Source organism: Streptomyces sp. NPDC008125 (assembly GCF_042957125.1).
Classification (GTDB): Bacteria; Actinomycetota; Actinomycetes; order Streptomycetales; family Streptomycetaceae; genus Streptomyces.
The window spans coordinates 173,015-230,685 of record NZ_JBIBHR010000009.1 but is presented as its reverse complement, the minus strand read 5'-3'; the positions used below and the strand labels follow the sequence as shown (position 1 = coordinate 230,685).

Here is a 57,671-nt window from a genome sequence, read left to right as displayed (position 1 = left end):
TGCACCGGATCGAGTGGCACGCCTCCGCCGGGAACACCCCGTCCATCGACGTGGCCCGCCGGCTCGGCATGTCCCGCGACGGGGTGATGCGGGAGAGTTACGCGTATCACGGTGTGCGCCACGACACCGAGATCTGGTCGGTCCTCGCCCCGGAATGGCGGGCCGGACGGGCCTGAACCGCCCAGAACGGTCACCGGTGGACCGTGACGTTAAGAGGGTTCTCATACGGGACCCCTAGCGTGCGGCGCATGAACACCTCCACCGCCAAGACCTCTACCGCCCCTGCCGCCGAAGACGACCGCGAGGAGCAGCCGCCCACGTCCGAAGCCGCCGCCGCGGTGGCCGAGGGCGGCTCCCCGGCCACCGGGGAGAAGAACGGGCCGTCGGACGCCCTCACCAAGTCCGACGCGTTCGGGGAGTTCGAGGACCTGGACGAGAGCCCCGAAGACGAGGACCTCGACGACGACGCGGCCTCCCGGGGCATCGGCGCCGGAGCCGGGGCCGTCGTCTCGACCGCCCTCGGCGTGGTCGGCCTGGTCGGCGGCTGGACCGGCAAGGTCGCCTCCGAGCGCGAGACCCTGATCGGCCAGATCAAGACCTCCAACGGCGGCACCGCCGCCCAGCAGATCTCCGAGATCTACGGCGACTCCTGGCACACCACCGCCCTCGTCAACGGCATCTTCGCGATCCTCGCCGTGCTCGTCGGCGTCTTCGTGCTGGTACGGCCCGCCTTCGGCAAGCCCTCCGCGCACCCGCAGCCGTCCTGGATCCGCTCCGTCGCCCTCGGCGGCGTGGTGCTGGGCGCGATCGGGCTGGTCCTCTCGATCGCCATGTTCTTCGACCTGATCGTCGGACTGCCGAGCACCTGACGAGCCCGCGGACGGGTGGCGGCCGGCCCTCCCCGCAGGGCCGGCCGCTACTCGACCTCGACCAGCAGGATCCGGTCGTCGCCCGGCTTCGGGTCGCCGCGTCCGTCGGTGTTGCCGGTCACCACCCACAGCTTGTCGCCGCCCGCCGCGGCCACCGTCCGCAGCCTGCCGTACGTCCCCTCCAGGAACGCCTGCGGCTTCGCCAGGGGCTCCTTCGCCGAGCCGCTCAGCGGAATCCGCCAGAGCCGTTCGCCGCGCAGCCCCGCCATCCAGACCGAGCCCTTCGCGTACGCGATGCCGCTCGGCGACGCCTCCGCCGTCTTCCACTGCGCGACCGGGTCGATGAAGTCGCCGCCCGCCCCCTTTGGCGCGAGCCCCTCCACCTCGGGCCAGCCGTAGTTGCCGCCCGGCTCGACGAGGTTCAGCTCGTCCCAGGTGTCCTGGCCGAACTCCGAGGCCCAGAGCCGCTTCCCGCCGTCCCAAGCGAGTCCCTGCACATTGCGGTGCCCGGGCGAGTAGACCACCGAGTCCGCCTCCGGATTGCCGTGCACCGGCTCCCCGTCCGGGGTCATCCGCAGGATCTTGCCCGCCAGCGAGTCCTCGTCCTGGGCCAGCCCGTCGTCGCCGGTCTCGCCGGTGCCCGCGTACAGCATCCGGTCCGGGCCGAAGGCGATCCGGCCGCCGTTGTGGACCGCGCCCTTCGGGATGCCGCGCAGGATGGTGTCGGGCGCCCCCAACTGCTCCCCGGCGGGCCGTCGTTCGTCGTACACCATGCGGGCGATGCGGTTGTCGGACTCGGTGGTGAAGTACGCGTACACCTGGTGGTCGGCGCCGTACGTCGCGGAGACGGCGAGCCCCAGCAGCCCGCCCTCACCGGCGGGCGACACCCCGGGGACGGAGCCCAGCAGGGTCTTGCCGCCGGTCTTCGCGTCGACGCGGGTCACCGTGCCCTCGTCCCGGGAGGAGACCAGCAGGTCGCCGCCGGGCAGCACCGCGAGCCCCCAGGGGGAGTCCAGGCCGGTGGTGAGGGTGGAGACCACCTTCGCCGAGCCCTCGGCGGGCGGCGGCGAGACCGTGGGGGAGGGGACGGCCGACGGCGAGGCGGCCGTGGTGGCGCCGGTCGCGCCGGAGGTCCTGGAACCTCCCGGGCCACCCGAGGACGACGAGCAGCCGGCGGTCAACGCCAGGGCCGCCGCCGAAAGGAGGGCCACCGCCGCCGGGCCGCGTGCGCCCCGGCCCCGTACCGATCCGAACACCGCACCGACTGATCCGAACACCGCACCGCGCACAGAACCGATCCTTCTCCGGGCCCGCCGGGCCCCGTCGTCCGCTCCCGGGCCGCCCGTCCGCGGACCGCCCCCGCCCATGGTGCCCGTACCCGCGCGGGGTAGTCGGGCATCGCGCCGAACCGGTCGTCCTTCGCCCGCGCCGCCGGGACGGGAGCCGCGCCGTCAGTCCCACGAGCCGAGGGCCGGCGGGAGCGCGGCGATCTCGGCCAGATCGCGGTCGGTGAGTGCCAGCGCGGCGGCCCCGGCGTTCTCCACCGCCCACTCCTCCCGCTTGGCACCCGGCACCGGCACCACGTGCGGGCCCTGCCGCAGCACCCACGCCAGCGCCACCTGCGCCGGCGTCGCCCCGTGCCGCTGCGCGACCCTGCGCAGCCCGGCCACGACCGGCTGGTTGGCGGCCATCATCTCCGCGGTGAACCGGGGGTGCCGGGCCCGGGGGTCGTCCGGTTCGAAGCCCTGCCCCGGCTTCAGGGTGCCCGTGAGGTAGCCGCTGCCCAGCGGCATCGCGGCCAGCAGCCCCACCCCGCGCGCGGTGCACCAGGGGAGCAGGGAGACCAACGCCTCCGGCGACCACACCGACAGCTCCGCCTCGACCGCGCTGACCGGGAAGACCTGCTGCACCCGCTCCAACTGCCGGATCGTCGCGTCGTACAGCCCCGCCCGGGACCGGCGCGGCACCCGCGCCCCCACGGCGCACAGCCCGAGCGCGCGCACCTTGCCGGCGGTCACCAGCTCCGCCATCGCGCCCCAGGTCTCCTCCACCGGCACCTCCGGGTCGGCGCGGTGCAGCTGGTACAGGTCGATCACATCGGTCTGCAACCGCCTCAACGAGGCGTCACAGGCCCTGCGCACGTACCCGGCACGGCCGTTGGCCACGATGTGCTGATCCCCCACCAGCAGCCCGCACTTGGTGGAGATGAAGGCGTCCTCGCGGCGGCCCTTCAACGCCCGCCCGACCAACAGCTCATTGGTGAACGGGCCGTACATGTCCGCCGTGTCGAGCAGCCGGACCCCCGCGTCGAGAGCCGCGTGCACCGTACGCACCGAGCGTTCGCCGAGCCGCTGTGACGCGCTGTAGCCCCAACTCATCGGCATACAGCCCAGCCCCACCGCGCCCACGGCGAGCGCCGCCCCACCGATCGTCCTGCGCTCCAACTCCCCGAACCCTCCCTCGGCCGTGTCCGGCACCGCCCAGGGCCCGCCCCGTGCTCGTCCCACGATAGGGAGTGGATCAGCACGTTGCGTCACGCGGCCGGGTCCTGCCGCTCGGATCGTGTCGGGCCCGCGTGCCCGGCGTCGAACGAAAGGCCCCGGCGACAGCTTGGCGCGAAGACGCCCCGACTCCTCAACGGCGCGCCCCGACGGCCCGTCCTCGGCCCCGGAACACGACACCCACCGCCCTCGCACGGCCTCGGCGGCGGAACGTCCACCGGCTCCGCACAACCTCGGCGGCACGGCGTCCACCGCCTCGCATAGCCTCGGGAGCATGACTTCCACGACCCGCACCGACGTGTGGCTGCCGCTCCCGGCCGACGAGATATCCGGGCTCCCCGAGGGCTTCACCTACCACTTCTGGGACGGCGGAGCCGAGTTCCCGGCCGACCCGGCGCAGTGCGCCTTCTACGTGGTGCCGTACGCGAAGAGCCCGCAGACGTCGGTCCGTCCGATCCCCGGGATGCGCGCCGTGCAGGTCGTCCAGACCCTCTCCGCCGGTACCGACCACGTGGAACCCGCCCTCGCCGGGCTTCCCGCCGGCGTGCGCCTCTGCAACGCCAAGGGGGTGCACGAGGCGTCCACCGCCGAGCACGCCGTCGCGCTGATCCTCGCCTCGCTGCGCGACATACCCGGGTTCGTGCGGGGCCAGGACGCCGAGGAGTGGCGGTCCGGCTTCTACCCGGCGCTCGCCGACAAGTCGGTGCTCATCGTGGGGTACGGCTCCATCGGCTCGGCCATCGAGGACCGGCTCGCGCCCTTCGAGTGCGCGCGGATCGCACGCGTCGCGCGCACCCCCCGGACCACCACGCGCGGGCCCGTCCACGCGCTCGACCAACTGCCGGCACTGCTGCCGCGGGCGGACGTCGTGATCCTCTCGACGCCGCTGAACCCGTCCACCCGAGGGCTGGCCGACGCCGCCTTCCTGGCGGCGATGCCGGACGGCGCCCTGCTGGTGAACATGGCCCGGGGCCCCGTCGTGGACACCAAGGCGCTGCTGGCCGAACTGGAGTCGGGGCGGCTGCGGGCCGCACTCGACGTCACCGACCCGGAACCGCTGCCCCCGGGCCACCCGCTCTGGCACGCGCCCCACGTTCTGATCAGTCCGCACGTGGGCGGCAGCACCTCCGCGTTCCTGCCGCGCGCCAAACGGCTGATCGCCGGTCAGCTGAACCGGTTCGCCGCGGGGGAGCCCGTGCACAACGTCGTGCACACCACCGGCTGACAGCGGTCCGCAGCGGCGACAGCACGCCCCGTACGCACAACACCCCAGGTCGTCACGGAGAGTAGAGGAAGTATGGCCCTGCGTGACGAGTCTGGTGTATCGTCCAGAGGCGGGGGCTGCGCCGTGGCAGGACGGCGGCGGGGCGGGCAGCTGGACGCGAGGGGGCAGTGGGCGATGTGCGGCCAAAAACGGGACGGACGGGCGCGGAACCGACGGCAGCGGTCCTCGACGCGAGCGCTGCGCCGCAGCCGCCCGCCGTCGCGACCAACGCTCCGTCGCGTGCCTGCGAGCCGGAGCGCGACGACGATTCGCGGGACGGCGGTTCGCGGGACGGCGGTTCGCACGGCGGCGGTTCGCGCGACGGCGTGGCAGACCGCCCCGGGCCGTGTTCCGGACGTGGTGCCGTCCGTCCGGAGGGCGGGTCCGGCGACGTCCGGTGCGTGCGATCGCACGGCGGAGGGGCGCCCCGATACCGGACGCACCGGAGTGATCCCGGCAACGCGGCGAGCGTGCGTGCCAGGCGCCGTGCGGCAGGCGGGACTTACGGAACACGACCTGGACCGGGGAGCGGTCCGGTGAGTGCCCTGGACGCCCCGCTCTCCCGCCGGCCGGCCGTGTCCGCCCGCGCGAGGGTACTGCCCCAGGTCCTGCTCGCGGTCGTCTGCGCGGGCTACGCGGTCGGTGCCGCCGTCGGCTGGGGCTCGACCCGACTGGCGCTCTTCATGGGCGACTTCGGTCTCAGCCTGGCGGCCCTCATCGCCTCCGTCTCCTGCTTCCTGTACGCGGGCGCGGCGGGCCGGCCCTCCCGGGCCGCCTGGCTGCTCTTCTCGTTCTCCTCCGCGATGGCCGCCTGCGGCAACGCCATCTGGGGCTGGTACGAAGTCGTCCTCGACGGGCACGTACCGCCGCTCTCCGCCGCCGACTTCTTCTTCCTCTGCTTCGCCCCGCCCGCGATCGTCGGACTCCTGGTGCTCGCCAAACGCCCCGTCACCCGGGCCGGCTGGGTCTGCCTGGTGCTCGACTCCTGGCTCATCGGCGGATCGCTGCTCACCCTCTCCTGGAGCCTCGCCCTCGCGCACACCACCGACGTCGTCGGCGAGGGGGAGAGCGTCGCCCGCGCCGCACTGTCACTGGCCTATCCGCTGCTCGACATCGTGCTCGTCTCCATGGTCCTGGCCCTGCACTTCCGGCGGAACAACGCCAACCGCTCGGCGGTGAACACCGCCATCGCCGGGCTCGCCCTGACCGTCGTCAGCGACGCCCTGTTCACCTCCCCGCTGCTCCGCTCGACCTACCACTCGGGCCAGCTCCTGGACGCGGGCTGGTTCGCCGGCTCGCTGCTGCTCGCCTACGCGCCCTGGGGCGTACGCCACGCGACCGCGCCGCCCGGGCCCCCCGCGTACGCCGAACGCCCCGGCCGGACCGGGCGTCCCACCAGCCGCCCGATCGCCGGATCACTGGCCGCCCTCACGCCCTACCTCGCCGCCGCCGTCTGCACCCTCGGCATCCTCTACAACGTCGTCGAGGGCCGCCGGGTCGACGGGGTGGTGGTCGTCACCGGCTGCGCCGTCGTACTGGCCCTCGTGCTGCGCCAGGCGATCATGCTCCTGGACAACCTCACCCTCACCCAGGAACTCGCCCAGCAGGAGAACCACTTCCGCTCCCTGGTCCAGGGCTCCAGCGACGTCATCATGATCGCCGACCCCAACGGCAAACTCCGCTACGTCAGTCCGGCGGCGGCGGGAGTCTACGGCTGCCCGGCGGAGGACCTGCTCGAAACCGAACTCATCTCGATCATCCACCCCGACGACCGCGGCAGGGTCGTCCACCAGGTGCGGCGCTTCCTCGCCGCCCCGCCCGCCGAGGAGCCCACCACCCGGATCGAGTGCCGCTTCCGGTCGGGCTCCGGGGACTGGCTCAACGTCGAGTCCACCGTCAACCGCCACCACGGCGGCCTCCTGCTCAACAGCCGCGACGTCACCGAACGCGTCCGGCTCCAGGCGCAGTTGCAGCACAACGCCGAACACGACCCGCTCACCGATCTGCCCAACCGGGCGCTCTTCACCGCACGGGTACGCCAGGCGCTCGGCGGACGCCGGGCCGGCGACCTCGGCACCGCCGTGCTCTTCATCGACCTCGACGGCTTCAAGGCCGTGAACGACACCATCGGGCACCAGGCCGGCGACGAACTCCTCGTCCAGGCCGCCCAGCGGCTCGCCGACTCCGTCCGCGCCGCCGACACCGCGGCCAGGCTCGGCGGCGACGAGTTCGCCGCGCTGATCGTCGGCGACGGCACCCGCGACCAGGCCGCCCGGGAGTACCAGGTCCACGAGATCGCGGACCGGCTGCGCCTCACCCTCTCCCAGCCGTACCTCATCGGCACCGGCGAGGTGCGGGTGGCGGCCTCCATCGGCGTCGCCTTCGCCGAGCCCGGGATCACCCCCACCGACCTCATGCGCAACGCCGACCTCGCGATGTACCGCGCCAAGGCCGCCGGAAAGGACCGGGTCGAGCTCTACGCCCCGCAGATGCAGGCCGACGTCGTGCGCCGCTCCGAGCTCGCCGCCCGGCTGCGCACCGCCCTGCGCGACGGTGAGTTCGCCCTGCTCCACCAGCCCGTGGTGCACCTCGCCTCCGGCACCGTCGCCGCGGTCGCCGCACAGGCCCGCTGGCGGTCCGCCCAGGGCATCCTCTTCACCCCTGCCGAGTTCCTGCGCGTCCCCGACGACGGCGACCGCACCGCGGAGCTCGGCCGCTGGCTGCTGGAGGAAGCCGTCCAGCAGGCCGCCGAGCGCACCCGGGCCGGGTACCCGGTCTCCGTCTCCGTCCGGCTCTCCGCCGGGCGCCTGCTGGACAACGCCCTGCCCTTCGGCTCCGTCGAGGCCCTGCTGACCCGCCACGGCCTGCCCTCCGGAGCCCTGATGATCGAGGTGGGCGACAGCGACCCGCGGATCTCCTTCGACGAACTCGAACGCCGCCTGGTGGCCCTGCGCCGCCTCGGCGTCCGCATCGCGCTGGACGGCTTCGGCAGCGGGTACGCCGCCATCAACGCGCTGCGCCGCCTCCCCGTCGACGTACTCAAACTCGACCGGGGCCTCGTCGAAGGCGTGGTGGAGTCCGCCCGGCTGCACAAGATCACCAGCGGGCTGCTGCGGATCGCCTGCGACCTCGGGATGCAGTCGGTGGCGGACGGCGTCGACGTCCCGGAGCAGGTGCTCGCGCTGCGGGCCATGGGGTGCACCCACGGCCAGGGGATGGCCTTCTCGGGGCCGCTGGACGAGTACCGGCTGCGCCACGCGCTGCGCCGCGGACACTTCCCCGTACCCGGAGTACCGGCAGCTCAGCCCGTTCTCGCCGGGGGTTCGCCCCCACGATTGGGTGGCTCACATGATGAGACGCCCGTCCCACCCGCTTGACACGGTCGGCGTGCCGGAGAGAGGGTCAATGCCATGCGCACCCGAATTCTCGTACTTGGAAAGCGCGTCGGCTGAAGCGGAGTCACACGACACTCCGCTTACCGCACCGGCGCGCTCCCCTCGCTTGCCTCACGGCACGAGGGGTTTTTTGTTGCACTGGCATCCCCAAAACCCCGCAAAACCCTCAGCCTCGAGAAGAGAATGCCGATGACCGAGCAGGCCACCGGGGCCCACCAGCCCCAGTCGCGGTCCCGTACCGGCGGACAGCCGTCCGCCATCGTTGAGCACGTCACGGGCGCGCAGTCCCTCATCCGTTCTCTCGAGGAAGTCGGCGCCGACACGGTATTCGGCCTTCCCGGCGGCTGCATTCTCCCCGCCTACGACCCGCTGATGGACTCCACCCGGGTGCGCCACGTCCTGGTCCGGCACGAGCAGGGCGCGGGTCACGCCGCCTCGGGCTACGCCCTGGCCACCGGCAAGGTCGGCGTCTGCATGGCCACCTCCGGCCCCGGCGCCACCAACCTGGTGACCCCGATCGCCGACGCGCACATGGACTCCGTGCCGATCGTCGCGATCACCGGTCAGGTCGTCTCCGCCTCCATCGGCACGGACGCCTTCCAGGAAGCCGACATCTGCGGCATCACCATGCCGATCACCAAGCACAACTTCCTGGTGACCGACGCCGACGACATCCCGCACACCATCGCCGAGGCGTTCCACATCGCCTCCACCGGGCGTCCGGGCCCCGTCCTCGTCGACATCGCCAAGGACGCCCTCCAGGCGCAGACCACCTTCAGCTGGCCGCCCACCCAGGACCTCCCGGGCTACCGCCCGGTCACCAAGCCCCACGCCAAGCAGATCCGCGAGGCCGCCCGTCTCATCACCCAGGCCAAGCGCCCGGTGCTGTACGTCGGCGGCGGCGTGATGAAGGCCGGTGCCACGGCCGAGCTGAAGGTCCTCGCCGAGCTCACCGGAGCCCCGGTCACCACCACCCTGATGGCGCTGGGCTCCTTCCCCGACAGCCACCCGCTGCACGTGGGCATGCCGGGCATGCACGGTTCGGTCACCGCCGTCACCGCGCTGCAGAAGGCCGACCTGATCGTCGCCCTCGGCGCCCGCTTCGACGACCGCGTCACCGGCAAGCTGGACAGCTTCGCCCCGTACGCCAAGATCGTCCACGCCGACATCGACCCGGCCGAGATCGGCAAGAACCGCCTCGCCGACGTGCCGATCGTGGGCGACGCCCGCGAGGTCATCGCCGACCTGGTCCAGGCGGTCCAGGCCGAGCACACCGAGGGCAACACCGGCGACTACAGCGCCTGGTGGAAGGACCTCAACCGCTGGCGCGAGACCTACCCCCTCGGCTACGACATGCCGGAGGACGGCAGCCTCTCCCCGCAGCAGGTCATCCAGCGCATCGGCGAACTGGCACCCGAGGGAACGATCTTCGCCGCGGGCGTCGGCCAGCACCAGATGTGGGCCTCGCACTTCATCCAGTACGAGAAGCCGGCCACCTGGCTCAACAGCGGCGGCGCCGGGACGATGGGGTACGCGGTCCCGGCGGCGATGGGCGCCAAGGTCGGCCGCCCGGACGCCCCCGTCTGGGCCATCGACGGCGACGGCTGCTTCCAGATGACCAACCAGGAACTCACCACCTGCGCCCTGAACAACATCCCGATCAAGGTCGCCATCATCAACAACGGCGTCCTCGGGATGGTCCGCCAGTGGCAGACCCTCTTCTACAACCAGCGGTACTCCAACACCGTGCTGAGCGGCGGAGCCGACACCGACGGCGTCACGCAGCGGGGCACCCGGGTGCCGGACTTCGTCAAGCTGTCCGAGGCGATGGGCTGCTACGCCATCCGCTGCGAGGACCCCGCCGACCTGGACAAGGTCATCGAAGAGGCCAACGCCATCAACGACCGCCCGGTCGTGGTCGACTTCATCGTCCACGAGGACGCCATGGTGTGGCCGATGGTCGCCGCCGGCACCTCCAACGACGAGGTCATGGCCGCCCGAGGCGTCCGCCCCGACTTCGGCGACAACGAAGACGACTGAGAGACAGAGAGAGACCGACTCCATGTCCACCAAGCACACGCTCTCCGTCCTGGTCGAGAACAAGCCCGGTGTCCTCGCCCGGATCACCGCCCTGTTTTCCCGACGCGGGTTCAACATCGACTCGCTCGCCGTCGGGACCACCGAACACCCCGACATCTCCCGCATCACCATCGTGGTGAATGTCGAGGACCTGCCCCTGGAGCAGGTGACCAAGCAGCTCAACAAGCTGGTCAACGTCCTGAAGATCGTCGAACTGGAGCCCGGCGCTGCGATCCAGCGCGAGCTCGTCCTGGTGAAGGTCCGTGCGGACAACGAAACCCGCTCGCAGATCGTCGAGATCGTCCAGCTGTTCCGCGCCAAGACCGTGGACGTCTCCCCCGAGGCGGTCACGATCGAGGCGACCGGAGGCGCCGAGAAGCTGAGCGCGATGCTCAAGATGCTGGAGCAGTACGGCATCAAGGAGCTCGTCCAGTCCGGCACCATCGCCATAGGGCGCGGCGCGCGCTCGATCACCGACCGATCCCTGCGCGCTCTCGACCGCACCGCATGACCCCTCGGGGGGCCCGCGGCGCACAGCCCGGGCCCTCCGCCCGTCTCGCCGCTCGGATGGCGAGACCGGAGAACGTACACGGCGCCCCCCGCCGTACGGTGGGACGCAACACCTGCACACAAGGAGAATCACCAGTGGCCGAGCTGTTCTACGACGCCGACGCAGACCTGTCCATCATCCAGGGCCGCAAGGTCGCGGTCATCGGATACGGCAGCCAGGGCCACGCCCACGCGCTGTCGCTGCGTGACTCCGGCGTCGACGTGCGCGTCGGTCTGCACGAGGGCTCCAAGTCCAAGGCCAAGGCCGAGGAGCAGGGTCTGCGCGTGGTCACCCCGGCCGAGGCCGCGGCCGAGGCCGACGTCATCATGATCCTCGTGCCGGACCCGATCCAGGCCCAGGTCTACGAGGAGTCCATCAAGGACAACCTCAAGGACGGCGACGCGCTGTTCTTCGGACACGGCCTGAACATCCGCTTCGACTTCATCAAGCCGCCGGCCAACGTCGACGTCTGCATGGTCGCCCCCAAGGGGCCGGGCCACCTGGTCCGCCGTCAGTACGAAGAGGGCCGCGGCGTTCCGTGCATCGTGGCCGTCGAGCAGGACCCGTCGGGCAAGGGCCTGGAGCTCGCGCTCTCCTACGCGAAGGGCATCGGCGGCACCCGCGCCGGCGTCATCAAGACGACCTTCACCGAGGAGACCGAGACCGACCTCTTCGGCGAGCAGGCCGTTCTCTGCGGTGGCACCGCCGCCCTGGTCAAGGCCGGTTTCGAGACCCTGACCGAGGCCGGTTACCAGCCGGAGATCGCGTACTTCGAGTGCCTCCACGAGCTGAAGCTCATCGTCGACCTCATGTACGAGGGCGGCCTGGAGAAGATGCGCTGGTCCATCTCGGAGACCGCCGAGTGGGGCGACTACATCACCGGCCCGCGCATCATCACGGACGCCACCAAGGCCGAGATGAAGAAGGTCCTCGCCGAGATCCAGGACGGCACCTTCGCCAAGAACTGGATGGCCGAGTACCACAACGGTCTGCCCAAGTACAACGAGTACAAGAAGGCCGACAGCGACCACCTGCTGGAGACCACCGGCCGCGAGCTCCGCAAGCTCATGAGCTGGGTGAACGACGAGGAGGCGTAAGCCTTCGACCGCCGGGCGGGCTCTTCGGGGCCCGCCCGGCGGTGCTTCGCCCGGCCCCGTGTCACCGCGGGGCGCGACGGGCGCAACGGACGAACTCAGACCGGAAGGGTTCCGCCGGGAGGCCGCGGCCGTACGTATGTACAAGCCGTCGATTCCCGTCAGGGTGATCCTTCCACCGGGGAGCAGCCAATGCCCCGGCGCATGACTACACTGCTCAACACATATACGCGTCAGGCCCACAGTGTCGTGCGTCTTCCACGCGGCTAGCCTCCACCGCCTGCGGCCGTCGGGACGGCCGTCCGCACTGGATTTGTGAGGACACACGTGAGCTCGAAACCTGTCGTACTCATCGCCGAAGAGCTGTCGCCCGCCACGGTCGACGCCCTGGGGCCTGACTTCGAGATCCGGCACTGCAACGGCGCCGACCGCGCCGAACTGCTCCCGGCCATCGCCGATGTCGACGCGATCCTGGTGCGTTCCGCCACGAAGGTCGACGCCGAGGCCATCGCCGCGGCGAAGAAGCTCCGGGTCGTGGCCCGCGCGGGTGTCGGTCTGGACAACGTCGACGTCTCCGCCGCCACCAAGGCCGGCGTGATGGTCGTCAACGCGCCGACCTCCAACATCGTCACCGCCGCCGAGCTCGCCTGCGGTCTGCTGGTCGCGACCGCCCGCCACATCCCGCAGGCCAACACCGCCCTGAAGAACGGCGAGTGGAAGCGCTCCAAGTACACGGGTGTCGAGCTCAGTGAGAAGACCCTCGGTGTCGTCGGCCTCGGCCGCATCGGCGTGCTGGTCGCCCAGCGCATGTCCGCCTTCGGCATGAAGATCGTCGCGTACGACCCCTACGTGCAGCCGGCCCGTGCCGCGCAGATGGGCGTCAAGCTCCTCAGCCTGGACGAGCTGCTGGAGGTCTCCGACTTCATCACCGTGCACCTGCCCAAGACGCCCGAGACCCTCGGTCTCATCGGCGACGAGGCCCTGCACAAGGTGAAGCCCTCGGTGCGCATCGTCAACGCGGCCCGCGGCGGCATCGTGGACGAGGAGGCGCTCGCCTCCGCCCTCAAGGAGGGCCGCGTCGCCGGAGCCGGCCTCGACGTGTACGCCAAGGAGCCCTGCACGGACTCCCCGCTCTTCCAGTTCGACCAGGTCGTCTGCACCCCGCACCTCGGCGCCTCCACGGACGAGGCCCAGGAGAAGGCGGGCATCGCCGTCGCCAAGTCGGTGCGCCTCGCGCTCGCCGGCGAGCTGGTGCCCGACGCGGTCAACGTCCAGGGCGGCGTCATCGCCCAGGACGTGCGCCCGGGCCTGCCGCTCGCCGAGAAGCTCGGCCGCATCTTCACCGCCCTCGCGGGCGAGGTCGCGGCCCGGCTCGACGTCGAGGTGTACGGCGAGATCACCCAGCACGACGTGAAGGTGCTCGAACTCTCCGCGCTCAAGGGCGTGTTCGAGGACGTCGTCGACGAGACCGTCAGCTACGTCAACGCTCCGCTCTTCGCGCAGGAGCGCGGTGTCGAGGTCCGCCTCACCACCAGCTCCGAGTCGGCCGAGCACCGCAACGTCGTCACCGTGCGCGGCACCCTCGCGGGCGGCGAGGAGGTCTCGGTCTCCGGCACGCTGGCCGGCCCCAAGCACCTCCAGAAGATCGTCGCCATCGGCGAGCACGACGTCGACCTGGCGCTCGCCGACCACATGGTCGTCCTGCGCTACCAAGACCGTCCCGGTGTCGTCGGTACCGTCGGCCGTATCCTCGGCGAGGCCGGTCTCAACATCGCGGGCATGCAGGTCTCGCGCTCGGACGCGGGTGGCGAGGCTCTCGTCGTCCTCACCGTCGACGACACCGTCCCGCAGCCGGTGCTGAACGAGATCTCCGAGGAGATCGGGGCCGCCATGGCCCGCTCGGTGAACCTCGTCGCCTGAGCGGCTTCCCGCACCGTGTGACCTTCGCACCCGGGGCTCGTACGTCCACCACGGACGTCCGTGCCCCGGGTGCTTCGCTGTCGCCGCTCCCGCTCCCGTACTGCCCCGCCGACCGCTCCCGTACTGGCCCGCCGGCCGCTCCTGTACTGGCTCGTCGGCCGCCCGCGTTCGGCCCCGCCGGTTGAATAGTCCGGTATGGGCCCGCAGTTGGGCCCTGGGGCCCACGACTCCGACTGCCGCTCCGCCCTAGCGTGTGCGGCAGTCGTGTCGCGTACGGGCACCGGGGGTTGGGGTCAGCATGTCGGCAGTCGGTGGGACATCCGTTGGCGGAGGGGCCGCTCCGGCGCCCGGTGGCAGACAGCCGATGCCGCGCGCGCTGGCCCTGGCGCAGATCCTCCTCCTGGTGCTGGCCGCCGCGACCGCGGTGGGCGCGCTCGGCCTGTTCGGCTCGGCGTTCGCGGTGGACGCGGTGGGCGGCGAACTCCTCGGCGTCGCGGCCTGGGCGGCTTTGCCCGGGGTGCTGGCCTGGTGGTTCTCGCGCCGGCTCCACGAAGGCGGCAACGGCCTCCGGTGGGCGCTGACCGCCCTCCAGGTCTGGCTGGCGGCCGGGGGCCTCGCGAATCTCGCCGACGGTTCGCCGCACGGCTTCACCCAACTCCTCGTCCCCGCGACCGTCCTGATCCTCCTCTTCCGGCGGCGGAGCCGGGAGTGGTTCCTGCTGCCGCCCGGACGGCGCGCGGAGAAGCCGGAGTTCTCCTTCCCGCACCTGATCACCTGGCGGCGCGACCGGGGCCAGACCGCGCTGGAGTACCTGGGCCTGGTCCTCATCGTCGTCGCGCTCATCGGGGCGCTCACGGTCGGCGGCCTCGGCGGCCGGATCACCGACGGCCTCCAGTCCGCGATCTGCTCGCTCACCGGCTCCTCCTGCCCGGTCTCCGGCAGCGGTTCGGTGGAGGCGGGCGGCGGTACGGGCCAAAGCGCCGGTACGGACGGGAGCGCCGGTACGGGCGGAAGCGCCGGTACGGGCTCCACGGGCGAGGGCTCCTCGACCACCACCGGGGGCACCTCGGACGGCGGCACCACGACGACGGGCGGCTCCACGACGACCGGGGGGTCCACGACGACCGGGGGTTCGTCGACCGAGGGCTCCACGGCGGGCGGCTCCACGTCGGGAGGTTCCACCGGCGGGACGGTCGGCGGCGCGTCCGGTGGGACGTCCGGCAGCACCGACACGTACCCCGAGACGAGCGAGGAGCCGGAGGCCGCCTACGACACCCCGGTCCTCGCCACCGACTCAGATCCCGGCCCCGGGTCCGACTCCGGTGGCAAGGACGACGACAAGGACTGCGGCGGCTGGGGTTTCTTCGGCTGCGCCTGGGACCAGACCACCCAGGTGGTCAAGGGGGTCGCGGTCGACGGCGTCTGGGGTGACGTCACCGGCATCGTCAGCCTCGTCAAGCCCGAGACCTGGTCCGGCATCGCCGACTACGGCAAGCAGCTCGGCCACGACTGGATGCAGGACTCCAAGGACGCCTCGGGCAAGTGGGGCGACGGGGACTACCTCGGCGCGGTCTTCGACTGGGGCAAGGCCTCGGTCAACACCGTCGTCAGCGTCGGTGACACCGTGTTCGTCGGCGACGAGGTGCGCGACCGGTGGAACAACGGCGAGAAGACCCGTGCCGTCACCGACGTGCTGTGGAACGTCGGCTCGCTCTTCATCCCCGGGTACGACGTCGGCAAGGTCGCCGGAAAAGTCGGCGAACTCGGCAAGATCGGCAAGGCCGCCGAAGAGGTGGCCGAGGCGGCCGGGGACGCCGGCGCGGCGGCCCGGCGGGCGGCCGCGGCAGCCGAGGCGGGCGACCTCGACGCACTGAGCAAGGCGGCCAAGGAGGCCGACGAGGCCGCGGACAAGGCGGAGGACGCGGCGCGCAAGACCGGCTGCGTCATCGCCTCCGGACCGCCGCTCGTACGCGTCGGCGGAGACGGGGACTTTGGCCGAGACCGGAACCCGGAGGCCGGCGGGGTCGCCGGGTCGGGCACCGGCATCCTCGCGGCGGGCACCGGCGGCCGGATCGTTCTCGCGGACGGCGGCTGCGACACGGCCGCCAAGGAGGCGGCGGAGAAGGCCCGCGCCGACGCCCGCGCCGCCGCCCTGGAGAAGAAGCGGCTGGAGGAGCCCGAGCGCGCCCGCAAGGCGGCCGAGGACCTGAAGCAGTACCCGGAACCCCGCCACGGCGACACCTCGGACCCGCGCAACTACGAACCGGCGCCCTGGGCAAAGGACTTGAACGACCCCGAGCTGGGCTCCGCCGACCTCGGCGACGGCTACTGGGCGAGCCGCGACCGCAACCCCCAGCCCAACTGGACCAACGAGTCCTGGCTCCGCTACCAGGAGCAGGTCACCGGCACGACCCGCGGCCGGGAGTACGTCGTGCCCAGCCCCAAGGAGGGCAAGCCGGCGGTCGAGTACGACGGCTGGGACTCCAGCCGCCAGACCTTCCTGGAGGCCAAGAACGGGTACACCAGCTACCTGGCCCAGCCGGGCAGGGCCGCTCTCACCTCGTCCGGCAAGGAGAAGTTCATCGCGGAGGCCCGCGCCCAGGTGGAGGCGTCCGGAGGGCGTGCCGTCGAATGGCACTTCTCCGACCCGGACGTGGCCAAGGCCGCCCGCGCCGCCTTCCGGGAGGAGGGGCTGCCGATCAAGGTGGTGCACACGGCGCAGAAACCGATCGACAGCGCGCGGAAGCCGGGGGCGTTCGACTAGGACCTGTCCGGGCGATCAAGTTCGTAGCCAGATGGCAAGAGCTGCCGCGGTCGCGGTGCCGAGGTGGACGTAGCCGCGCTTGTCGTAGCGTGTGGCGACCGCCCGGAACTGGTTCAGGCGGTTGATCGATCGCTCGACGGTGTTGCGCATTCTGTAGCGGCCCTCGTCGAAGCCGGGTGCACGCCCGCCGCGTGAGCCTTTGCGTAGGCGGGCGGCCTGGCTGTCGGTCTTCTCCGGGATCGTGTGCCGGATTCCCCGCCGCCGCAGGTACTCGCGGATGAGGCCGTTGCTGTAGGCCCTGTCGGCCGCAAGGCTGTCTGGCTTCTTGCGTGGTCGTCCCAGGCCAGGTCTGGGCACTCGGATCTTCTCCAGGACCGGCTTGAACTGGGTGCAGTCCGCCCGCTGACCTGGTGTGACGACCAGGGACAGTGGGCGGCACCGACCGTCCGCGCTCAGCTGGAGCTTGCTGGTGAACCCGCCGCGCGAGCGGCCCAGGCCCTCGCCTCCCGCACCACCTCCACCAGGCGGGCGACCAGGCTCTGCCACGGCGTCTCGTCCTGGTGTTCCACCTCGTCGGCCCCCTTTGACACGGGTGCCGGTGGCGGGTCGGTGCGGGCGCCGGCCGCGTGCTGATGCGCGCGGACGATGGTGGAGTCGACCGAGATGTTCCAGTCGATCTCGCCCGCCGCGTCGGCTGCGGCCTGGACCTGCTGGAGCAGTCGCTCCCACGTGCCGTCGGCGGACCAGAGCCGGTGGCGCTCATAGACGGTTTTCCACGGGCCGAACCGTTCGGGCAGGTCACGCCACTGAACCCCGGTTCGCACCCGGTACAGAATCCCGTCGATCACCTGCCGGTGATCCCGCCACCTGCCACAACGCCGGTTGCTGACCGGCAGGAACGGCCGCAGTCGTTCCCACTCGGCATCCGTCAGATCACCCCGCCCCATGCCCGAACTAACGCCCTGGCGGGGGAGCAGTCACTCGGTCAGGCTCCCGGGTGCCGAGACATGCCAGAATCAGCGGATGGTGCTCGTAGGAGAGTTCTTCCTTGCTGAAGACGACGAGTCAGCAGTGCGGGTAGGGCCGCGCAAGAGCCATGATTTTCCTGCTGTGCTGTGGGACGGCATCTATCCGGATGACGCAGTTCCGAGGTGGGAAGCTCTGTTGACGGGGGCGGAAAGTCCGCTCCGGTACGTGGTGCCCATGGCCAACGATGGTTTCACGGTCTTCGCTGTTCCGCAGGCGCTCTCGACGGCCTTGGCCAGTGCAAGAGCGGATCAGCTCAGAACTACCGCTCTCACGTGGGCCAAGACCGTCTCCGAGATGGGCGATGAGATTAGGCCGAGCAGTGCCGTCGACCTCCTTGAGCGTCTGTCAGCCCTCGCCATGAGTCGTGCGAAGAAAGGCCCGAGCCTGTATTGCTGGTACTTCGCGCCCTGACCTCATCCCGCTGACATTCCTGTAGTCGTGATCCCAGCCCTCGCTGGGATAGCACGAGCGGCTACTCGCCCCGGCACACCTGGAGTGATCGGCCGGACAGGTCCTAGCCCGTGCCTAACGGAAGTCGGCCGCGTGGTCAGTCGCCCACTCCTCGAACGACCGGCCGCGGCGGCCGAGGATGCGCTCCACGTCCGGGGACACGGGTGTCGGGGCCGTCACGCACGACGCGAAGTAGCCGAGCAAGGAGTCGGCGATCTCCTCGGTCATCCAGTGAGTGGAGCATCGCGTCCCGGGCGGCTCCGTGCGGGATCTCCTCGTAGCGCAGGGGGCGGCCGAGGACCGAGCCGAGGACGCGTACCTGCGCCGCGAAGGTCAACGCCTGGGGGCCGGTCAGGACCGGAGCCCCACCGGACGGGATCAGCCCCGTCAGAGCACGCGCGGCGACCGAGGCGATGTCGTCGGAGCTGACGGGCCGCCCCGAGGTGCCCGAGCCGGTGGCGGAGGACCTCGCCGACATCGAACGCCGGCAGGTTGAGGGTGAGTTGAACGACGCCGTCAGCCCGGCCATGATCATGCTGCTGTCCCACGCGCTCGTCATGGCGCCGCACCTGATGCCGGGAACGGTGCACCGCATCTTCGGCAGCGGCGCGGAGGATCCGGACTTCCAGCGCGACTTCACCGAGCAGGTGGGGCGCGTATTGGCCCTGCTGCGTGCCTGATCGGCCGACGCGTCGAGGAGGCCGCCGTCTTCCGGGCCTCCCGGAAGACGGCGGCCTCCTGCCGGTCCCGGCGATCCGGAGGCTCGGCGAGTGGCCGGCCGCGCCCGCCCGTCCGAAGCGCTAGCCTGCTGACGCGAGCGGCGTCGGGCACGGGCGACGCCTCGGAACCGGCTGTGGAGGAAGCGGATGCGGCGTGTGGTGCGGGGCTTCTGGGGTCCGCGGGTGGAGTCCGTCGAAGAGCTCTCCGGGCGCTGGGAGCTGATGCTCCACCAGGTGGCCGACGTCCTCGGAGGTGGCGCGACCGAACCCGGCTGGGCGTGGCGGCGCGTCCGGGCGTCCGGGGCCGACGACGCCCCGCTCGCCCCGGGGCGGGAGTCGCTGGCCGAGGTGCTGCGGGAGGCGCGTGCCGCCGACGACTGGTCCGACCGGGTCGGCACCGGCCTGCGGCTGATCGCCGCCCCGGCCAATGGAATTCGGGTGGAGATCAGCGGACTCGCGGGCGGCGCACCGGAGTTCCTCCTCCAGTCCGTGGTGGCGGCCGTCGACGCACCGGACGGCGCCGGGGTGCCCGAGGGTGAACTGCTCGCCGCCCTCGCGCTCGCCTGGCAGCCGGACTTCGGGGACGTCAGCGACGACGACCTCCTCGACGCCCTGGAGGACGAGGCCGGCTACACGGTCGGCGACCCGGTCGTGGGCCGGTACGGCTACCTCTCCCCGGTGCGGGCCGCCCTGGTCCCGGACGGGATCGGGGCGGCCCGGGAGGAGCTGCCCGGCGGAGGCCTCCTGCTCGCCCTCGGCGGTACGGCCGAGGTGGTCGCCGCGTACGGGGCGCTGAGCGCGGCCGGGGCGCTCCGGCCCCTGCCCCGCCCACTGGACCGGGCGACGCTGTGAGCGTCCGCGCCGGGGAGCCCTTCGACATCGGGCGGGCCGTGGCCGAGGTGACGACGCTGGCGGCGGGGCCCGTACCGGGGGCGGGGCCCACCCTCGGTGAGGGCGACCCGGCGACGGGGGAGTGGCGGGCGACCACCGGGGAGGGCTTCCGGATCGTCCCGCTCTGGGAGAGCGGCGACCTCACCGGCGCGTACGGGAGCGACTGGACCGACGCGGAGGGCGCGGCCCGGCGGCAACTCGACGCGCTGGTAGCCGAGCTGGACGTCCGGTGGGGGCCGCACGACCGGGTGGCGATGCACCCCGCGCTGTTCCGCCGGCAGGCGGGACTGCCCCTGCCCGCGCTCCACGCGGCGCTGCTCGACGCGGACTGCTACGGCGATCTCAGCGTCTGGGGCCCGCTGCCCGGCCGCGAGCGGTGGGTGGGCGTGAGTGCCGGCCACAGCGACGGGAACGCTCCCCTGGTGATGGTCGCGCTGGTCAGCGGGGAACCCGTCGTCGAGGTGGACCGGGGAGACGTGGACCGGGGCGACGTGGACCGGGGCGACGTGGACCGGCGCGACGTGGACCGGGGCGACGGCTGACCGCCCGATATCTCGTCGAACCTGTTCGTGCCTTCTCCGGAACGGGTGAGGATGACTCATCGGCTTCACGGGTGACCTGGGGAAGCAACGGGGATGCCTGCCTCGTGCGTCGCCCACGCCCACGCCGGGGCGGTCACCGGACAGCTGCGGAGACGGGCCTCGTCCCCTCGCCCCGCTGATCACCCGCGCCCGGGCCCGTCGGTCCCTCCTTCGTACCAGGGTCCGCTTCAGAGCCGTCCCGCCTTCAGCGCCATGTGCAGCAGCAGCCGGTCCTCGCCGTCGCCCAGGTCGAGCCCGGTGAGCTGCTGGACCCGGGAGAGCCGGTAGTACAGCGTCTGGCGGTGGATGCCCAGTTCGGCCGCCGTCCGGCTCGCCTGGCCCGCGAGGTCGAGAAAGGTTTCGGCCGTGCGGGCCAGTTCCGCGTGGGCCGGGACCAGCAGCGCGGTCACCGAGGGGTCGGGACCGGAGGGGGTGCGGGGCAGCGCGGTCAGCAGGCGGTACGGGCCGATGCCGGACCACGGGGCGACCGGACCGTACCGGGGCTCGGCCGCCGCCGCGCGGGCCGCCGACACCGCCTCGTGCCAGGCGTCGGCCAGCTCGGCCAGACCCCGGCGCGGTACGGCGACACCGGCGGTCGCGGCCCCGCCCGCCTCGGCGCGGAGCCGGTCGGCGGCGGTGTTCGCCGGACCGGGCGCGTCCGGGGAGCGCAGCCGTACGAGCGCGGCCAGGCAGAGCGTGTCGGCCCTGGGCGAGGCCACCACGGTGAGCGCCGCCGCCGAGGGGACCGTACGCGCCGACGGGGTGTCCTCCGCCGTCCACGGGGAGACACAGACCAGTGCGTGCAGCCCGTCGGCGTCCGCGCCCAGGGCCTCCCGGAGCGCTGTCAGTGCCATGTCCCGCTGCCAGCCGCGCCCCGCGGTGAGGGCGGCGCCCAGCTCGCGCGAGAGATCCGCGCCCGCCCGGACCTCGTCGGCGAGGAGCGCCCCGATCCGGTCCGCCACCTCCATGGCCGCCGCCAGCCGTTCGTCGGTCGGGCCCGGTTCGGCGTCCAGCAGCCATACGTACCCCAGCACCACGCCCCGGTGGCGGACCGGAAGGCAGATCCGGCTGAGCTGGACCCCGGCCTCCGGGCCCGCCGGAATGCGGACCGGGCCGGTCGCCCGGGTGATGCCGAACCCCTCGAACCACGCGCGGACCGCCGGGGTGGAACGGCGGGTCAGGATCGACCGGGTGCGGACCGGGTCCATGGCGGCGTCGTCGTCGCTGTCGTGCACACCGAAGGCGATCAGGCCGAAGTCACGGTTCTCCAGCGTGGCGGGGGCGCTCAGCAGCCCGGAGATCTCGTCGACGAGTTCCTGGTAGTCGCCTTTCATCCCGCCATTCTCGCACCCGTTCAGACAGATGTCTGAGGTGGCGAGCACAGATGCGTGACAGCTGTCGATGGCACACGTTCGGTGCAATCCATAGATTTCACCGTGGTTCTCCGTGCTGTCATGGTCCGGACCGGTTCGACGGCTTTCGCCCGCGCCGGCCCGTACACGCACAGCCGTGCGCAGCCACTCGTACAGCCGTCCATGCAGCCGATCATCAGTACTTTCGTGGAGGTGCCCCGTGCTGGGTCCCGTGATTCTCGCCGCGTCGCGCAGCGACCGGATGCGCCGGTTCATCTCGGCCGCGCCGGGCACCAAGCAGGTCGTCGACCGCTTCATCGCCGGTGAGAACGTCGACCACGTCCTGCCCGTCATCCGCGAATCCGTCGGGAAGGGCCTTGAGCTCACCCTCGACGTGGTCGGTGAGGACATCACCACGCCCGCCGAGGCCGCCGCTGCGCGCGACGCCTACCTGGAGCTGGTCGGCCGCCTGAAGGACCTGGGCCTCGGCGCCAAGGCCGAGATGTCCGTCAAGCTCTCGATGTTCGGCCAGGCCCTCCCGTCGCCCGCCACCACCCCTGACGAAGGGCCCTCCGGGCCCGCCTCCGCGTTTCCGGGCGGCCACGAGCTGGCCCTCGCGAACGTCCGTCCGGTCGTCGAGGCCGCCGCCGCCATCGGCACCACGGTCACCCTGGACGCCGAGGACCACACCACCCTCGACTCGATGTTCGCCATCCACGAGGAGCTGCGGAAGGACTTCCCGCAGACCGGCTGTGTGATCCAGGCGTACCTGTTCCGCACCGAGGACGACGCCCGCCGGCTCGCCGCCGCGGGCAGCCGCGTGCGTATCGTGAAGGGTGCGTACAAGGAGCCCGCCTCCGTGGCGTACCAGGACAAGGCCGAGATCGACAAGGCGTACGTCCGCATCATGAAGATCCTCATGGAGGGCGACGGCTACCCGATGATCGGGTCGCACGACCCGCGTCTCGTCGCCATCGCCCAGGAACTCGGCCGCAAGGCCGGCCGCAAGCTCGACGAGTACGAGTTCCAGATGCTCTACGGCATCCGCAGCGACGAGCACGTCCGCCTCGCAGCGGAGGGCCACCGGATGCGCGTCTACACGGCGTACGGCACCGACTGGTACGGCTACTTCATGCGCCGCCTCGCGGAGAAGCCGGCCAACCTCCTCTTCTTCGCGCGCTCCATCCTCACCAAGGGCTGAGTCCGGCTCCCACCCCCCACCCCGACGAACCAAGGAGACAAGGCACTCATGGACGCTGTCACCCAGGTCCCCGCGCCGGTCAACGAGCCGGTCCACTCCTACGCCCCGGGTACCCCCGAGCGCGCCCGCCTGGAGGCGAAGCTCAAGGAGCTCGGCGAGAACCCGATCGACCTCCCGATGACCATCGGTGGCGAGAGGCGGATGGGCGGCGGCGCCCGCGTCGACGTCGTGCAGCCGCACAACCACCGCGCCGTCATCGGTACCTTCGCCGGCGCCACCGAGCAGGACGCCCAGGACGCGATCGACGCGGCGCTCGCCGCCGCCCCGGCCTGGCGCGCGATGTCCTTCGACGACCGCGCCGCGATCATCCTGCGTGCCGCCGAACTGCTCTCCGGCCCGTGGCGCGAGACGATGGCGGCCTCCACGATGCTCGGCCAGGGCAAGACCGCCCAGCAGGCCGAGATCGACACCCCCTGCGAGCTCGTCGACTTCTGGCGCTTCAACGTGCACTACGCGCGCCAGATCCTCGCCGAGCAGCCGCCGGCCAACTCCACCGGCGTGTGGAACCGCATGGACCACCGCCCGCTGGAGGGCTTCGTCTACGCGATCACGCCCTTCAACTTCACCGCCATCGCGGGCAACCTGCCGACCGCCCCGGCGCTCATGGGCAACGTCGTCGTGTGGAAGCCGTCCCCGACGCAGACCCACTCCGCCGTGCTGCTGATGCAGCTCCTGGAAGAGGCCGGCCTGCCCAAGGGCGTCATCAACCTGGTGACCGGCGACGGCATCGCCGTCTCCGAGGTCGCGCTGAACCACCGCGACCTGGCCGGCATCCACTTCACCGGCTCGACCCCCACCTTCCAGCACCTGTGGAAGACGGTCGGCACCAACATCGCCAACTACCGCACCTACCCGAGGCTCGTCGGCGAGACCGGCGGCAAGGACTTCGTCGTCGCCCACCCCTCGGCCGACCAGGCCGTGCTGAAGACCGCGCTGACCCGCGGCTCCTTCGAGTACCAGGGCCAGAAGTGCTCCGCGTCCTCGCGCGCGTACGTCCCCGCCTCCATCTGGAACTCCGGTTTCAAGGAGAAGTTCGCGGCCGAGGTCGACGCCATCACCATGGGCGACGTCACCGACCTCTCGAACTTCATCGGCGCCGTCATCGACGACCGCTCCTTCGCGAAGAACAAGGCCGCCATCGACCGCGCCGCCGCCGACCCGACGTGCACGATCGTCGCGGGCGGCACCTACGACGACTCGGTGGGCTACTTCGTCCGCCCGACCGTCATCGAGTGCACCGACCCGGAGAACGAGGTCTTCACGACCGAGTACTTCGGCCCGATCCTCGCCGTGCACGTGTACGAGGACGACAACTACGACGCGATGCTGGACCAGATGGAGTCGGTCTCCGACTACGCCCTGACCGGTTCCGTCATCGCCAACGACCGCGCCGCCGCGGCCCACACGATGGAGAAGCTCCGCTACGCGGCGGGCAACTTCTACATCAACGACAAGTCGACCGGTGCCGTCGTCGGCCAGCAGCCCTTCGGTGGCGGCCGCGCCTCGGGCACCAACGACAAGGCCGGCGCCCCGCAGAACCTGCAGCGCTGGACGCTGACCCGCGCCATCAAGGAGACGCTGGTCCCGCCGACCGAGTACACCTACCCCCACCAGGGCTGACGCCCCCGGGGCGCCGCACACCGGCGCCCCGCCCGGAACCCCGCCCCCGCCCGGCACCCCCCCCTGCCGGACGGGGGCGGTCCGCGTCCACCGGCCTGTGCCCTCGGGCCCGCGTCCCCTTTGGCCCGCGTACCGCCCGAAAGGCCCGGACGCGAACGGGCCGGACGCGAACGGGCCCGGACGCACCGCACCCCCCGACCATGAGTGGCCGGGGGGTGCGGTGGCGGACGTACGGATACGGCCCGTGGGCTCAGCCGCGCCGCCCGGGCGCCGCGCTCCAGGTGTCGGGCTGCCAGACGCCGGAGCGGCGCAGGGAGGCGGGGCAGTGCCGGAATATCTCGTCGATCTCGACCACCAGCGCCAGCTGCGGCCGGGCGCCCTTCGCGTCCGCCAGCTCGTCGAAGAACGGCGCGTCCCGCAGGACCCGGGCGCGGCCGTTGACGCGGAGCACGTCCATCACGCCGGGGATGAAGTAGAGAAGGCCCACGTGCGGGTTCTGCAGGATGTTGCGGAAGCCGTCGGAACGGCGGTTGCCCGGCAGGTCCGGCAGCGCGAGGGTGCGCTCGTCCAGGACGAGCGTGAAGCCGGGCTCCCCGCCCTTCGGCGAGGCGTCGCAGTTGCCCGCCGCGTCCGAGGTGGCGACCGTGCACAGCGGGGACTGGCCGATGAGCCTCAGATCCTCCTCCGTCAGCCGGTCGTGGACCTTCTCGATGACGATCGGGTGCGGGGCGCCGAGCAGGTCGGTCAGTTCTCCGGGGGCGGTGAGCTCGACCCAGCCGTCGCGGTCGGGCGCGGCGGGCGGAACGGCTTCGGCGGGCGTGGCGGCGGCGGGCGGGGCGGCTTCGGGCGCTGCGGTGAGGCTCAAGACGACTTCCTGGCAGGTGACCTGGCGGTACGCACGGGCGGAGGTCGCCCTCGCCGGCACGCATGGGTGGCCGGATCCGGCGCCCGGCCCGCAGGCTATTTCGACCCGGACCGGTTTTTTCCGTACACCCTTACGATGTTAGGGTCACCTTACTGTAGGCCCTCGGGTGATCTCCTGGCGGGCATTCCCCCTGCAAGGACCGGCTACCGGGTTGACGCGGAGCCGTTGAGGAGCGAACGATGCCGGACGCGATACCGGCCACCGCGACAGGTGCCCGGTGACCCCGGCCGCCGCCACCCTGCCGACGGCGCGTACCGCACCGCCGGCCGGTGGTGCCCGCCGCAAGGCTTCCCGCCCCGCGCTCGCCGCCGGTCTCCTGGCAGGGTTGGTGGTCCTCGTACTGGTCGCCGCGGTCAGTCTCGCCGTCGGATCGGGGCACGTACCCCTCGCCGACGTGTGGCACGGCCTGGTCAGCCCCGACGACGCCCGGCGCACCGACGTCATCGTCCAGACCGTCCGCATCCCCCGCACCTGCGCCGGAATCCTCGCCGGCGTCGCCCTGGGCCTCGCCGGAGCGCTCATGCAGGGCGTCACCCGCAACCCCCTGGCCGACCCCGGACTGCTCGGCGTCAACGCCGGAGCGTCCGTCTCCGTGGTGCTCGCCATGGGCGTCCTCGGCCTCACCGCCCCGGGGCAGTACCTCTGGTTCGGATTCGTCGGCGCACTGCTCGCCGCCCTCTTCGTCTACGGCGTCAGCTCGATCGGCCGGGAAGGCGCCACCCCCGTCAAACTGGCGCTCGCCGGAGCCGCCACCACCGCCTTCCTCGGCTCGCTCACCACCGCGATGCTGCTGACCGACAGCAAGACCTTCGACCAGTTCCGCTTCTGGCAGGTCGGTTCGCTCTCCGGCCGGGAGACCGACGCGCTCTGGCAGGTGCTGCCGTTCATCGTGGTCGGCTCCCTCCTCGCCCTCGCGCTCGGCCCCCAGCTCAACGCCCTCGCCCTCGGCGACGACGTGGCCCGCGGCCTCGGCCAGCGGGTGGGCCTGGCCCGCGCCGCCGCCGCCCTCGCCGTGGTCCTGCTCTGCGGAGCGGCCACCGCGATCGCCGGACCCATCGGGTTCGTCGGACTGGTCGTCCCGCACGCCGCCCGGCTCATCGCCGGCCCCGACAACCGCTGGGTCCTCGCCTACAGCGCGGTCCTCGCCCCGATCCTGCTGCTCGTCGCCGACATCGCGGGCCGCCTGGTCGCCCGGCCCGCCGAGGTCCAGGTCGGCATCGTCACCGCCGTCATCGGCTGCGTCCCCTTCGTGATCCTGGTGCGCCGCCGGAAGCTGGTGGAACTGTGACCGCCCCCGCCACCCCTCTCGGTGGAACCGCCCCCGCCACCCCTCTCGGTGGAACCTCCCCGGGCTCCTTCGCCGTACGCGAGGTCGCCCGGGCCCGCCGCCACGCCCGCGCCCGCTACCTCCTGGTCTGCGGGGTCCTCGCCGTCGCGACCGTCGCCGCGCTGTGCGGTTCGCTGGCGTACGGGGACATGGCGGTGCCGCTCTCCGACGTGTTCGCCGCCCTCACGGGGCGCGCCGACCCCGCCACCTGGTTCATCGTCGGCGAGCTGCGGATGCCCCGCGCCCTGATGGCCATCCTCGTCGGGATCGCCTTCGGGCTCTCCGGCGCGGTCTTCCAGAGCCTGCTGCGCAACCCGCTCGCCAGCCCCGACGTCATCGGCATCAGCTCGGGCGCCTCCGTCGCCGCGGTGCTCGCCTCCTCGCTGTTCGCGGTCAGCGGGGTGCTGCTCTCCGTGTCCGCCCTGGCCGGCGCGGTCCTCACCGGCGCGCTGATCTACGCGCTCGCCTGGCGGCGCGGGGTGACCGGAGCCCGGCTCGTCCTCGTCGGCGTCGGGATCGGCGCCGGACTGTCCAGCGTGATCTCCTACCTGATGACCCGCTCCGAGGTCACCGAGGCGCAGTCGGCGCTGCTCTGGCTCACCGGCAGCCTCAACGGCCGCTCCTGGGACCTGCTGCGACCCCTGGCCTGGGCGCTCGTGGTGCTGCTGCCGCTGCTCTTCCTGGCCGCCCGCCGGATGCCCGTACTCCAGCTCGGCGACGACACCGCCGCCGGACTGGGCGCCCGCACCGAGCGGGGCCGGCTCCAGTTGCTCTGCTGTGCCGTCGCGCTGGCCGGTGTGGCGACCGCCGCCGCCGGGCCGGTCGGGTTCGTCGCCTTCGTCGCCGCGCCCGTCGCCCGCCGGCTGGCCCCCGGGCGGGGCGCCTCGCTGGTCGCCTCCGGTCTGACCGGCGCGCTGCTGATGGTGGTCGCCGACTTCGCCGCGCAGCACGTGCTGGACCTCGTCGACCTGCCGTCGGGCGCCTCCGGGCAGCTCCCCGTCGGGGTCGTCACCAGTGTCATCGGCGCCCCGTACCTGATGTGGCTGCTGATCCGCGCCAACCGTTCGGGACAGGGCGGATGAGCCGCCCGCGGCCGGCCGCGCAAGCAGGGCAGGCAAGGACCCGCAAGGACCAGATGGAGGGGAGTGCCGCGTGAGCGCGGAACACAGCCTGGGAGCGCGCGGACTGCGCCTCGGATACGGCAGCCGGGACATCGTCAAGGACCTCGACATCGACATCCCGCCGGGCGGCGTGACGATGATCGTGGGCCCCAACGCCTGCGGCAAGTCCACCCTGCTGCGCTCCCTGGCCCGGCTGCTCGCCCCCTCGGCGGGCACGGTCCTGCTGGACGGCAAGGACATCCGGTCGATGCCCACCAAGGCGGTCGCCGGAATCCTCGGCATCCTCCCGCAGACCCCGGTGGCCCCCGAGGGCATCACCGTCGCCGACCTGGTCGGCCGGGGCCGCTACCCGCGTCAGGGCTGGCTGCGCTCCTGGACCGCCGAGGACGACGCGGCGGTCGCCGAGGCGCTGGTCGCCACCGACGTACTGGAGCTCGCCGAGCGCCCGGTCGACGAGCTCTCCGGCGGCCAGCGCCAGCGCGTATGGATCGCCATGGCGATCGCCCAGCACACCGACGTGCTGCTGCTCGACGAGCCGACCACCTACCTCGACATCAGTCACCAGCTGGACGTCCTCGACCTGCTCACCGACATCAACCGGGAGCGCGGGGTGACCATGGTCGCCGTGCTGCACGATCTGAACCTCGCCTGCCGGTACGCCGACCATCTGGTCGCGATGAAGGACGGCCGGATCGTCGCCGAGGGCCGCCCCACCGAGATCGTGACCGGGGAACTGGTCACCGAGGTCTTCCACATGCGCTGCTCGGTCGTCCCCGACCCGGCCTCCGGCACTCCGATGATCGTGCCGATCGGCCGCCATCATGTGCCGGACGCGGCGCGCGAGGACGTGTCCGCCGCCTGAGCCGGGCTTCGGTCTCATGGGGCGGGTCAACTTCCCCCGAGGTGAAGCGGATCGCACTGTGTGGAACCCCTGTGCGAGAAGTGAATAAGGTTAGGCTAACCTCATGGGCATGAAGAACGTGCGTCTCCGGAACCCTCTTGCCCGTCGTTCCGGTACCCCCACCCGCTCCCGCGCCTCCCTCGGCCTGCTGGCACTTCCGCTCGCCGCGGTGCTGATCGGCGCGACCGGCTGCTCCTCCGACGACTCCGGCGATTCCGCCAAGGACACGTCGTCCACCGCCTCCGCCTCTGCCGGTGCCTTCCCGGTGTCCGTCGACACCAAGTTCGGCTCCATCACGGTGAAGGAGCAGCCCGAGCGGGTCGTCGCACTCGGCTGGGGCGACGCGGAGACCGCGCTCGCCCTCGGCGTCCAGCCCGTCGGCGAGAGCGACTGGCTGGCCTTCGGCGGCGACGGCGTCGGCCCGTGGGCCGAGGGTCTCTACACCAAGAGCCCCGAGAAGATCGGCACCATGGAGCCGGAGTACGAGAAGATCGCGGCCCTCAAGCCCGACCTGATCCTCGACACCAAGTCCAGCGGTGACCAGACCCGCTACGACACCCTCAGCAAGATCGCCCCGGTCATCGGCGTCCCGAAGGGCGGCGACCAGTACAAGCTGTCCTGGGAGCAGCAGACCCGGATGGTCTCCACCGCGCTGGGCAAGAAGGCGGAGGGCGACAAGCTGATCAAGGGCGTCGAGGACAAGTTCGCCGCCGCGGCGAAGGCGCACCCCGAGTTCAAGGACAAGACGGTCACCCTCGCGTCGAAGACCTCGGTCGGCTGGGGCGCGTACGTCTCGGGCACCGGTCGTGTCGACTTCGTCGAGCGGCTCGGCTTCAAGAACAACCCCGTCATCGAGAAGCAGGCCGGTGACGCGTTCTCGGTCAGCGTCTCCGAGGAGAACCTCGACCAGTTCGACGCCGACCTGATCGTCACCGCGCCGATCGGCCTCAAGCCCGCCCAGGTCGGCTCCGACGCCCTGTACAAGAAGATCCCCGCGGTCGCCGACGGCCACGCGATGGTCTTCGACCAGGGTGGCCTGAGCCAGGCCTTCGCCACCGACTCGATCCTCTCGACCTCCTACGCGATCGACCACGTCGTGCCGGAGTTCGCGAAGTACGTCAAGAAGTAGGCAGTACCCCGCCAGGTCTCCGGGCCGGTGGGACGGGCGCACGGTCGCGCCCGTCCCACCGGCCCGGTCTGTTTTTGATCAATACGGACATGTCCCTCGAAGACGCGCCCGCCGGTGTGAGGGGCGCTCCGTCCGCCCGGACCATTCGAGCCGACCGCTGCACCGCCCCTGACCAGGGACGAGTCGATTCGGCGCGGGCGCCGACGCGGGGATCGCCCCGGAAGCCGGGGACGCGCGCCGTCTCAGATAGTAGGAAGTCCGAGTAATTGTGGGGACAGGGCGGCCCGGGTGTCCTAGCGTTGTAGGAGCCGAACGATTCGCTTCTACCAGCGACTGGTGGTGAGCGGGTTCGCCCGATGCAGGCCATCCCTGCGGCGCCCGCTCCCGTACCTTCCGGCTTTCCCACCCGGTTCCGTCGTGCCCGGCGGCAGTGCGTCGCCCGCCGCCGCAACCCCTGGAGCACGGCCCCGGCCCGCCCGCGACTCCGTGCGGCCGGCGTGGTCCGTGAGCCCTGGAGCCCGTGAGCCGTACGACCTGTGACCTGTACGACCCGTGATGTCCGTGTCACCCGTGATCCCCAGGAGGCGTTCCCCCATGGCAGAGACCACCGTCCGCCGTCGCGTCCGTCACACCCCCCGCCCCACCGAAGCCGAGCGCAAGAACGCCGCCGCGGCCCTCCAGCGCGCCCTGGACCGCCGCGACAACGGCGGGGCCACCGGCCACTGAGCCCGGACAGGTCCGGGGGCTCCGCCGTCTTCCGTCGTACGGCTGACGGACGACGGGCGAGAGCCCCGGACCTGCGGCGGGCCGCGGCGACCTGCGCCGGCCGTGGCGGATCAGCCGCGGCTGACCTCGAAGTGGTCGATCCGCGCGCCCGACTCGGCGAGCGCGGTGACCTTCATCTTCGGGTGCTGCCCCGCCGAGACCTCGACCGCGAGGAACGAGTAGCCGGTGTACCGCACGCGGGACCACTCCACGGTCTCCGCCGCGTGGACGCCGCCCTTGGCCACGTAGTACGTGTCCACGCTCTCCTGGTCGTGGACGTGACCCTCGTACGTGTCGGGGGCCGGGAAGTCGTAGAGCGACTTGCCCGCGCCGCCGGCCGTGACGTACACGATGCCGTCGCGGGTCGGGTCCGTGCGCTCGCCGATCGGCACCTTGCGGGCGACCGCGTTCTTCTTCAGGGCGTCGGTGCGCTCGTACACGTGGTTGTGGCCGTTGATGACCAGGTCCACCTGGTGCTTCTCGAACAGCGGCACCCACGCCTCGCGGACCCCGCCCTCGGAGGCGTGCGCGTTGGTGGTCGAGAAGGCGCAGTGGTGGAAGAAGACCACGACGAAGTCGACGTCCTTGCGGGCGCGCAGCTCGCCGAGGCGGCGGTCCAGCCACTTCGTCTGCTTGCCGCCGCTGATGCCGAGGTTCGCGGGGATCTCGTTCGAGACGTCGTTGGCGTCCAGGGCGACGACGGCCACGTTGCCGTGGACGAAGGAGTACACGCCCGGCAGGCCGACCGGGTCGGGGCCGTTGTCCGGCAGCGTCCAGCGGGCGTTCTGGCCGCCGTAGCCGTCGGGGGAGTACCAGGCCTCCATGTCGTGGTTGCCGGTGGTCACCATCCACGGCACCGTCTTCGCGACGGTCTCCGTCTGGGCGAGGAACTGGTCCCAGGTGCGCGCGTCGTAGACGTCGGTCTCCTGGCCCTGGCCCGACGGGTCGGCGTAGCAGATGTCGCCCGCGTGCAGGTGGAAGGCCGGGTTCTGGCCGAGCAGCAGCTGGTCGTTGCCGAGGGCGTGATAGCTGACACCCTGGTCGCCGAAGGCCGTGAAGGTGAAGTTCTCGGCACGCGAGGGCGCGGTGGTGAACGTACCGAGCGTGCCCAGGTTGCGGGTGTCGGCCGGGTCGAAGCCGTCGTGGCCGACACCGTAGTAGTACGTCGTGCCGGGCTGCAGGCGCTCCAGGCCCGCGTGCACGTAGAACTGCTCGGCGGCGGCGATCGCGCCGTTGTTCAGCGTCGGCGTGGTGAGGTGGCGCACCTCGGCGTCGATGCGGCGGCTCAGCGACCACGGCTTGAGACCGATGCGGATGTACGGGCGCTTCACGGCGAACGGGACCTGCCACGAGACGCTCATCTGCGTCTTCGGGTCGGCGCCGTACGCGAGGTGCCGGCCGAACGGCGCCACCAGCGAGCCGTCCACCTGTGTGGTCGAGCGCGAGGTGAGCACCGTCGGAGCGGCCTGGGAGGAGGAGTGCGCGGCGGCCGGCGAAGCGGTGAGGAGGCCGGTGCCCAGGCCCGCGCCGGTGACGGCGGCGGTCGCCACACTCGTACGCAGCACGCCGCGGCGCGTCAGCCTGGTGCGGAGGTACTCGTGCTGCTCCGCCATGCTCATGCGGGCGGCGAGCTTCTCGGGGATTCCGAAGCGAGGGATGTCCATGGCCAGAACATCTACTTCGGGAGTGACCCGATCCCGGCCGTGAGGTGAACGGCACGCGTACAGCTCACCATGTGTCCGTATAGTGGACGGCCGGTGTCATGGGGTGGGACGCGGGGCTAAGGTGCCGTCATGTCTCGCAGCATCAATCTCGCAGTGATCCCCGGTGACGGAATCGGCCAGGAAGTCGTTGCCCAGGGCCTGAAGGTCCTCAACGCCGTCCTCCCGCAGGACGTGAAGCTGGAGACCAAGGAGTACGACCTTGGCGCCCAGCGCTGGCACCGCACGGGTGAAACCCTCCCCGACGCGGAGCTCGACGCCCTCAAGGGCCACGACGCCATCCTGCTCGGCGCGATCGGTGACCCCTCGGTCCCGTCCGGCGTGCTGGAGCGCGGGCTCCTGCTGAAGCTGCGCTTCGCCTTCGACCACTTCATCAACCTGCGGCCGTCGAAGCTCTTCCCGAACACCGCGACCCCGCTGGCCGGCCGCCCCGACATCGACTTCGTCGTCGTCCGCGAGGGCACCGAGGGCCCGTACACCGGCAACGGCGGCTCGCTGCGCACCGGCACCCCCGCCGAGGTCGCCACCGAGGTCAGCGTCAACACCGCGTACGGGGTCGAGCGCGTGATCCGCGACGCCTTCGACCGCGCCGCCGCCCGCCCCCGCAAGAAGCTGACGCTGGTCCACAAGAACAACGTCCTCGTCTACGCCGGGCACCTGTGGAAGAACACCTTCGACAAGGTCGCGGCCGAGTACCCCCAGGTCACCACCGACTACCTGCACGTCGACGCCGCGACGATCTTCTTCGTCACGCAGCCGGAGCGCTTCGACGTCATCGTCACCGACAACCTCTTCGGCGACATCCTCACCGACCTCGCCGCCGCCGTCACCGGTGGCATCGGTCTGGCCGCCTCGGGCAACATCAACCCGACCGGCGCCTTCCCGTCGATGTTCGAGCCCGTCCACGGCTCGGCCCCCGACATCGCCGGCCAGGGCAAGGCCGACCCCACGGCCACGATCCTCTCCGTCGCCCTCCTGCTGCGCCACCTCGGCCACGACGCCGAAGCCGAGCGCATCGAGACGGCCGTCTCCGCCGACCTCGCGGAGCGCGACGGGATCACCCGTACCACCGACGAGATCGGCGACGCGCTCGCGGTACGCGTAGCGGGCTGACCCGACGACTCACCGAGAGGCCGCCGGGTCGCGCAAGCGCCCGGCGGCTTCTTCGTGTTGCGGCCCCGGGTGCACCTATCGACCCAGGGACCGTGAAATACGTCATTTCGTGCCAGGCCTCCCACGAGCGATAATCGGATGTGGGGCCGCAGCTCGCGGCAATGTTCGGACATCTTCGCGCTTGTTCGCACGTGCGGACGGCGGGCGGAAGCACGGTCCCTCACACACAGATACGTGAAGGACACGCACTCATGACGACGCCCACGATCGAGCTCAAGCCCACCTCGTCCCCGCTGTCCGACGCGGAGCGCGAGGCGATCCTCGCCGCCCCGGGATTCGGCCGCCACTTCACCGACCACATGGTCACCATCCGGTGGACCGAAGGCAGGGGCTGGCACGACGGGCAGCTCGTCCCGTACGCCCCGCTCTCCCTCGACCCCGCGACGATGGTCCTGCACTACGCGCAGGAGATCTTCGAGGGACTGAAGGCGTACCGGCAGCCCGACGGCACCGTCGCCACCTTCCGCCCCGAGGCCAACGCCCAGCGCTTCCAGCGCTCCGCCCACCGCCTCGGCATGCCCGAGCTGCCGGTGGAGACCTTCATCGAGGCCTGTGACGTGCTGGTCCAGCAGGACAAGGCGTGGGTCCCGGCGCACGGCGGCGAGGAGTCCTTCTACCTCCGCCCGTTCATGATCGCCACCGAGGTCGGCCTGGGCGTGAAGCCCGCCAACGAGTACCTCTTCCTCGTCATCGCCTCCCCGGCCGGCGCCTACTTCGCCGGCGGTGTGAAGCCCGTCTCCATCTGGCTCTCCGAGGACCGCGTCCGCGCCGTCCCCGGCGGCATGGGCGACGCCAAGACCGGCGGCAACTACGCCGCCTCCCTGCTCGCCCAGGCCGAGGCCACCGCCAAGGGCTGCGACCAGGTCGCCTACCTCGACGCCGTGGAGCACAAGTGGGTCGAGGAGCTCGGCGGGATGAACCTCTACTTCGTGTACGAGAACCACATCGTCACCCCCGCCCTCACCGGCTCCCTGCTCGCCGGCGTCACCCGTGACTCCCTCCTCACCGTCGCCCGCGACCTCGGCTACACCTCCGAGGAGGGCCGGGTCTCCATCGACCAGTGGCGCGAGGACAGCGCGAACGGCACCCTCAAGGAGGTCTTCGCCTGCGGCACCGCCGCCGTGATCACCCCCGTCGGCACCGTCAAGTCGGCCGGCGGCGAGTGGGTCCAGGGCGACGGCACCCCCGGCGAGATCACCCTGAAGCTCCGCGAGCGCCTCCTGGACATCCAGCGCGGCATCGCCGAGGACACCCACGGCTGGATGCACCCGCTGGGCGACTGACGCCCGGTTGTCCCACCGCGTACGACTCGACTCGTACGAAGGCCGCGCCCGGCGTCCTGCCGGGCGCGGCCTTCGGGGCTTCGCCCGCGGCTTCGAGGGGGCCGTTCGTCAGGTGGTCGGCTGGCGCACGGTCGGGCGCATCAGACGGGAAGCCTCCAGCTCGGTCCCGACTTCGGGGAGCCGATCCACACGGTCTGTTCGAAGGGGGTGGCGGTCATCCCGAACTCCGCCAGGCCGGGCGCTCCGGCGCCCTGCCACAGCTGCAGGGCTTCCTCGATCCGGTCCCACAGGCGTAGTGGTCCGTGCTGGTGCACGGACCATCCCTCACCATCGGGTTCCGTCCACGCCTGCGAGCCGGTGGCCACGTCTCGGAGGATGACGCCGGAGGCTGTGGTCATCAGCTCCGCGGAAGGAGCGGCGAGCTGGGCGACGAACCGCCCCGCCCAGTCCTGGAGAAGCGAGGGGTCCAGGCGCGCGGGGCGGCTGCTGCCGTCCTGCCGGAAGAAGGTGGGGGAGGGAGGCCGCTCGTGGGGACGGGCGAGCATGTACGTGATGGTGTGGTCGGCGAACCTGCCGTGGGCGGTTCCCTCCTCGTCGAGAACGAGGTGGATCAGGCCGCCGGCAAGCATCCACCCGGAGACGCTGGTGGTGATGGTGCCTCCGTCATTCAGTTGCCAGAACCATGCTGGGGGGATGGTTCGCACGGCGCACGTGGCGATGATCGCGTCGTAGTCCGCGTGCTCCTTGCACCCGTTCAGGCCGTCTCCGACTGCGAGGGCCGGCGTGTATCCGGCGGCGTGCAGGTGTGCGGCCGCGTTCGCCGCGAGGCCGGCGTCGTACTCGATGCTGACGACCTTCTCCGCCCCGATTCTGTGACACAGGACCGCGGTGGAGTACCCGGTGCCGGTACCCACTTCGAGCACCTTCTGCCCGGGGCGAAGTCTCGCTGCTTGGGCGGTGCTTACGACGAGTGAGGGAAGGGTCGCCGACGACGTGGGACTGCCGGTGACCTGGACTGCCGTGTCGGCCGCGTCTCTCCCTTCGACCTGGGTGACCCATGTCTGGTCGGTGTAGACCATCCGCAGCCACTCGTCCTCTCCTACCTCCGCCCGCCGCAGGGGAGCCCACCCGCCTCCGGTGAGGTGAAAGGCCGCAGATCCGAGGAACAGTTCACGGGGGACGGTCCCGACCGCATCGCGCCAGCCGGGGTCGAGGGCTGGATGAGCCGTGGCGATCTGCTCGGCGAGGGTGTGGCGGAGTGCGGCGGGGTCAGCGGGCACAGCGGTCTCCTGCGTACTGGAGTTGGTCGGCGACTGCGGTGACGATCCTGCCGGTGATCGCGTCGGGGAACCAGGCGAATTGCCCGTTCGGGTTGCATTCGTAGAACCAGATCCGGCCGTTCCGTTCGATCCCGAAGTCGAAGGCTCCGAAGACGAGCCCGAAGCCGTCCAGGAATTGCCGCACGCTCTTGGCCAAGTGCGGCGGGGTGTCGACGAGCGTGTACGACAACGTGTCGTAGTGCCGTCTCCAATCCAGGCCGGGCGAGCCGTCGATCCGGACGGTGAACACCTCTTCCCCGACAACTGTCACCCTGAGGTCGGCGATCGATTGAACACGTTTTTGGAACAGGTGCATGGTCTGAGTGACGCCGGCGTTCAAGTCGGCCGGATCCACCTCCTCGACCCATACGGTCAGCGCCCGTCCGTCCGCACTCTCGTACTCCGTGCCGCGCAACGGCTTGTAGACGACAGGACAGTGGTCGCCGATGAACTGCCGTGCGGCGTCTTCGCTGTTGGTGAGCAGGGTGGGTGGGACATCGAAGCCGCACCGCGCTGCGGTGGCGAGCTGAGCGGGCTTGTGTTCGGCATCACGGTTCCGCCAGGGGTGATTCACGTAGTGCGTCCCCGGCAGGGAGCCGAGAATGCCTCCGAGGCCGTAGCGGGCCTCAACGGGTGTCCTGGTGCCCCAGGCCGTAGGGAGCCGTGTACGGACGCGGTCGGCGCCAGTACACGGAACGGACTTGCTCCAGATCCGTGTCGCGGCTCGGAGTCCGGATGCTCCCTCGCAGTCCGCCGCTGTCCAGTTGGGCCGCGACATGGACAGTGGCTGGGAAGTCACCAGGATCCAGGCGTACGACCGGAATCTGCCGCCGGTTCAACTCCTCGGTGACCACATCGGCGGTTGCGTCGTCCAGTCGCGAGACGACCAGGACAGCGGCCTGCGGCTTCAATCCGTGTCGCCTTCCTGGTCGCTGCCTTCATCCGGAGTGCCGTCCAGGCTCGTCCTGGTCTTGGTCTCCTTGCTCGTTTCGGACCTTTTGTGCTTACCCGCGAGGGAGGCCTCCCGGCCATCCGGGGCAATCCAACGCCCGGTCTGGGTATCGGCGTCGAGGACTACCTCCGCCGCAGGAAGAGCAATCGTTTCCGGGTAGGGCCTCATACGGGTAACGCCCCAAGGGGTTGAAAGCTCGCTCATCCGTGCCTCCGGTCGCCGCCGTTCGTCATCGCACAGTGTGGAGACTCATTCGCGGGTTCCGATAGTGAGCATTCGGCCTCTCGGCGGTGCCGGCCCAGTCCGGAGCCAGCGACCGGTAGGGGTGGCTCGCCCCGGCGGCTCGGCGTCGACGAACGCGCGGTCGGCCCAGGGGCCGGTGGGGCGAGCGGCGACCTGTGCACAGTCCACTCGCTCATGGATGACGGCCCGCCCACTGTTACTCCCGCTCCCCCCGCACCAGCTCCGCCACCTCGTCCAGCGAGTCGACCGACCAGTCCGCCGTCGCGCGGACGGCCGGGTCGTCGGCCCACCAGTGGCCCCACGGGCCGCGCCGCAGGTGGGCCGTGAGCAGGCCGGCCGCGTGGGCCGGGAAGACGTCGTTGGCCGGGTGGTCGCCGACGTACAGGGCGTTCTCGGCGCGTGTGCCGCAGACGCCGAGGACACGGGCGAAGAAGGCGGGGTCCGGCTTGGCGGCGCCCCATTCCTCGGACATCACGACGAGGTCGGCGGGCAGGCCCAGGGCGCGCAGCAGCTCCCCGGCGCGGGCGGTCTGGTTCCCCGCGACGATCACGCGGACGCCCAGCTCGCGGAGGCCGCCCAGGGTCGGCGTCACGTCCGGGTAGAGGTCCGTCTCGTCCAGGTACTCGCCCCGGCCCGCCGCCTCCCGGGCCCGCCACTCGGCCTCGACGTCGATGCCGGGGCGGACGAGGCGCAATGCGTCGGAGTTGTCGCGGCCCTGGGTCACCACCGCCCCCACCAGGGCGCTCATGGTGTGCCGGGGGACGTCCAGCCAGTCGGCCCAGGAGCCCCAGTACCGGTTGTCGTTGGTCAGCGTCTCGCCGACGTCGAAGACGATGGTCTCGATCACCGGGCCGACCCTACTGGGCGGGAGAGGCGGAGGAGTCCGGCTGCGGCTGCCCCGGCCGTCCCCCGTTTCGTCCGGGTCTGGCCGGGCAGGCGCTGTCCTGCAGGTACTGCCGAGGTGACCTACGTTGGCAGTGGAAGGTTCGTCCATCCGAGGAGGCCCCGTGACTGACGGCAGCAAGGACAAGGTCAAGGGCAAGGCCAAGGAAGCCATGGGCAAGATGACCGGCAACCGGAGCAAGGTCGCCGAAGGCAAGGCCGACCAGGCGAAGGGTGCCGCGAAGGACGCCGTGGGCGACGCGCGGAAGAACCTGCGCGACAAGTCAGGCCCGAAGGACCCGCTGATCACCGACGACGAGTGAGTCCGGTACTCGCTCTCCGGGCCCCCGCCATTTCCTGGGCGGGGGCCCGTCGGCTTTCACGGCGTGCCGCTCCGCGTCAGCGCCGGCGGTACGTCCGGTGGGTGGTCGGCGGGAGCAGTACGAGACCGGGGCCGGGCGGGCCGCCGGCCGGGAGCAGCCGGTCGAGCGCGTCGGCCACGGCGGGGCAGGGGTGAAGGGCCGCCGCGCCTCCACGAGAGGAACCCACACCACCCTGGTGGGGTAGCAGGCGGCCGTGAACCGCCCTCCGGGTACGCGACGCACGCAAGTAACGGCCGTGCACCGCCCCTCCGGGTACGCAACGCACGCAAGTAAACCGGATCGTTGCCCTCCGCTCCCTTGTCCGCCCTCCCCGGCGTGCGGCACGGTGGCCGACCATGGGACGGGAACAGTGGACGAGGATCTGGGTCGGCTCGGCCGGAAACATGGTCGAGTGGTTCGACTGGTTCGTGTACGCGACCTTCGCGGTCTACTTCGCCGACGCGTTCTTCCCCGAGGGCAACGGGACCGCCAACCTGATGAACACCATGGGGATCTTCGCCGTGGGATTCTTCATGCGGCCGGTCGGCGGCTGGCTGCTCGGCCGGATCGGCGACCGCCGGGGCCGCAAGGCCGCGCTGACCCTCACCGTCACGCTGATGTCGGCCTCCGCCATCCTCATCGCCGTCGCCCCGACGTACGCGGTCGCCGGATACGGCGGGGTGGCCGTGCTCATGGTGGCCCGGCTGCTCCAGGGCCTGTCGGTGGGCGGTGAGTACGCGGCCAGCGCCACGTACCTCACCGAGGCGTCACGGCCCGACCGGCGCGGGTTCGCCTCCAGCTTCCAGTACGTGTCGATGACGGCGGGGCAGCTGATCGGGCTCGGTCTCCTCATCCTGCTCCAGCACACTCTCTCCGAGGACGCCCTGCACGACTGGGGCTGGCGCGTGCCGTTCGTCGTCGGCGCGCTCGGCGCGGCCGTCGTCTTCTACCTGCGCCGCACCATGCTGGAGACCGAGGTCTACGCGGAGTCCGGCGCCGCCGAGGACGCCGACCGGGGCACCCTCAAGGCCCTGTGGGCGCACCGGCGCGAGGCGTTCCTCGTCGTCGCGCTGACCATGGGCGGAACCGTCGCGTACTACACGTACACCACGTATCTCACGAAGTTCCTCTCCAAGAGCGCCGGGATGGAGAAGTCCACCGCCACCCTCGTCAGCTTCTGCGCCCTCTTCGTCTTCATGTGCCTCCAGCCGCTCGCCGGGCTGCTCTCCGACCGGATCGGCCGGCGCCCGCTGCTCATCGGGTTCGCCGTCGGCTCCACGTTCCTGACGGTGCCGGTCATGATGATGCTCAAGCACGCCGGGACCTTCTGGCCCGCCCTCGGCCTCTCGCTGCTGGCCCTGGTCGTCGTCACCGGCTACACCTCGATCAACGCCTGCGTGAAGGCCGAGCTGTTCCCGACCGGCGTCCGCGCGCTGGGGGTGGCGCTCCCGTACGCCGTCGCCAACGCGCTCTTCGGCGGGACGGCCGAGTACATCGCGCTCTGGTTCAAGGACGCGGGCGCCGAGTCCGGGTACTTCTGGTACGTCGCCGGCTGCGCGGCCGTCTCGCTCGTCGTCTACCTGAGCATGCGGGAGACGCGCGATCTGGACCTGCACCGGATCGGCGCGGGGGAGGCGACCGGGACCGCCGCGGGCCGGTCCTCGGACGGGACGAGTGTCACGACCGCATTCTGAGACGGGCCCGACACGGGAGCGGTGCTGTGCGAAACTGCTTCCGTGTCCTCGTTGTCCACGATTATTGGCAGCAGGCGCGCCGGTCCGCAGTGACGTCCCGTACCACCACGTACGGCACGCTCATCGTGCCCCAGACCCGCGCGCAGACCTCTCGCACCCGCGAGGGGTTTTTTCGTTTTACGGCCCCCACCCTGGCCGGGACGGCGTGCGCGGGATGATGGGGGCAAGTGGAGGCCGATAGTCCGGATCCACTCATCCGACAGGAGTCGCATCAGCATGACCACCAAGGCCACCGCCACCGACGACAGTTTCCATGTCTTCGACACCACCCTGCGCGACGGTGCACAGCGTGAAGGCATCAACCTGACGGTCGCCGACAAGCTGACCATCGCCCGGCACCTGGACGACTTCGGCGTCGGATTCATCGAGGGCGGCTGGCCCGGCGCCAACCCCCGGGACACCGAGTTCTTCGCCCGCGCCCGACAGGAGATCACCTTCGCCAACGCCCGGCTCGTGGCGTTCGGCGCGACCCGCAGGGCCGGTGGCAAGGCCGCCGAGGACCCGCAGGTCAAGGCGTTGCTCGACTCCGGCGCCCCGGTGATCACGCTGGTCGCCAAGTCCCACGACCGCCACGTCGAACTCGCCCTGCGCACCACTCTGGACGAGAACCTGGAGATGGTCCGCGACACCGTCTCCTACCTGCGCGAGCAGGGCCGCCGGGTCTTCGTCGACTGCGAGCACTTTTTCGACGGGTACCGCGCCAACGCCGAGTACGCGAAATCCGTCGTCCGTGCCGCCTCCGAGGCCGGTGCCGACGTCGTCATCCTCTGCGACACCAACGGCGGGATGCTTCCCGCGCAGGTCCAGGCCGTCGTCTCCACCGTGATCGCGGACACCGGCGCCCGGCTCGGTATCCACGCCCAGGACGACACCGGCTGCGCCGTCGCCAACACCCTGGCGGCCGTCGACGCGGGTGCCACCCACGTCCAGTGCACCGCCAACGGTTACGGCGAACGCGTCGGCAACGCCAACCTCTTCCCGGTCGTCGCCGCCCTGGAACTCAAGTACGGCAAGACGGTGCTCCCCGAGGGCGCGCTCGGCGAGATGACCCGCATCTCCCACGCCATCGCCGAGGTCGTCAACCTGACCCCCTCCACGCACCAGCCGTACGTGGGTGTTTCGGCCTTCGCCCACAAGGCCGGGCTGCACGCCTCCGCGATCAAGGTCGATCCCGACCTCTACCAGCACATCGACCCCGCGCTCGTCGGCAACAGCATGCGGATGCTTGTCTCCGACATGGCCGGGCGCGCCTCCATCGAGCTGAAGGGCAAGGAGCTCGGCATCGACCTCGGCGGCGACCGCGAACTGGTCGGCCGGGTCGTCGAGCGCGTCAAGGAGCGCGAACTGAGGGGCTACACCTACGAGGCGGCCGACGCCTCCTTCGAACTGCTGCTCCGCGGCGAGGTCGCCGGCACCGCGCCCCGCTACTTCCGCACCGAGTCGTGGCGGGCCATCGTCGAGGACCGCCCCGACGGGGTGCACGCCAACGAGGCGACGGTGAAGCTCTGGGCCAAGGGCGAGCGGATCGTCGCCACCGCCGAGGGAAACGGACCCGTCAACGCCCTGGACCGGGCGCTGCGGGTGGCGCTGGAGCGGATCCACCCGCAGCTCGCGAAGCTGGAACTGGTCGACTACAAGGTCCGCATCCTGGAGGGGCGTACCGGCACCGAGTCCACCACCCGGGTACTGATCACCACGGGCGACGGCGCCGGCGAGTGGTCGACCGTCGGGGTCGGGGAGAACGTCATCGCCGCGTCGTGGCAGGCGCTGGAGGACGCGTACACCTTCGGTCTGCTGCGGGCCGGGATCGAGCCGACGGAGTAGTACGCGAACGGGAACCGGCCGCCCCGCGCGTCACGGGACGGCCGGACCGGCTCGTCAGGACCCGGTGGTCACTGCAGCCGCCACTTCTGGTTGGCGGCCCCGGTGCAGCTCCAGATCTGGGCGCGGGCTCCGTTGGCCGTCGAGGCGTCCGTGATGTCCAGGCACTTGTTCGCCGCCGTGTTCACCACGTCCCCGGTGGTCGCGTTGTATGTCCACCGCTGCGCGCCCGTGCCGTTGCAGGTGTAGAGCTGGACCTTCGCGCCGTCCGCCGTCGACGCCGAGGTCACGTCCAGGCAGGTGCCCAGCGTCCGGATCGTGCCGTCGGACTGGACGGTCCAGCGCTGCGCCGCCGAGCCGTTGCAGTCGTAGAGCTGGACCGCCGTGCCGTCCGCCGCGCTGCCGTTCGCCGCGTCCAGGCACTTGCCGCCGGTGCCGGTGAACGCCCCGGAGGTACCGGTCGGACCGCCGGTGCCGGACTGGGTGCCGGACCAGGTGAAGGTGGCCGAGGTGCGGGCGGGCAGCGAGTAACCGAACGTCGAGCCGCCCCAGTTGACGGTGAGCTGCTGGGCCGAGGAGCCGCCGTTGTAGGCGATCAGCGCCTTGGAGCCGTCCGTGTTGCGCCAGGCGACGTTGGGAACGGTGGAGCTGGCGGTGGAGGCGATCCGGGAGGCCCCCGGGCGGACGAACTTCGTCAGGTGGCCCATCGTGTAGTACTCGACGGTGTAGTCCACCTGCCCGCTCCTGCTGTCACCGTTGTGGACCGTGATCAGCCCGTCGCAGGTGCCGCAGCCGCCGTTGTGCGGGCCCCGGTTCTGGTCCACCGCGAGGGACCACTTGGTGACCGACTTCGCCCAGTTGCGGGTGTAGTCGATGATGTTGAGCATGTCCTCCTTCTGCTGGTCGGCGATCCAGGTGCCGCCCGAGTGCTCGGTCTGGAAGGCGTCCATCGTGGGGTACTGGTTGTGCACCGCCGTCTGCTTGGCGATGTCGCCGCCGTAGCCGTGCCAGGCGACCCCGCCGAAGTTGGGGTGGTTGCGCACGGCCGCGTCGTCCACGGTCGGCGCGGCGTAGGCGTCGTAGGTGTCCCAGTTCCAGTCGTGCGCCAGCACCTTGGTGGAGAGCCCCGCCGCCTGGAGCTTCGGCAGCAGCTCGCTCTTGGTGAAGTAGGCGAGCCCCGAGCCGTTCCAGCTCATCGAGGGGTAACCGGAGCAGCAGGTCGGCTCGTTCTGCGCCGTGACGTACTGGACCGGGACGCCCTGGGCCTGGTACGCCTGGAGGTACTTCACGAAGTAGTCGGCGTACGCGCCGTAGTTCTCGGCCTTCAGCCAGCCGCCGTTGAGCTGGCCGCTGTCCTTCATCCACGCCGGTGCGGTCCAGGGCGAGGCCATCGTGGTGAGGGCCGGGTTGAGCTGCTTCGCCTGCTTGGTCAGCGGCAGGACGTCCGCGAGATCGTGCGCCACGGAGAACTTCGCCAGCGTGGGGTCGGTCTGCCCGGCGGGCAGGTCGTCGTAGGTGTACCCGGTCCGCGCCAGGTCCGAACCGCCCATCGGATTGCGGACGAACGAGAGCCCGATGCCCTCCGTGGGGGAGAAGAGCTTCTTCATCGTGGCGTCCCGGGTCGCGTCGCTCAGCGCCCCGCTGCTCTTCATCAGCCAGGCCGCCGTGTCGGTGAAGGACGCGCCGCCGCCGGTGAAGGTCTGGTACCGGGTGTTCTCGTCGACCGTCACCACGGTGCCCGCGCTCCCGCTGCCGGACCCGAAGGCGACCGGTGTCTGGGCCTGGAGGCCCCGGGTGACATGACGGCCGCCGGAGTCGTCGGTGGTGGTCAGGACGATGGAGACGCTCTCGCCGGCCGCCTGGGCGGCGGGCGCGGCGAGCCCGGTGAGGCCGGTCGCGGCGAGCGCGGTCGCCGCGAGCACCGCGGCGGTCCGGTTCGATCGCATCAATCGGATCATGGGGGAATGCCCTTCTTCGGCACAGGGGTGGGGTGCTGCCGTCGATCGAGCCGTGAGTGAACTGCCCCCACCGGCCCGCGTCAAGAGGGGGCGTGCGTACAAGAAGTGAAGGCACAACTCCCGTCTCCTGCCCGCCTGATGGGCGTGGACCAATCTCGGTGTGAAGTATTGACGGCCCTGTTCCGGCGGGGTTAACTCCAGCCGCGACGCCGGTACCGGTTCCGGGACCGGTACCGCGCGGTGGCCGTCCCGGTGGGCAGTCCTGCGCCGCACTGCGTGTCAGGCACATGCTGAAAACAGCTCTTCCGGCGCCGTAAAACACCGGTCGGGCCGGTGATGTCCGTGTTCCGCCGTGTCAGGGAGGACCCGTTGCGCGTCACCATCGCCGATGTGGCCCGTGCCGCCGGAGTCAGCAAGACCACCGTCTCGCGGGTGCTCAACACCAAGTCGGACGTGGACCGTTCCACCGCGTCCCGCGTTCGTGAAGTGATCGCACACCTCGGCTACGTCCCCAGCTCCGGAGCGGTCGGCCTGGCCCGCGGCAGCAGCCGCACCGTCGGGATGCTGGTGCCCTCGCTGACCTGGTCCTGGATGGGTGAGGTCCTGCAAGGCGTCGTGGACACCGTCGAGGCCGCGGAGTACGGCCTGCTGCTCTTCACCTGCAACCGGGGTGCCGACTCCGTCCGCCGCTTCACCACGCAGGTCTCCGCCCGCGCCTTCGACGGCCTCGTCGTCGTGGAGCCGGAGAACACCCTCGGCCACCTCACCGCGCTCCACCGCGGCGGCCTGCCGATCGTGCTGATCGACGACCGGGGCCACCACCCCGAGTTCCCCTCGGTCGTGACCACCAACCGCGAGGGCGGCGCGAGCGCCGCCCGCCACCTGCGGGCCGACGGGCGCACCCGCCCGGTGGTCCTCAGCGGCCCCGCGCACTTCGGCTGCGTACGCGAACGGCTCGACGGATTCCGCTCCGTCCTGCCGGACGCCCTCGTCGCCCAGGGCGACTTCACCGAACGCGGCGGCGAACGCGCCATGGCCGAACTCCTCGGCTCGGGCGCACGGTTCGACTCGCTCTTCGCGCACAACGACGTCAGCGCCACCGGCGCCCTGAGAGCGCTCCACGCCGCCGGCCGCCGGGTCCCGGACGACGTCGCCGTCATCGGGTTCGACGACATCCCGATGGCCGCGCACACCGCGCCTCCGCTGACGACCGTCCGCCAGCCCACCCGGGCGATGGGGGAGACGGCGGCCCGGATGCTCCTCGCCCACCTGGGCGGTACACCCGCCCCGCACGAGCCGGCCGTGCTCCCCACCGAACTCGTGGTGCGCCGCTCGGCGCCCTGACCCCCTCCCGGCGCACCCGCGGCCGGGGACGGCCGCCCGCACCGGGGCACCCGCACACCCCCCACGGGCCACGGCCCCACGGATCCTCCCGCCCCACCCCCCCTCGCCCCGCCCGCAGCGCTGCCGGACCCCCCGGGCAGCCGAGCCGAGAGAAGAGCCGCACATGCCAGCTGCCCGCCACCGCAGAGGATCGGCCCGGGCCCTCCTCGCCGCCGTCACCGTCCTCGCCGGACTGATCACGGCCGCCGTCCCCGCGTCGGCCGACGACCCCGCACCCGTGCTCGTCGACCGGTTCGAGGGCGAGGTCCCCCTCACCGGCCCGCCCGCCGACTCGATCTTCACCTGGGGCTCGGACGCCGACGACCAGCCGAAGCTCGCCTTCACCGAGCGCGCCGACGCCCCCGAGGGCTCCAAGGTCCTCGAAGGCACCTACGACATCAGCGGCTGGGGCGGGCTGAGCCACGAGTTCGCCGTCGACCAGGCCCCCCAGGACTGGAGCGCCCACAAGGGCATCCGCTTCTGGTGGTACGGGCAGAACAAGGCGCCCCTGCCGCCCGGGTCCGGCAAGAAGATCAGCTTCGAGATCAAGGACGGCGGCGCCAACGGCGGAGCCTCCGAGCTGTGGACCATGTCCTTCACCGACGACTGGGAAGGCTGGCACCAGGTCGAGGTCCCGTTCGCGGACTTCGTCTACCGCGGCGACTACCAGCCCGTCGGCGGCATCGACCACATCCTCGGCCTGGACCGCATGTGGGGCTACGCCCTCACCCTGCCGACCGGCGCCCCCGGCTCCTTCGCCCTCGACGGCATGGAGCTCTACGGCAAGGCCGACCCGGCGCTGACCGCCGCCGTCGCCACGGACACCACCGTGCACCCGGTGGACGACGGCGCCACGGCGAGCATCGGCCTCACCCTCTCCACCACCGGCGGGAAGCCCGTCGAGGAGCCCGTCACCGTCGCGTACACCACGCAGGGCGGCACCGCGGTGGCCGGCACCGACTACACCCCGGTCACCGGTACGTACACCTTCCCGGCGGGCACCGCCTCCGGCGCCACCCACACCGTCACGGTGGCCACCAGGAAGGCGAAGAAGGCGTCCGAGGCCCGGACCGTCCCGCTCGTCCTCACCGTCACCGGCGCCAAGGCCCCGACGGAGGCCCCGCAGGTCGTCATCAACGCCCACGGTCTCCCGTACCAGAACGCCAAGCTGCCGGTGAAGCAGCGCGTCGCCGACCTGCTCTCCAGGCTCTCGCCCGCCGAGAAGGCGGGCCAGATGACGCAGGCCGAACGCAACGCGCTGCGCAGCCCCGGCGACATCGCCTCGTACGACCTCGGCTCGCTGCTCTCCGGAGGCGGCTCGGTCCCCACGCCCAACACCCCCGAGTCGTGGGCGCGGATGATCGACTCGTACCAGCTGCGCGCGCAGGCCACCCGCTTCCAGATCCCGCTGATCTACGGCGTGGACGCGGTGCACGGCCACAACAACGTCGTCGGGTCGACGATCATGCCGCACAACATCGGCCTCGGCGCCACCCGCGACCCGCAGACCGCCGAGAAGACCGGCGCGGTCACCGCGAGCGAGGTCCGCGCCACCGGCGTCCCGTGGGACTTCGCCCCCTGCCTCTGCGTCACCCGTGACGAGCGCTGGGGCCGGTCCTACGAGTCCTACGGCGAGGACCCGGCGCTCGTCGAGTCCATGGAGACCGTGATCCAGGGCATGCAGGGCGCGGCGTCCGGCAAGGACCTCGACCGCGACGACAAGGTGCTCGCCACCGCGAAGCACTACGTCGGCGACGGCGGCACCGAGTTCGGTTCCTCCACCACCGGCTCGTACACGATCGACCAGGGCGTCACCAAGGTCACCCGCGAGGAGCTGGAGGCGGTGCACCTCGCACCGTTCCAGGAGGCGGTGGACCGCGGCATCGGCACCGTCATGCCGTCGTACTCCTCGCTGGACGTCCTGGGCGACGACCAGGGCCCGGTGAAGATGCACGGCAACGCCGAGATGATCAACGGCGTCCTCAAGGACCGGATGGGCTTCGAGGGCTTCGTCATCAGCGACTGGCAGGCCATCGACCAGCTTCCCGGTGACTACGCCAGTGACGTGCGCACCTCGGTCAACGCCGGCCTCGACATGATCATGGTGCCGACCGCGTACCAGGACTTCACCACCACGCTCAGGAGCGAGGTCACCGCCGGCCGCATCAGCCAGGCCCGCATCGACGACGCGGTCTCCCGCATCCTGACCCAGAAGTTCAAGCTGGGCCTCTTCGAGAAGCCGTACGCGGACACCTCGAACATCGACGACATCGGCTCCGCCGCCCACCGCGCGGTGGCCCGTGAGGCCGCCGCCAAGTCCCAGGTGCTGCTGAAGAACGACGGTGCCGTCCTCCCGCTGAAGGCGGACCAGAAGGTCTACGTCGCCGGCTCCGACGCCGACGACATCGGCAACCAGGCCGGTGGCTGGACCGTCAGCTGGCAGGGCTCCTCCGGTGCCGTCACCCAGGGCACCACCATCCTGCAGGGCATGCGGAAGGACGCTGCCGACGTCACGTACTCCAAGGACGCCTCCGCCGCCACCGACGGCTACGACGTCGGTGTGGTCGTCGTCGGCGAGACCCCGTACGCCGAGGGCATCGGCGACGTCGGCAACGGCAACGACCTGGAGCTGACGGCCGCCGACAAGGCGGCGATCGACAAGGTCTGCGCCGCGATGAAGTGCGCCGTCCTGGTCGTCTCCGGCCGTCCCCAGCTCATCGGTGACCGCCTCGGCGACATCGACGCCCTGGTCGCCTCCTGGCTCCCGGGCACCGAGGGCGACGGCGTGGCCGACGTGCTCTACGGCAAGCGCGCCTTCACCGGCCGGCTGCCCGTCACCTGGCCGAAGTCCGAGGCCCAGCTGCCCATCAACGTGGGGGACGCCACCTACGACCCGCAGTTCCCCTTCGGCTGGGGCCTCACCACCCTGAAGAAGGCCCCCGTCGGCGGCGACGTCACCCTGACCGCCCTCGCGGTGGCCGCCCGGATCGCGGAGCAGGCCCACCTCGGCAAGACCGCGGCGGGCAAGGCGATCGTGGACCAGGCCCGACTGCTGGTCCAGCAGAAGGCCGACGGGAAGCTGACGGCGGCGGTCTCCAAGCCGTTCGCCGAGGCCGACCACCTGCTGCTCACCGGTGACCTCACCGGCGCGGTGGCCAAGCTGCGGGCGGCCTACCGGGCCGCGTGACCCCGCGGTAGTGAGCGTACGGGGGTGTGCCCGGGCGGAGCGTCCGCGCCCGGGCACACCCGTGCGCCGGGGCGCCGCCCGCCTCCGGCCCGTGCGTCCGGGCGTCCGCCCGCCCGCGGGAGAACGCGCGGGCGGGGCCGTCCGGAGTAGCGTGAAGTATGCGAAAAAGGCAGATGTTCGCATTTCTGGCCGGTCTGCTGCTGGTCCTCTCGACGGCGTTCCTGGCCCTGGTCCCCGCCGCGTCGGCGTCCCCGGGACGCGCCCCGACCGCGACGGTCGAGGACGCGGCCCAGGCGCTGCGCGAGGACCCCGTCTACGTGGACCCGGGCGCCCGCGACCAGCTCTCCACCGGGCAGGAGAAAGCCCTGGAGGACCGGATCACCAAGGCGGACAAGCCGGTGTTCGTCGCCGTCCTCCCCGACACCTCCGCCTTCCCCGAGGACGGCCTGCTGGCCACGCTGCGCAACGACACCGGCATCACCGGGGTGTACGCCGTCCGCCTCGGCGACGGATTCGACGCGGGCGCCGACCCCCAGGTCATGCCGGTCCGCGCGGTCGACAACCTCACCGCCTCGGTGAAGGCCCCGGCCGCCGACACCGCCACCGACGCCCAGCTCGACGCCTTCGTGGACGGCGCTCTCGAACAGGCCAACGGCACCGCCCCGGCCTCCTGGACCGACGGCAACGGCTCCGCCGGCTCCGCGGGCACCGGGCTGCTCGTCCTCGCCGGAGTCGCCGTCGCGGGAAGCGCGGGCGCCTACGCGATCATGCGCCGCAACCGCCGCCGGGTACGCGCCGAGGAGCGCGCCGCGCTCGACAAGCTCAGGGTCGTCGTCGACGAGGACATCACCGCCTACGGCGAAACCCTCGAACGGCTCGACTTCCACCCCGGCGAGCCCGGCGCCGACGAGGCGATGCGCACCGACTACGAGCACGCGCTCGACTCGTACGAGAGCGCCAAGTCACGCATGGAGAAGGCCGAGCGCCCCGCCGACGTCCGGCCGGTCACCCAGGCCCTGGAGGACGGCCGCTACTCCCTCGCCCTGCTGGAAGCCCGCCGCACCGGCAGCCCCCTGCCCGACCGCAGGCCCCCGTGCTTCTTCGACCCCCGCCACGGCCCCTCCGTCGCCGACGTCCGCTGGCGCCCGGCCGGCACCACCTCCCGCGAGGTCCCGGTCTGCGCCGCCGACCGGGCCCGGCTGGAGGACGGCGAGGACCCGATGAGCCGCACCGTGGACGTGGGCGACGGCAACCGGCGCCCGTACTGGGAGGCCGGACCCGCCTACGGCCCCTGGGCCGGCGGCTACTTCGGCGGCGGGCTGCTCCCGGGCCTGCTGGTCGGCACGATGCTCGGCTCGATGCTCTCCACCCCGGCGTACGCGGCCGATTACGGCGGCGGGGACTTCGGCTCCGGCGGCGACTGGTCCGGCGGTGACGTCTCCGGCTCCGACTTCGACTCCTCCGGCTTCGGCGACGGAGGCGGCTTCGGGGACGGCGGCGGGTTCGGCAGCGGTGGCGGCTTCGACGGGGGTGGCGGGTTCTGAACCGGCCGGGACCTCACGCGGGCGAGGAACCGTCCCAGGTCCGTCGACCCGCAGTACGCCGCCGCTCGTCGTGGCCGGCCGCGCGGGCCCGGTTCCCGCAGGAGGGCTTGCCCGGGTGGTCAGCCCGGCTCCGCCCAGCCCGGCGGACGCCCGTCGGCTGCGCCGCAGGCCGGTCACCGCGAGCCTGAGCTCCTCGTCCGCCTCGGTCCCGCCCGCCGGGACCACGCCGGCGAGCAACTCGCCCTGCCCATCGATCCAGCGGGTCGTCCCCCCGACCGTGGCCAGGCCGTCCGCGACCCGCGGATGCCGGAATGACATCCCACGCGTACGCCCCGGCCCCCGTGCCCGCCCGGTCGCAGGCGGGAACGGGGGCCGCGGTCCTTCCGCGCGCACGACGCCTTCTTCGGGGCGGAGTCCGTGATCACCGTCCCCTTCCTGACGACCTCGAGACCTTGGCGACCTCGACGGCGGCCGGGGTATAGCACCGGTCCGCCGCCCGGTCCGTGACGCCGGCCCGGGCGGGCGCCGTGCGTGCGGGGATTTTTGCCGCTTCGGCAAGCAGGCTTGTCGTCGAGCCCGCCCGAGTGCACCATCGCTCGCCATGGAGGTGACCGACATGAGTGACAGGTCCCAGAGGTACGACGTCGTGGTGATCGGCGGCGGCGCCGCAGGGCTGAGCGGAGCCCTGGCGCTGTCCCGGGCCAGGCGTTCGGTGCTGGTGGTCGACGCGGGCGCCCCGCGCAACGCGCCCGCCGCCCACGCCCACAACTACCTGGGGCGCGAGGGCGCCCCGCCGCTGGAGCTGCTGGCGGACGGCCGGGCCGAGGCCGCCGCGTACGGAGCGGAGATCGTCGAGGGTGAGGCGGTGGCGGCCCGGAGGCTGCCGGACGGCGGATTCCGGGTGGAGTACGCGGACGGCACGGCGGTCGAGGCGCGCAGACTTCTCGTCACCACCGGACTGGCCGACGAGCTTCCTCCCGTCCCCGGTCTCGCGGAGTACTGGGGCACCGGTGTCCTGCACTGCCCGTACTGCCACGGCTGGGAGGTGAGGACCCGCCCCGTCGGGATCCTGGCCACGGGGCCCCTGGCCGTGCACCAGGCGCTGCTGTGGCGGCAGTGGACGGACGACGTGACGTTGTTCCGGCACTCGGAGGACGACTTCGGCGACGACGCGTACGAGCAGCTCGCCGCACGGGGCGTCACCGTCGTGGACGGCGAGGTGGTGGGCATCGAGGCGCGGGACGGCCGGCTCACCGGGGTCCGGCTGGCCTCGGGCACGGTCTTCCCGCGCGAGGCGCTCGTCGTCCAGCCCCGCTTCACCGCCCGCTCCGGTGTACTGGAGAGTCTGGGGCTCGCCCCCACCCCGATGGAGATGGACGGCCGGGTTCTCGGTACGTACATGGCCGCCGACCCGGCCGGAGCCACCGAGGTGCCGGGCGTGTGGGTGGCGGGCAACGTCACCAACCCGACGGAGCAGGTCGTCGGAGCCGCCGCGGCCGGGCTGAAGGCGGCTGCCGCGCTCAACGCGGACCTCGTCACCGAGGACACCCGCCGGGCTGTGGAGGCCCGCCGCTCACCCACCGACACCCAGGGAGACCCCATGACCGGCACCGATTCCGCCACCCCGCGCACCGACGCCGAACTGTGGGACGAGCGCTACCTCCGGAGCGACCGGATCTGGAGCGGGAACCCCAACACCGTGCTGGTCCAGGAGGTTTCGGACCTGGAGCCCGGGCGCGCCCTGGACCTCGGCTGCGGTGAGGGCGCCGACGCCGTCTGGCTGGCCGGCCGGGGCTGGGATGTCACCGCGACCGACCTCTCGCGGGTGGCGCTCGGACGGGCGGCCGTCCACGCGGCGGACGCCGGAGTGGCCGACCGGATCGACTGGCAGTGGCACGACCTGGGGGTGTCCTTCCCGGCAGGGGAGTACGACCTGGTCTCCGCGCAGTTCCTGCACTCCATGGGTGACCTGCCGAGGGAGCGCATCCTGCGCCGGGCGGCCGACGCCGTCGCGCCCGGCGGGATCCTGCTCGTCGTCGGCCACGCGGGCTTCCCGCACTGGGAGAAGAACCCGGACCCCTCCGTGCGGTTCCCGACCCCCGACGAGGTGCTGGCCTCGCTGGAGCCGGCGCCGGGGGAGTGGGAGGTGCTGCTCAGCGGCGAGCACGAGCGGGTGCAGAACGACCCGGACGGCAACCCCACCACCCGTACGGACAACGCACTCAAGGTCCGCCGCGCGGGCTGACCCGGGCGACCCGGGCAGGGCGCGGCCGGGCCGCCCCGTCCCGCCCGTACACGCACGAGCGCCCGCCCCGGTCCTCCCCGGCGGGGGAGGGAGGGACGGGCGCGCTCGGGTGGGGCGGGGATCAGGCGGCGGCCTTGATCGCGGAGATGTCGAAGGTCAGCTTGACCTTGTCGGAGACCATCACGCCACCGGTCTCCAGCGCGGCGTTCCAGGTCAGGCCCCAGTCGGAGCGGAGGATGTCGGCGCTGCCCTCGAAGCCCACGCGCTGGTTGCCGTACGGGTCGGTGGCCGAGCCGTTGAACTCCAGGTCGATGGAGAGCGGGCGGGTGACGTCCTTGATGGTGAGGTCGCCGGTGATCCGGTAGGTGTCGCCGCCGAGCTGCTCGGCGGAGGTGGAGCGGAACGTCATCAGGGGGAACGCCTCGACGTCGAAGAAGTCGCCGCTGCGCAGGTGGCCGTCGCGGTCGGCGATGCCGGTGTCGATGCTGGCGATCCTGACGTCGATCGAAGCGGTGGAGTGGTGCGGGTCGGTGCCGTTCAGCACCAGAGTGCCCTCGTGCTCACCGAAGGAGCCACGCACGTTCGTCACCATGGCGTGGCGCACCGTGAAGCCGATGCGGCTGTGGGCCGGGTCGATCGTGTAGGTGCCGGTCAGGGCGGCGAGCGCGGGGTCCACGGCCGGCTTCTCGGCGACAGCGGTCGTGGCGGCGGGCTTGCGGTTGAACAGAGCCATGGCTCCTCCTCGGGAGACGTTTTCCTCGAAGTCGAAGGTGTCGGTTTGTTCAACCTTCAACGACATTGACTGTAGACCTGTTTAGTTCAAAGTTCAACATCAGTCGGTGAAGTCGTCGGGGGGTCGCTCTCCCGTGCTGCCCGGTGATCGCCCTGCCGGGCGTCAGGGGCGTCCTGCCCGGCCTCCGGGCCCTGCCGCGGTCGACCCGGCGGCCCCCGCTTTCACCGCATCACCACGGACGCGGTCTGGCGGACGCGCGTAGAACTCGGGCAGTATCGCCATGCCGCGCCTCGCGACGCTTTCCGCGCCCCCACGACCGTCGCGCCGCGGCCCGTCAGAAATTGTCATGAGCAGGAGGAGACCCCCCATGCAGGCCCACCCCAGGCTCCGCTCCGCCCTCACCGCCCTCGCCCTCGTGCTGGGCGTCCTCTTCGCGCCGGGAGTCGGCGTACTCGGCGGCGCCACCGACGCCCACGCCGCCACCAAGCTCACCCACTCCCAGGCCACCGCCCGGTTCAGCTCGTCCGGGATCACCTGGTCCTCGTCGGGCGGCTGCTCCGACCGCAACGTCTCGACGTGCACGTCCTTCGACCAGCTCAACCTGGCCACCGCCCAGGGCGCCCAGACCCTCAAGAGCGCCACCGGCTGCGCCATCAACATCACGGGCGGTACGGAGACGGGCCACGCGAGCGGCACCTACTCGCACTGGAACGGCTACAAGCTCGACTTCGCGAAGAACACCTGCCTGAACAACTACGTCACCGGCACCTTCACCTACATCGGGCTCCGCGGTGACGGATACGCCCAGTACCAGGCGGCCTCCGGCAACATCTACGTCAACGAGGGCAACCACTGGGACACGACGTACTACAACTGCGGCGGCTGCTGACCCGGCACCGCGCTGCGGCTGCCGGCCGGTTCCGGACCCCCGTCACCGCCCACACGTGTGCCCCCTCTCCCGCCGTCGGCGGGAGAGGGGGCACACGCGCCGTGGGGGTCCGTGAGGGTTCAGGAGCCGACGCTCACCGTGAAGCGCCGGGGGTTGCCGTCGTTGGCGGCGCCCGAGACGTCGGGCTGGCCGTCGGGACGTACGTCGTCGTAGGGGAAGGCGTACCCGATCGGGCTGTTGGCGTGCACGACGCGGGACCAGTGGTTGGTCACCGCCTCCTGGTAGTAGTCCGCCGTGGTCGTCCCGTTCGGCTGGTCCGGACGGCTGAGCATGATCGAGCGGTTGAACCCGGCCGCGAGCCGCGCCAGCAGGGCCTTCTTGTCGTCCGAGTCGGCGGGGTTGTTGGTGAAGGGCCCGTGGTTGCAGGTGAAGACGTCCTTGGACACCGGCTTGGTGAAGGTGTGACCGCCGTCGAAGACCAGGTCGTCCCCGCTGACCCGGCCGGCCAGCACGCCCCGGCCGCCCTGCAGGTCGATCCGGAGATCCGTGGAGCGGTACTTCTCCCAGACCTGGTCGATCTGCGCCGTGAACAGGTCCCGGAAGGGCATCTGGTCCGGGCGGTCGAAGTACGGCGCCATGAGGTTCTGCGGGGAGACGACCCGCAGCACCTGGCCGTCCGGCCCCCGGGTGACCAGCTGGTCCCAGGGCTGCCCGTCCGCCGCCGCCTGCGCGATCAGACCGTCCGCGATCCGCTGCACCGCACCGTCCGGCAGCGGGGCGACCGTGTGGGTGGTGTCGCCCTCCAGGGTGAGCCCGATGGGGAGCGCCGTCACGAGGTCGACGTAGCTGATGTTGGCGTAGAGCTGCTGCGGGTTGAAGGTGAACTCGCAGAAGGACCAGGTCCGCCCGTAGTTCGGGTCCGTCGAGGTCGCGAAGGCGGGCTCCACCAGGGACGGGCCCGGGTTCAGGTAGAAGTCCAGTGTGTCGTCGCGGACGAAGTACACCCGGGCGCCGTACATCTGGGGAAGCGTCAGCACGACCGGGTCGCCTCCCGCCGCGTTCAGCGGGATCGAGCAGTCGACCGGGAGCGGGGTCTGCGCGGCGGAGGGGGAATCCGGCCGGTAGAGGCTGCCGTCCGCCCGGAGCAGCACCCAGCGATCGGTGCCCTGCTCGTGGCCGGTGACGTACGCGCGCACCGTGCCGGGCAGCGAACGGTTCACCAGGGCCAGCTCGCACGTCGCGGCGGCTGCCGAGGCGCGCGGGGAGAGAGCGCTCCCCCAGACCGGGTAGCTGAGCGCCGCGGCGGATGCGGCCGCGCCGGTGAGGAAGTGACGACGAGAGATCACGAGGAGCTCCGGAAAGTGGATGGCATGGGGGGAGCACGGCCGGGCCGTGCGGGGCGGCTGTGGGGGCCGCGCTGTGGTGCGAACCACTCTCGCCACGCCTGTCACAGGCGTCAATAGGTGTGACTGAGAGCGCTCTCAGAATCCGCGTTTCTTCACAACTCGTCTCCACGGCCCGCGCGTTGGTGCGTGCAAGGGTGTGGGTGCGCCTCGTCCGCGCCGCACCGGTCAAGAGGTGAACGAGAGGGCGGGCCGGCCGGTCCGGGCCGGTGACCGGACCGGCAGGGTGCGCCCGGGCGCCGGCCGGACCGGAAGGGGCCGCGTCCGCTGTCGCCGTTGTCCCCGGGACGGGGTGTTCCACTAGGCTCGGCCCCCCGCGCCGCCGCCCCGCCCCCTCGCGGCCGTCCTCCCGCCTCTTTGTGGGAACCCCATAACGCGGAGTGGGTCTCCGATGGTGGATCGCACGCATGGTGCGCGGGTTCTGTCGGTCCTCGCCAGGAAACCGGTCAGGAGACTGTACGGATTCGACGGCGGTATTTCCGCTGCCGGATTCGTAGGGTCGGTACATGACCGTTGTGGACGAAATCCCGGGTGAGCCGAGCGACACGCGTGGCCGGGTGGCCGAACTGCTGGCCCTGCGTGAGCAGGCGCGGCGCGGCCCGAGCGACCGGGCGACCGAGGCGCAGCACGCCAAGGGCAAGCTGACCGCCCGCGAGCGCATCGAGCTCCTGCTGGACGCGGGTTCGTTCAAGGAGGTCGAGCAGCTCAGGCGGCACCGGGCCACCGGCTTCGGCCTGGAGTCCAAGAAGCCGTACACCGACGGTGTCATCACCGGCTGGGGCACGGTCGACGGCCGGACGGTCTTCGTCTACGCACACGACTTCCGCATCTTCGGCGGCGCACTGGGCGAGGCCCACGCCACCAAGATCCACAAGATCATGGACATGGCCATCTCGGCCGGTGCGCCGCTGGTCTCGCTGAACGACGGCGCCGGCGCCCGTATCCAGGAGGGCGTCAGCGCGCTCGCCGGATACGGCGGCATCTTCCAGCGCAACACCCGGGCGTCCGGTGTCATCCCCCAGATCAGCGTGATGCTCGGCCCGTGCGCCGGCGGTGCGGCCTACAGCCCCGCCCTCACCGACTTCGTCTTCATGGTCCGCGAGACCTCGCAGATGTTCATCACCGGCCCGGACGTCGTCAAGGCGGTCACCGGTGAGGAGATCACCCAGAACGGCCTCGGCGGCGCGGACGTGCACGCCGAGACCTCGGGCGTCGCGCACTTCGCGTACGACGACGAGGAGACCTGCATCGCCGAGGTCCGCTACCTCATCGGAATGCTCCCCTCGAACAACCGGGAGAACCCGCCGACGGCGGCGAGCGACGACCCGGCGGACCGCCGCGGCGACGTCCTGCTGGACCTGGTGCCGGCCGACGGCAACCGCCCGTACGACATGCACAAGGTCATCGAGGAGCTCGTCGACGACGGCGACTACCTGGAGGTCCACGAGCGCTGGGCCCGCAACATCATCTGCGCCCTCGCCCGGATGGACGGGCAGGTCGTCGGCATCGTCGCCAACCAGCCGCAGTCCCTGGCCGGTGTCCTGGACATCGAGGCGTCCGAGAAGGCCGCGCGATTCGTCCAGATGTGTGATGCCTTCAACATCCCCATCATCACTCTTCTGGACGTACCCGGCTTCCTCCCGGGCGTGGACCAGGAGCACGGTGGGATCATCCGGCACGGCGCCAAGCTGCTCTACGCCTACTGCAACGCCACCGTGCCGAGGATCTCGCTGATCCTGCGCAAGGCCTACGGTGGCGCGTACATCGTCATGGACAGCCAGTCCATCGGCGCCGACCTGACCTACGCCTGGCCGACCAACGAGATCGCGGTCATGGGAGCCGAGGGTGCCGCCAACGTCATCTTCCGCCGCCAGATCGCCGAGGCCGAGGACCCCGAGGCCATGCGGACGCGCATGGTCAAGGAGTACAAGGCCGAGCTGATGCACCCGTACTACGCGGCGGAGCGCGGACTGGTCGACGACGTGATCGACCCGGCCGAGACCCGCGAGGTGCTGATCGCCTCGCTCGCGATGCTCCGCAACAAGCACGCCGACCTGCCGTCCCGCAAGCACGGCAACCCCCCGCAGTAGTCGACGGCGCCCGCGCGGTACCCGCGCACCGGCGCACGACCTTCTGCCGAATCCTGCCGAGAATACGGAGACACCCCATGAGCGTCACTGCCGCCGAGTCCGTGCTGCGCGTCGAGAAGGGCCACGCCGCCCCCGAGGAGCTCGCGGCCATCACCGCCGTCCTGCTCGCCCGCGCGGCGGCCCCCCAGCCCGTTCCCGTCCGCCAGGGCCGCGACACGGCCG

The 57,671-nt window shown here is 71.6% G+C and carries 47 protein-coding genes (2 of these 47 running past the window's edge); 32 read left to right on the top strand and 15 right to left on the bottom strand.

Features of this window, described 5'->3' with window-relative positions:
• Positions 1 to 176: the final stretch of a GNAT family N-acetyltransferase gene (locus tag ACFZAX_RS17780; RefSeq protein WP_390962501.1), read on the top strand. The gene continues 379 nt to the left of window position 1, outside the view; only the last 176 of its 555 coding nucleotides appear in the window; its start codon lies beyond the left edge, outside the window; it ends in the stop codon at positions 174 to 176.
• A 72-nt stretch (positions 177 to 248) separates the two neighbouring features.
• Positions 249 to 869: a hypothetical protein gene (locus tag ACFZAX_RS17775; RefSeq protein WP_390962499.1), complete on the top strand. Its 621-nt coding sequence runs from the start codon at positions 249 to 251 to the stop codon at positions 867 to 869.
• A 47-nt stretch (positions 870 to 916) separates the two neighbouring features.
• Here the strand turns inward: ACFZAX_RS17775 and ACFZAX_RS17770 are convergent, their stop codons facing one another.
• Complete coding sequence (locus tag ACFZAX_RS17770) at positions 917 to 2,080, bottom strand: PQQ-dependent sugar dehydrogenase (protein WP_390962609.1); 1,164 nt, start codon at positions 2,078 to 2,080, stop codon at positions 917 to 919.
• A 240-nt stretch (positions 2,081 to 2,320) separates the two neighbouring features.
• Positions 2,321 to 3,313: an aldo/keto reductase gene (locus ACFZAX_RS17765; RefSeq protein WP_390962608.1), complete on the bottom strand. Its 993-nt coding sequence runs from the start codon at positions 3,311 to 3,313 to the stop codon at positions 2,321 to 2,323.
• Between the two features lie 331 nt (positions 3,314 to 3,644).
• Between ACFZAX_RS17765 and ACFZAX_RS17760 the strand changes: the two genes are divergently transcribed.
• The 7 genes from ACFZAX_RS17760 (at position 3,645) to ACFZAX_RS17730 (ending at position 16,436) form a co-directional block, all read left to right on the top strand.
• Positions 3,645 to 4,595, top strand: a complete 951-nt coding sequence (locus ACFZAX_RS17760) for an NAD(P)-dependent oxidoreductase (protein WP_390962498.1) — start codon at positions 3,645 to 3,647, stop codon at positions 4,593 to 4,595.
• 575 nt (positions 4,596 to 5,170) lie between these two features.
• Positions 5,171 to 8,011, top strand: a complete 2,841-nt coding sequence (locus ACFZAX_RS17755; RefSeq protein WP_390962497.1) for an EAL domain-containing protein — start codon at positions 5,171 to 5,173, stop codon at positions 8,009 to 8,011.
• Positions 8,012 to 8,212: 201 nt separating this feature from the next.
• Complete coding sequence (locus tag ACFZAX_RS17750) at positions 8,213 to 10,069, top strand: acetolactate synthase large subunit (RefSeq protein WP_390962496.1); 1,857 nt, start codon at positions 8,213 to 8,215, stop codon at positions 10,067 to 10,069.
• Positions 10,070 to 10,091: 22 nt separating this feature from the next.
• The gene (gene ilvN, locus ACFZAX_RS17745) at positions 10,092 to 10,619 is read left to right on the top strand and encodes an acetolactate synthase small subunit (RefSeq protein WP_386886297.1); all 528 of its coding nucleotides are present in this window, start codon (positions 10,092 to 10,094) and stop codon (positions 10,617 to 10,619) included.
• Between the two features lie 134 nt (positions 10,620 to 10,753).
• The gene (ilvC, locus tag ACFZAX_RS17740) at positions 10,754 to 11,755 is read left to right on the top strand and encodes a ketol-acid reductoisomerase (protein WP_327178153.1); all 1,002 of its coding nucleotides are present in this window, start codon (positions 10,754 to 10,756) and stop codon (positions 11,753 to 11,755) included.
• Between the two features lie 324 nt (positions 11,756 to 12,079).
• On the top strand, positions 12,080 to 13,672 hold the full coding sequence (gene serA, locus ACFZAX_RS17735) for a phosphoglycerate dehydrogenase (protein ID WP_390962493.1): 1,593 nt from the start codon (positions 12,080 to 12,082) through the stop codon (positions 13,670 to 13,672).
• A 364-nt stretch (positions 13,673 to 14,036) separates the two neighbouring features.
• Positions 14,037 to 16,436 (top strand): Tox-REase-5 domain-containing protein, encoded by a 2,400-nt coding sequence (locus ACFZAX_RS17730; RefSeq protein WP_390962491.1) that lies wholly within the window; start codon positions 14,037 to 14,039, stop codon positions 16,434 to 16,436.
• A gap of 15 nt (positions 16,437 to 16,451) precedes the next feature.
• Here the strand turns inward: ACFZAX_RS17730 and ACFZAX_RS17725 are convergent.
• Positions 16,452 to 17,383 (bottom strand): IS5 family transposase gene (locus ACFZAX_RS17725; protein ID WP_390962490.1). Its coding sequence is split into 2 segments (ribosomal slippage): positions 16,452 to 17,011 and positions 17,011 to 17,383, totalling 933 coding nucleotides; the frame shifts between segments, so codons are not numbered across the junction.
• 76 nt (positions 17,384 to 17,459) lie between these two features.
• Here ACFZAX_RS17725 and ACFZAX_RS17720 point away from each other — a divergent pair.
• Positions 17,460 to 17,876, top strand: a complete 417-nt coding sequence (locus ACFZAX_RS17720) for a hypothetical protein (RefSeq protein ID WP_390962489.1) — start codon at positions 17,460 to 17,462, stop codon at positions 17,874 to 17,876.
• Positions 17,877 to 17,990: 114 nt separating this feature from the next.
• On the opposite strand, the gene ACFZAX_RS17715 is transcribed toward ACFZAX_RS17720, so the two are convergent.
• On the bottom strand, positions 17,991 to 18,143 hold the full coding sequence (locus tag ACFZAX_RS17715) for a hypothetical protein (protein ID WP_390962488.1): 153 nt from the start codon (positions 18,141 to 18,143) through the stop codon (positions 17,991 to 17,993).
• A 185-nt stretch (positions 18,144 to 18,328) separates the two neighbouring features.
• Here ACFZAX_RS17715 and ACFZAX_RS17710 point away from each other — a divergent pair, with 185 nt between their 5' ends.
• The 3 genes from ACFZAX_RS17710 (at position 18,329) to ACFZAX_RS17700 (ending at position 20,067) form a co-directional block, all read left to right on the top strand.
• Complete coding sequence (locus ACFZAX_RS17710) at positions 18,329 to 18,595, top strand: hypothetical protein (RefSeq protein ID WP_390962487.1); 267 nt, start codon at positions 18,329 to 18,331, stop codon at positions 18,593 to 18,595.
• A 186-nt stretch (positions 18,596 to 18,781) separates the two neighbouring features.
• Positions 18,782 to 19,486, top strand: coding sequence for a hypothetical protein (locus tag ACFZAX_RS17705; RefSeq protein ID WP_390962486.1), 705 nt, complete (start codon positions 18,782 to 18,784; stop codon positions 19,484 to 19,486).
• A complete protein-coding gene (locus ACFZAX_RS17700) occupies positions 19,483 to 20,067 on the top strand; it encodes a hypothetical protein (RefSeq protein WP_390962485.1) in 585 nt (194 codons plus the stop codon). Before ACFZAX_RS17705 ends, ACFZAX_RS17700 begins: the two co-directional genes overlap by 4 nt.
• A gap of 227 nt (positions 20,068 to 20,294) precedes the next feature.
• Here the strand turns inward: ACFZAX_RS17700 and ACFZAX_RS17695 are convergent, their stop codons facing one another.
• Positions 20,295 to 21,440, bottom strand: a complete 1,146-nt coding sequence (locus ACFZAX_RS17695; RefSeq protein ID WP_390962483.1) for a helix-turn-helix domain-containing protein — start codon at positions 21,438 to 21,440, stop codon at positions 20,295 to 20,297.
• A 238-nt stretch (positions 21,441 to 21,678) separates the two neighbouring features.
• On the opposite strand from ACFZAX_RS17695, the gene ACFZAX_RS17690 reads away from it, so the two are divergent.
• A complete protein-coding gene (locus tag ACFZAX_RS17690) occupies positions 21,679 to 22,659 on the top strand; it encodes a proline dehydrogenase family protein (RefSeq protein ID WP_390962482.1) in 981 nt (326 codons plus the stop codon).
• A gap of 48 nt (positions 22,660 to 22,707) precedes the next feature.
• The gene (gene pruA, locus ACFZAX_RS17685; protein WP_390962481.1) at positions 22,708 to 24,339 is read left to right on the top strand and encodes an L-glutamate gamma-semialdehyde dehydrogenase; all 1,632 of its coding nucleotides are present in this window, start codon (positions 22,708 to 22,710) and stop codon (positions 24,337 to 24,339) included.
• Between the two features lie 250 nt (positions 24,340 to 24,589).
• On the opposite strand, the gene ACFZAX_RS17680 is transcribed toward pruA, so the two are convergent.
• A complete protein-coding gene (locus ACFZAX_RS17680; RefSeq protein WP_390962480.1) occupies positions 24,590 to 25,204 on the bottom strand; it encodes an MSMEG_1061 family FMN-dependent PPOX-type flavoprotein in 615 nt (204 codons plus the stop codon).
• A gap of 277 nt (positions 25,205 to 25,481) precedes the next feature.
• Between ACFZAX_RS17680 and ACFZAX_RS17675 the strand changes: the two genes are divergently transcribed.
• The 5 genes from ACFZAX_RS17675 (at position 25,482) to ACFZAX_RS17655 (ending at position 30,468) form a co-directional block, all read left to right on the top strand.
• On the top strand, positions 25,482 to 26,552 hold the full coding sequence (locus ACFZAX_RS17675; RefSeq protein ID WP_390962479.1) for an iron chelate uptake ABC transporter family permease subunit: 1,071 nt from the start codon (positions 25,482 to 25,484) through the stop codon (positions 26,550 to 26,552).
• The gene (locus tag ACFZAX_RS17670; RefSeq protein ID WP_390962478.1) at positions 26,549 to 27,673 is read left to right on the top strand and encodes an iron chelate uptake ABC transporter family permease subunit; all 1,125 of its coding nucleotides are present in this window, start codon (positions 26,549 to 26,551) and stop codon (positions 27,671 to 27,673) included. The genes ACFZAX_RS17675 and ACFZAX_RS17670 overlap by 4 nt, the downstream gene beginning before the upstream one ends.
• A gap of 70 nt (positions 27,674 to 27,743) precedes the next feature.
• Complete coding sequence (locus ACFZAX_RS17665; RefSeq protein ID WP_390962477.1) at positions 27,744 to 28,574, top strand: ATP-binding cassette domain-containing protein; 831 nt, start codon at positions 27,744 to 27,746, stop codon at positions 28,572 to 28,574.
• Between the two features lie 103 nt (positions 28,575 to 28,677).
• Positions 28,678 to 29,742 (top strand): ABC transporter substrate-binding protein, encoded by a 1,065-nt coding sequence (locus tag ACFZAX_RS17660; protein ID WP_390962476.1) that lies wholly within the window; start codon positions 28,678 to 28,680, stop codon positions 29,740 to 29,742.
• A gap of 594 nt (positions 29,743 to 30,336) precedes the next feature.
• Positions 30,337 to 30,468: a hypothetical protein gene (locus ACFZAX_RS17655; protein WP_390962475.1), complete on the top strand. Its 132-nt coding sequence runs from the start codon at positions 30,337 to 30,339 to the stop codon at positions 30,466 to 30,468.
• 110 nt (positions 30,469 to 30,578) lie between these two features.
• Here the strand turns inward: ACFZAX_RS17655 and ACFZAX_RS17650 are convergent, their stop codons facing one another.
• The gene (locus tag ACFZAX_RS17650; protein ID WP_390962473.1) at positions 30,579 to 32,171 is read right to left on the bottom strand and encodes a fibronectin type III domain-containing protein; all 1,593 of its coding nucleotides are present in this window, start codon (positions 32,169 to 32,171) and stop codon (positions 30,579 to 30,581) included.
• Positions 32,172 to 32,300: 129 nt separating this feature from the next.
• On the opposite strand from ACFZAX_RS17650, the gene ACFZAX_RS17645 reads away from it, so the two are divergent.
• Entirely contained in the window at positions 32,301 to 33,341 is a 1,041-nt protein-coding gene (locus ACFZAX_RS17645; protein ID WP_390962472.1) for a 3-isopropylmalate dehydrogenase, read from the top strand.
• A gap of 251 nt (positions 33,342 to 33,592) precedes the next feature.
• Complete coding sequence (locus ACFZAX_RS17640; protein ID WP_390962470.1) at positions 33,593 to 34,684, top strand: branched-chain amino acid aminotransferase; 1,092 nt, start codon at positions 33,593 to 33,595, stop codon at positions 34,682 to 34,684.
• 140 nt (positions 34,685 to 34,824) lie between these two features.
• On the opposite strand, the gene tgmC is transcribed toward ACFZAX_RS17640, so the two are convergent.
• The 5 genes from tgmC to ACFZAX_RS17615 all read right to left on the bottom strand — a co-directional run bounded on the left by tgmC (position 34,825) and on the right by ACFZAX_RS17615 (position 38,045).
• Positions 34,825 to 35,964, bottom strand: coding sequence for an ATP-grasp peptide maturase system methyltransferase (gene tgmC / locus ACFZAX_RS17635; RefSeq protein ID WP_390962468.1), 1,140 nt, complete (start codon positions 35,962 to 35,964; stop codon positions 34,825 to 34,827).
• A complete protein-coding gene (locus ACFZAX_RS17630; RefSeq protein WP_390962467.1) occupies positions 35,954 to 36,577 on the bottom strand; it encodes a hypothetical protein in 624 nt (207 codons plus the stop codon). Before ACFZAX_RS17630 ends, tgmC begins: the two co-directional genes overlap by 11 nt.
• A gap of 52 nt (positions 36,578 to 36,629) precedes the next feature.
• Complete coding sequence (locus tag ACFZAX_RS17625) at positions 36,630 to 36,857, bottom strand: MvdC/MvdD family ATP grasp protein (protein ID WP_390962607.1); 228 nt, start codon at positions 36,855 to 36,857, stop codon at positions 36,630 to 36,632.
• Positions 36,858 to 36,910: 53 nt separating this feature from the next.
• Positions 36,911 to 37,123 (bottom strand): putative ATP-grasp-modified RiPP, encoded by a 213-nt coding sequence (locus ACFZAX_RS17620; protein WP_390962605.1) that lies wholly within the window; start codon positions 37,121 to 37,123, stop codon positions 36,911 to 36,913.
• 271 nt (positions 37,124 to 37,394) lie between these two features.
• Positions 37,395 to 38,045 (bottom strand): HAD-IA family hydrolase, encoded by a 651-nt coding sequence (locus ACFZAX_RS17615; RefSeq protein WP_390962466.1) that lies wholly within the window; start codon positions 38,043 to 38,045, stop codon positions 37,395 to 37,397.
• Between the two features lie 160 nt (positions 38,046 to 38,205).
• Here ACFZAX_RS17615 and ACFZAX_RS17610 point away from each other — a divergent pair, with 160 nt between their 5' ends.
• The 3 genes from ACFZAX_RS17610 (at position 38,206) to cimA (ending at position 42,020) form a co-directional block, all read left to right on the top strand.
• Positions 38,206 to 38,403, top strand: coding sequence for a CsbD family protein (locus ACFZAX_RS17610; protein WP_386886250.1), 198 nt, complete (start codon positions 38,206 to 38,208; stop codon positions 38,401 to 38,403).
• A 395-nt stretch (positions 38,404 to 38,798) separates the two neighbouring features.
• Positions 38,799 to 40,136, top strand: a complete 1,338-nt coding sequence (locus ACFZAX_RS17605) for an MFS transporter (protein WP_390962465.1) — start codon at positions 38,799 to 38,801, stop codon at positions 40,134 to 40,136.
• 276 nt (positions 40,137 to 40,412) lie between these two features.
• Positions 40,413 to 42,020 carry a citramalate synthase gene (cimA, locus tag ACFZAX_RS17600; RefSeq protein ID WP_390962463.1) on the top strand — a complete coding sequence of 536 codons (1,608 nt, stop codon included), beginning with the start codon at positions 40,413 to 40,415 and terminating at the stop codon, positions 42,018 to 42,020.
• Positions 42,021 to 42,088: 68 nt separating this feature from the next.
• Here the strand turns inward: cimA and ACFZAX_RS17595 are convergent, their stop codons facing one another.
• Positions 42,089 to 43,966 carry a lectin gene (locus ACFZAX_RS17595; protein WP_390962604.1) on the bottom strand — a complete coding sequence of 626 codons (1,878 nt, stop codon included), beginning with the start codon at positions 43,964 to 43,966 and terminating at the stop codon, positions 42,089 to 42,091.
• A gap of 378 nt (positions 43,967 to 44,344) precedes the next feature.
• Between ACFZAX_RS17595 and ACFZAX_RS17590 the strand changes: the two genes are divergently transcribed.
• The 4 genes from ACFZAX_RS17590 to ACFZAX_RS17575 all read left to right on the top strand — a co-directional run bounded on the left by ACFZAX_RS17590 (position 44,345) and on the right by ACFZAX_RS17575 (position 52,334).
• Positions 44,345 to 45,319, top strand: coding sequence for a substrate-binding domain-containing protein (locus ACFZAX_RS17590; protein WP_390962462.1), 975 nt, complete (start codon positions 44,345 to 44,347; stop codon positions 45,317 to 45,319).
• 163 nt (positions 45,320 to 45,482) lie between these two features.
• Positions 45,483 to 48,545 carry a glycoside hydrolase family 3 N-terminal domain-containing protein gene (locus ACFZAX_RS17585; RefSeq protein WP_390962461.1) on the top strand — a complete coding sequence of 1,021 codons (3,063 nt, stop codon included), beginning with the start codon at positions 45,483 to 45,485 and terminating at the stop codon, positions 48,543 to 48,545.
• Positions 48,546 to 48,703: 158 nt separating this feature from the next.
• The gene (locus tag ACFZAX_RS17580; RefSeq protein WP_390962460.1) at positions 48,704 to 50,089 is read left to right on the top strand and encodes a hypothetical protein; all 1,386 of its coding nucleotides are present in this window, start codon (positions 48,704 to 48,706) and stop codon (positions 50,087 to 50,089) included.
• 616 nt (positions 50,090 to 50,705) lie between these two features.
• Complete coding sequence (locus ACFZAX_RS17575; protein ID WP_390962459.1) at positions 50,706 to 52,334, top strand: FAD-dependent oxidoreductase; 1,629 nt, start codon at positions 50,706 to 50,708, stop codon at positions 52,332 to 52,334.
• 121 nt (positions 52,335 to 52,455) lie between these two features.
• On the opposite strand, the gene ACFZAX_RS17570 is transcribed toward ACFZAX_RS17575, so the two are convergent.
• A complete protein-coding gene (locus tag ACFZAX_RS17570) occupies positions 52,456 to 53,067 on the bottom strand; it encodes a YceI family protein (RefSeq protein WP_390962603.1) in 612 nt (203 codons plus the stop codon).
• Positions 53,068 to 53,434: 367 nt separating this feature from the next.
• Between ACFZAX_RS17570 and ACFZAX_RS17565 the strand changes: the two genes are divergently transcribed.
• A complete protein-coding gene (locus tag ACFZAX_RS17565; RefSeq protein WP_390962458.1) occupies positions 53,435 to 53,956 on the top strand; it encodes a hypothetical protein in 522 nt (173 codons plus the stop codon).
• A 119-nt stretch (positions 53,957 to 54,075) separates the two neighbouring features.
• On the opposite strand, the gene ACFZAX_RS17560 is transcribed toward ACFZAX_RS17565, so the two are convergent.
• On the bottom strand, positions 54,076 to 55,302 hold the full coding sequence (locus ACFZAX_RS17560; protein WP_390962456.1) for a beta-1,3-glucanase family protein: 1,227 nt from the start codon (positions 55,300 to 55,302) through the stop codon (positions 54,076 to 54,078).
• A gap of 563 nt (positions 55,303 to 55,865) precedes the next feature.
• On the opposite strand from ACFZAX_RS17560, the gene ACFZAX_RS17555 reads away from it, so the two are divergent.
• Positions 55,866 to 57,449, top strand: coding sequence for a carboxyl transferase domain-containing protein (locus tag ACFZAX_RS17555; RefSeq protein WP_390962454.1), 1,584 nt, complete (start codon positions 55,866 to 55,868; stop codon positions 57,447 to 57,449).
• Positions 57,450 to 57,526: 77 nt separating this feature from the next.
• Positions 57,527 to 57,671: the 5' portion of an acyl-CoA carboxylase epsilon subunit gene (locus ACFZAX_RS17550; RefSeq protein WP_390962453.1), read on the top strand. Its footprint extends 59 nt past the window's final position; only the first 145 of its 204 coding nucleotides appear in the window; its start codon is at positions 57,527 to 57,529; its stop codon lies beyond the right edge, outside the window.

Bases quoted from the DNA above. Each gene is read 5' to 3' on its own strand.
- ACFZAX_RS17775 (WP_390962499.1), top strand. From the start codon at position 249: ATGAACACCTCCACCGCCAAGACCTCTACCGCCCCTGCCGCCGAAGAC.
- ACFZAX_RS17760 (WP_390962498.1), top strand. From the start codon at position 3,645: ATGACTTCCACGACCCGCACCGACGTGTGGCTGCCGCTCCCGGCCGAC.
- ACFZAX_RS17750 (WP_390962496.1), top strand. From the start codon at position 8,213: ATGCCGATGACCGAGCAGGCCACCGGGGCCCACCAGCCCCAGTCGCGG.
- ilvN (WP_386886297.1), top strand. From the start codon at position 10,092: ATGTCCACCAAGCACACGCTCTCCGTCCTGGTCGAGAACAAGCCCGGT.
- ACFZAX_RS17730 (WP_390962491.1), top strand. From the start codon at position 14,037: ATGCCGCGCGCGCTGGCCCTGGCGCAGATCCTCCTCCTGGTGCTGGCC.
- ACFZAX_RS17720 (WP_390962489.1), top strand. From the start codon at position 17,460: ATGGTGCTCGTAGGAGAGTTCTTCCTTGCTGAAGACGACGAGTCAGCA.
- ACFZAX_RS17715 (WP_390962488.1), bottom strand. From the start codon at position 18,143: ATGACCGAGGAGATCGCCGACTCCTTGCTCGGCTACTTCGCGTCGTGC.
- ACFZAX_RS17710 (WP_390962487.1), top strand. From the start codon at position 18,329: ATGTCGTCGGAGCTGACGGGCCGCCCCGAGGTGCCCGAGCCGGTGGCG.
- ACFZAX_RS17705 (WP_390962486.1), top strand. From the start codon at position 18,782: ATGCGGCGTGTGGTGCGGGGCTTCTGGGGTCCGCGGGTGGAGTCCGTC.
- ACFZAX_RS17695 (WP_390962483.1), bottom strand. From the start codon at position 21,440: ATGAAAGGCGACTACCAGGAACTCGTCGACGAGATCTCCGGGCTGCTG.
- pruA (WP_390962481.1), top strand. From the start codon at position 22,708: ATGGACGCTGTCACCCAGGTCCCCGCGCCGGTCAACGAGCCGGTCCAC.
- ACFZAX_RS17660 (WP_390962476.1), top strand. From the start codon at position 28,678: ATGGGCATGAAGAACGTGCGTCTCCGGAACCCTCTTGCCCGTCGTTCC.
- ACFZAX_RS17655 (WP_390962475.1), top strand. From the start codon at position 30,337: ATGGCAGAGACCACCGTCCGCCGTCGCGTCCGTCACACCCCCCGCCCC.
- ACFZAX_RS17650 (WP_390962473.1), bottom strand. From the start codon at position 32,171: ATGGACATCCCTCGCTTCGGAATCCCCGAGAAGCTCGCCGCCCGCATG.
- ACFZAX_RS17645 (WP_390962472.1), top strand. From the start codon at position 32,301: ATGTCTCGCAGCATCAATCTCGCAGTGATCCCCGGTGACGGAATCGGC.
- ACFZAX_RS17640 (WP_390962470.1), top strand. From the start codon at position 33,593: ATGACGACGCCCACGATCGAGCTCAAGCCCACCTCGTCCCCGCTGTCC.
- ACFZAX_RS17620 (WP_390962605.1), bottom strand. From the start codon at position 37,123: ATGAGGCCCTACCCGGAAACGATTGCTCTTCCTGCGGCGGAGGTAGTC.
- ACFZAX_RS17605 (WP_390962465.1), top strand. From the start codon at position 38,799: ATGGGACGGGAACAGTGGACGAGGATCTGGGTCGGCTCGGCCGGAAAC.
- cimA (WP_390962463.1), top strand. From the start codon at position 40,413: ATGACCACCAAGGCCACCGCCACCGACGACAGTTTCCATGTCTTCGAC.
- ACFZAX_RS17585 (WP_390962461.1), top strand. From the start codon at position 45,483: ATGCCAGCTGCCCGCCACCGCAGAGGATCGGCCCGGGCCCTCCTCGCC.
- ACFZAX_RS17580 (WP_390962460.1), top strand. From the start codon at position 48,704: ATGCGAAAAAGGCAGATGTTCGCATTTCTGGCCGGTCTGCTGCTGGTC.
- ACFZAX_RS17575 (WP_390962459.1), top strand. From the start codon at position 50,706: ATGAGTGACAGGTCCCAGAGGTACGACGTCGTGGTGATCGGCGGCGGC.
- ACFZAX_RS17570 (WP_390962603.1), bottom strand. From the start codon at position 53,067: ATGGCTCTGTTCAACCGCAAGCCCGCCGCCACGACCGCTGTCGCCGAG.
- ACFZAX_RS17565 (WP_390962458.1), top strand. From the start codon at position 53,435: ATGCAGGCCCACCCCAGGCTCCGCTCCGCCCTCACCGCCCTCGCCCTC.
- ACFZAX_RS17555 (WP_390962454.1), top strand. From the start codon at position 55,866: ATGACCGTTGTGGACGAAATCCCGGGTGAGCCGAGCGACACGCGTGGC.